We start from the raw sequence: 57,430 nt of genomic DNA, 5'->3' as shown, positions 1-57,430 counted from the left end.
CGGGGTCATGGCCCGACGGTAGGGAGCCCGGCAAGCGGGTTCCGGCATCTTGCGGATCCCTTGCGGTTCCCCGGCGGTGAGCCTGCGGCCGGCCCGCCAGAGTCGTTCCTGTCGCCGGACACGGCGGCGGAGCACGGAGGAGGAGTCACCGTGGAGGTGCTGGGTGATCGACGACGGCAGGTCGGCCGACGCGACCGGCGACCCGGACCCCGCCTCCGGCACCACGCAGCGCGGCCGGACCGCGCGCTGAGCCGGCCCTCCGGGGCCTGACCGACAGCCGGCGTCTCCATCGCACGGGGGGACGGAGCCGCCGGCAGCACGACCGACGACGTCGCGGGGGACGCCGTCGTCGGGCGCGACCGATGACGCCGTGGGGGACGGCGGGGTCGGACAGCACGACCGGGCGCCACCGCGGGGGAACGGTGGCGCCGGGGCAGGACGACCGGGGCGCCGTGGGGGAACGGCGGCACCGGTCGAGGGGGAACGCACGGGGCCGGTCGCGGGACACCGCGACCGGCCCCGCCGCTCTATGCGGAGGCGGTGTCAACGGGGCGGGGTCGGTCCGCCACTCTGCGCGAGCACCGGATACCCGTTACGTTCATTCGGTGACTGTGGGTGAGGGGACGCGGCGTTCGGGCAGCGCACCGGCGCGCACCCGCAGGAGCGGGCGACCGCTGGACCCGGCGCGGGACGAGGCGATCGCCGCGGCCGTCCTGCAGGTGCTGGCACGCGACGGCTACTCCGGCCTGACCATGGACGCCGTGGCCCTCGCGGCCGGTGTGGGGAAGGCCACCATCTACCGGCGGTGGTCCAGCAAGGCCGAGCTGCTCCTCGGCGTCCTCGACCTCGCGGTGGGCGACGAGCTGCCCGCCCCCGACACCGGGAACCTGCGCGACGACCTGGTGGCGCTGCTGACCACCACGCTCGAGCTGATGGCCGGCCCGAGCGGGCAGGCGACCCGCAGCCTGTTCGGTGCCGTCGTCGGTGACCCGGTGCTCGCCGAGGCCTACCGGCGGGGTCCGCTGAGCTCCTGGTCCACGGCCCTGGCCGGCGTGCTCGACCGGGCCGTGCGCCGCGGCGAGATCACCGCGGCGGCCGCGGTGTCGTCGGCGGCGGAGGTCGGGCCCGCCGTCCTGACCGTGCGGTGGCTGGTCACCGGCGGCCCGCTGGACGCCGGAGTCGTGACAGAGCTGGTCGACGACGCGATGATGCCGCTGCTGCGCAGCCGGTGACGCGTTTCGGCCGGGTCGGATCGGGGCAGCGGGCAGGGCCACGACACGGGAGGCCGGGTGAACCTCGAGAAGGTCGTCTTCGGCTTCTTCGTCGTGCTCGCGGCCACCCTCAACTTCGGGTTCTTCATCGGGGACATCGACGACCCGGCGCTGCACAACCCCTACGAGCTGTTCGCCGCGGTGGTGGTCAACCTCATCGCCACGGTCCTGAAGTTCGGTGACCGCACGCAGATCGGCGCGGTGCACCTGGCCACCAGCCTGGTCGCCGACCTGCAGCTCATCGGCGCCACCCTGATGTTCGGCTACGCCGAGTACGTCTCGTCGGCCGGCATGACCCCGTCCTGGACGGCGAGCGTGGTGTCCCTGTCGGGCGGCGCGCTCCTGGCCAACATCGTCTCCGTCGTCCTGCTCGTCGTGGAGACGGTGTCCTTCCACCGCGGGTGACCGGAGGTCGTCGTGGGCAACCCCCTGCTCACCTTCTGGCGCAACGTCTTCGGCCGGGAGGAGGACGACGACCGGCGCCGGCGGCGGAACTCCCTGCGGGTGGCCGCCTCGTCCGCGGTCGAGGCCTCGGAGACGATCTTCCTGGTCATGCGGCGGATGCGCGCGCCGCTGATCGTGCTCATCGGCATCTTCGCGGTGAGCGTGCTGGGGTTGACGCTCATCCCGGGGCAGGACGCCGAGGGGGACCCGTACCGGATGGGCTTCTTCGACGCCTTCTACGTCATGAGCTACACGGCCTCGACGATCGGCTTCGGTGAGATCCCGTACCCCTTCACCTACAACCAGCGGATGTGGGTGACCATCTCCATCTACCTGGCGGTCATCGGTTGGGCCTACGCCATCGGGTCGCTGCTGGCGCTGGTGCAGGACCGCGCGTTCCGCTCGGCCCTGGCCCTGCAGCACTTCACCCGCAAGGTGGCCCGGCTGCGCGAGCCGTTCCTGCTGATCGCCGGGTACGGGCGCGCCGGCGAGCTGCTCGGGAGGTCCATCGACGCGCTGGGCCGGCGGTTCGTCGTCCTCGACGTCTCCTCCCAGCGGATCGATGACCTGGAGCTCGCCCCGCTGCACGCCGACGTCCCGGCCCTGGCCGCCGACGCCCGCGACCCCGGCCACCTCGGCGTCGCCGGGCTGGACCACCCGTGCTGCGAGGCCGTCGTCGCGCTCACCGACGACGAGGAGGCCAACCTCACCGTGGTCATGGCCGCCGCGCTGCTGCGGCCCGAGCTGCCGGTCATCGCCCGCGCCACCTCCGAGGCGATGGCCGACCGCATGCGGGCGTTCGGCGACCCCAGCGTGGTCGACCCCTTCGACCGGTTCGGCGACCACCTGCGGCTGGCGCTCAGCGCGCCGGCCTCGTACCAGCTGCTCACCTGGCTGGAGAGCGGGCCCGGTGCGCCGCTGCCCGAGCGGGGGACGCCCCCGCGGTCCGGCCGCTGGGTGGTCTGCGGGTACGGCCGGCTCGGTCGCGAGCTCACCGCCGACCTGCGGGCGGAGGGGATCGGGGTCACCGTCATCGAGCCGAACCCGACCGGTCCCGAGGACGCCGACATCGTCGTGGGTGACGGCTCCGAGCCCGAGGTGCTCGAGCAGGTGGACCTCGCGCACGCGGTCGGGTTCGTCGCCGGCACGGACAACGACACCGCCAACCTGTCGCTGGTGGCCACCGCCCGGCGCATCAACCCGCGGCTGTTCGTCGCCGCCCGGCAGAACCGGCCCGAGAGCGCGCCGCTGTTCGCCGCGATGGACCTGGACGCCCGGCTGGTGCCCACCGAGGTGATCGCGCACGAGGTCTACGCCCAGCTGTCCACCCCGCTGCTGTGGCGGTTCATCCGGGAGATCCCGGCCCGCGGCGACGCGTGGGCGGCCGACCTGGTGGACCGGCTCACGAACCTCTGCGGCTCGGAGTTGCAGGTGCTGTGGAAGGTCCGGCTGACCCCGCACGAGGCACCGGCCCTGCGGGGCCGGCTGTCCTCCGGGGAGGTCCGGCTCGGCGACCTGCTGCGCAACCCGGAGAACAGGGACGAACGGCTGCACACCCTGGTGCTGCTGGTCCTCCGCGGCGGGGAGGCGGTGCTCGCGCCGGACGACGACCTGGTGCTGCGCGCCGGGGACGAGCTGCTGCTGGCCGGATGGGCGGCCGCGCGCCGGGCGCTGGGCAGGATCCTGCTGGTCGACTCGGTGCTGGAGTACGTGGTGTCGGGACGCCGGGTGCCCTCGAGCTGGGTCTGGCGCAAGCTCAGCCGGAGTGCGGACTCGGCGGAGGCGCCCGTGCGCCGGCCACCGACCCGGACGGGGGTGTAGTCGCTCGACCACCTCCGATGACCCGTGGCCCGGCTGGATGCGCTCCACCTGGGGTGGTCCGGCCCGATCGGGGTGTCCGCGCTGTCCACCATGACGGCGGCCGCAGCGTGGTCACCGCCCGGCCGACCCTCCTGCTGGAGGACGGCCGCCCCATCCCCCGAGCGCTCGACCGCCACGGGCACCATGAGCGAGCTGCGCCAGGCGATCCGCGCCTTCGGCTCCGGCGATCCGTCCTCGGTGGCCGCGGTCGTCCTCGGGACCGACGGGTCCACGAGCGTCGTCACCACCCGACGGGTGGGCGGCCGATCAGCGCTCGACGGCGCCATGGGAGGGACCTGGACGCAGCAGGGACCGGGCCAGGACGCAGGTGCTGCACCTGCAGGGAGAGCCGACCAGCGCCGGGCGCCGAGCCCGCCTCACCGGACCGGTGGCGGGACCTGTGACACGGGGGCGGCAGGGGTGTAGCCGCGTCGCTCCCGATGGGAGTAGAGCTCCAGCCGGTCCGGTAGCCGGTGCCCACCCGGGCACGTCAGGGTGCTCACGTCTCCCACGTAGACGGGTGACCGCAGCCGGCTGTGGAAGTGGACGCCGGCCTGCTGCACCAGCCGGCGATCGCACCGCGGGCAGCGCAGGTTGCGCGAGGACTCGACCCAGACCTTCTGCATGGGGCGACGTTGCGGTGCGGGCGCTCGCCGCCGGAAGTCTGCGGCCGGTGTGTCGCGTCCACCGTCATGAGGACTCCATGCCCGAGCGTGCTCCATGACGATCCCTTGACGGTTCGTCCCGGTCCGCGTCGTCCCTCGTTCCAGCGGGTCGTGCGCCCGGCATCGTCCCCGCGACGACCACCAGGCGGAGGACATCCGGATGTGCTGCTCACGAAGTGCCCACACCGACCGGGAGTACCAGCCTCCATCGCCCATGAGTAGTAACCCATGCCACGGTTTCACCGCTGGCCGTCTCGACGGCATGGCACGCGGCCCAGCTGCCCGGCAGGGCGAGGACGCTGCTCTTGCGTGCGAGGTGCAAGCCCGGGCTCCGCCCGCAATCTCAGGTAGTCGTCGACAGTCGGCGTGCCGGGGAGCAGCACGTATCCCTCTGGCATGTCGGGCACGACCCCACGATGTCAGTCACGACCAGACGGACGGCGCGTAGCCCGGAAACCGCCCTCGGAGCGAGACGACGAGTCGCCTGGCATTTTGGTTCCGATCATCCAGGTTTGAATCTTCGCGGCGGAGCGACCGGTCGGAGCCGGTCATCACCCCCCGAGCCTGAGCCCCTGCTCCCGGAGCTGGGCAAGGAACGGCCTGGTCTGCTGCCAGAGGAGCGACACCGCGGTGCTGAGCGCATCGCCCCGCCGCAGGGCATGAGCGCGCATCGACTCGTCCGCGATGAGTGCGGGTAGCACGGTGTTGCAGATGTACCGCCGACGGTTCGCGGCGGGCGGGTGCGACCCCCACTCGACCCTGTTCTCGTCGCCGGAGCTCAATAGCGCGCGCCCCCGCTCGAACATCTCCATTGCGGTGAAGAACGCAACGACCCCCGCGAACCGTACCGAGTAGTCGTCGTACCTGTTCGCGCTGAGTGATCGCATGGCGAGGGCCACGCCGTGGGCGTCGGCGTAGTACTCCTGCGTCCAGTCGTACTCGAGCTCCTCCGCATCGACCCCGTGCAGACCCTTCACGGGGGTTTGCGGATCGTCGAAATGTCCCTCGAACACGTGCCCGTACTCGTGCCCGAAGATGAACATCTCCATCGCGAGGTACAGGTCGTTGGCAATGGCGTTGTGCGGCCACGCCACCGCGTCGTTCGGGATGTTCAGCATCGTCAACGCGCCACGACTCGCGTACTTCACCAGCAGGTCGGCGAACCGCTCCATGGCACAGGACTCCGCGGCGACCTTCGCGGCGATGCTGTCCCGGTCGTCCAAAATACGGGACCTGTGGTTTTCGGGGTCAGTCTGCATCGGCATGGCCAGGGCGATGGCGCCGCACAACTGCTTCAGGAACGACAGGAGATCCGCGTAGAAGAAGATGACGCACTGGTCCGAGCCGGGCGCCCTCATCGTGACGGCATTGAGTTCCCCACGCGGCAGGGTCGCGACGAGGGGCCACTTCGGGAGCTGTTGGTTCCTGAAGACGCCGTGCGCGGTGAAGTACACGACCTCGGCGATGTCCAGCATCTCCGCGTAGCGCTCGGGATGCTCGTACCGCGAGCAGTTCGACGAGGTCTCCCGGGTCCGAGCGACGTACTCCGTGACCATCGCCTCGAATTCCGCGTCGGTCTGCACCCAGCGTTGACCCCGTTGACCCATGAGCGTTCGCACGAACGACTCGCTGTAGTAGTACTCCTTGCGCGGCAACGGAATACCGTGCAGCGCGTACTCGTGGCGCTGTATGGCCTCCGCGAACCGTGCCGCAGCATCTGTCACCGCGGATCCCCCATCAAGTCGACGGCCGGGCCGGCTCGTCGGGGCCATCGACTTGTGGAACCAGCGTCGCCACGTCGCCGCCGACTTGACCTTCGACCGCCTTCTTGACATCACTGACGCCCTGCCCCAGCAGCTGACCGGAGAGCCCGGTCACGATCTCGGACACCTGGCCGAACATCCCCTTGGGCTCCCGGACCTCGATCTTTAGGGATCCGTCGACCGCGATCATGACGACGAGACCGTACGCGACGTCCGTGGTGCGGTAGATCATCCGAGCCGCGCCGGGGCGCAGGTCGACGATCTGGCCTCCCTTGCGCCGGTCGAGCAGGTACACGAGGGTCGCCACGGCCATGGTCGTGCCGATGATCGAGAACGTCAGCATCGTGACGGGCTCGAAGCCCCGTCCCGGGATCCTCTCGACGGCGACGTCGTGCTGTCGAGCCAAGTCCAGCAGCGTATCGACCTCGTCCGGGCGGACCACGACGATCTCGACCGCGTCCTCGGGGTCGTCCGTGCGCCCCATGGAGTTCCTCCAGAGCGGGAAGGGGGGCCATTATACTTCGGACACCCGCGTGTGGGGACGCCGTGAACCAGCAGACGTTCGATCAGCTCGTCGAGCGGGTGGACCCGCTCCGGGCCGGCAGCGCGCGGATGACCGGGCTGATCGTCTTCAACGACGGATTTGGTTCCGATGGTCTATCCCCGACGGCGCGCATCGCACACGTGTCGAGTGCAGATGGCCGCGCGGGTGAATGGCCTCTCCTGGGGCACTCTGGAGGCACACGAGGACGTGAAACGCCCATGAATGGCGCCAACGGCCGGCCGGTGAACGGCCAGCTTAGACCCCTTTGGCGCCGCCAGTGCTGGTAACGGGCTTGGTCCGGCTAACAGCCCGCTCACCGGCAAGATCGCGGCACTGCGTCATGGAAGGGCCGATGAGCGTCACGCAAGGCCATCCCGGCGAAGCCTCGGAAGGTGTCACTCGACAGACTCCCCCGTGTGTCTCGCATCCGCGAAGCAATCGACGGAGCGGGCGTCTTTCACTCAGGGGTACTACTCGGCGAAGTCGCTGTGCCGGAGAAGGGAGGCGGGCCCGACACTGGCGAGCTATACCCACACTGGCGTGAGGGCGCTCCACCAGTCGCGTGCTGCCAAAAAGCCAGCGCGAAAACTCAATTTCGTCGGAACGCACGACCAATCGGCTTGGATTATTACCCGGGACTTAGAAGTCGTGGACCGATCACTCGACGTAGGGATCCTGAGGTTGCTGGCCACCTTCGACGGGCTTTGTCCTCGGCTCAACGGTCATGCGCTGCCTGGGCGGGCTCGGCTCAATCAGCTGTGCAGTCTCTACCTTCACGACGGCATGTTGGAGTAGCCCTAAAGCCGCCTTCAGAGACACGGCGTCCGACTCGTCCCTGGTTCCCCACCAGGGACTAGGGACGGGAGGTCGACTTTGCGCACCTAGGCGTCCACACTCCTCGCTTCCCCACAACCGGCCCTGTTCCGGCTGCCGCCGGTCGGGGGAAGGGTCGGCCGAAGGCCGATCCCGCAGGGACGCGTCAGCGCCCTTCCCGCGACCAAGGCAGCTGGCACGCTGATGGGGAGGTGGGAAGCGTCCGATCCGGCGGTGGCGGCCCCCATCGCCTCGAGCGCGAAGGTCTCGCTCGTAGCCGCGGTGCGCGCGTCGACGGCGCTATTCTTCGATCATGTCATCCGCCGAGCAGCAGCTCGAGGTCCTGGACCTCGTTGTCGGCGCTGACGGCTCCGGTGTCATCGACGCGACTCAACTCGCTCGTCTGGGCGTCAAGCCCGGCACTCATCTCAACGTGGTGCCTGTCGGACGGACTCCGGCGGCGGAGCGCCGCCGCTCTGTGCGCGGAGCCCTGGCCGGCTCGGGGCCAGCCCCGAGCCCGGACGACCTCGAGGCCGCTAGTTCCACCGCTGCCCGGGACTCGGCCGATCGCTACCGCGACGGCGGTGCCTGGGACATGACGACCCGGTGAGGGTTGTCGCCGACACCCACGCGCTGGTCTGGTACCTGCTCGACGACCCGGATCGCAGGCTCTCCCCGGCTGCGCTCGCCGCGCTGGAGGACGCGGAGTCGACCGACGGCATCTCCGTCTCCGTCGCCTCGGTCGTCGACCTCTGGTACGTCGTCCGCACGCGCGGAACTCTTACCGACGATCAGCTGGGCCAGGTCGTAGGGCTGCTACGCGACCCCGAGTCCGCGCTCGAGGCCGAGTCGATCACGCTCGACGTCACGGCGGCCTTTCGGCAGATCCCCCGCGATGCGCTGGGCGACCCGTGGGACCGCTTCATCGCCGCGACGGCGATGGCCCTCGGCCTGCCTCTGGTCACGCGTGACCGGCGCATCACCGAGCTGGGGTTGGTGGAGACGATCTGGTAGCTCGGCGCGCCTCGATCAGCGAGCACCTGCGGGTGTGGCAGCGCCAGGGGGCCGTCCTGCGCCTGGTCCCTCGATCGCCACACGGGGACGTTCTCGATGAGTTTTCGATGGCCTCGCAAGGACAGCGACCATCCCGGAGAGAGGACGTCGGGTAAACCTACAGGTTAGAGACCTGAAGTCGGTGAGAAAGTGCGCCATCAGGGACTCGAACCCCGAACCCGCTGATTAAGAGTCAGCTGCTCTGCCAATTGAGCTAATGGCGCGTGTCGCGCGGCTGGACCGGCAACGAGGGGAAACGATACCAGCGCCGTCCGGGGTGCTGACGGGGTGGTCCACAGGCGCAGCGTCCACCCCTGTCCCGGATCTTCCGTGGACACTGGTGGACCGGCGCCGGTGGCCCGTGCGGGCACGGCCACCCACGACCCGGGAGGGACACGCATGCGAGGGACGGCTGCACTGGTCACGGCAGGGGCGCTGGTCCTGCTGGCCGGCTGCCAGGGTGGCGGGGGCGACGGCGGCGACGGCGGGGCGGCCGCCGCGCCGACCTCCGAGGCGCCCCCGGCCTCGGTGGAGGTGGCGCCGGCCGACGGCTCGGTCGACGTCTCGCCGACCGTCCCCCTGGAGATCTCCGTCACCAACGGGGAGCTGACCGACGTCACCGTCGTCGACGGCGCGGGCACCGCGTTGACCGGGGTGGTGACCGACTCCCCGGACGACCCGGCCACCGACCTCTGGACGCCGGACACCCCGCTGGCCTACGGCACCAGCTACACCCTCACCGCCACCGCGGAGGGGGAGGACGCGGAGGCGGTCGAGGCCGCGACGACGTTCACCACGGTCACCCCGGCGACCCTCTCGACGCCGTCCATCGGCCCCCTGGACGGCCAGACGGTGGGCGTCGGCATGCCGATCCGCGTCTGGTTCGACGACCCGGTCGTCGACAAGGCCGCCGTCGAGAGCCACCTGCGGGTGACCAGTTCCACGCCCACCGACGGGGTGTGGAACTGGTTCAGCGACACCGAGGTGCACTTCCGTCCGTCGCAGTACTGGCCGGAGAACATCCAGGTCACGCTCGAGGCCGACCTGTACGGGGTCGGCTTCGGCGACGGCGTGTGGGGGGAGAAGGACCGCACGGTGGCCTTCTCCATCGGTGAGCGGCACGTCTCGATCGCCGACGCGTCCACGCACACGATGGAGGTCTACGACGGCGACCAGCTCGTGCAGACCTGGCCGATGAGCGCGGGCAGTCCGGACAACCCCAGCTACAACGGCCCGCACGTGGTCACCGAGATGAACCGGGACCGGGTCATGGACTCCAGCACCTACGGCGTCCCGGTCGACAGCCCGGAGGGCTACCGGACCCCCGTGGAGTACGCCGTCCGCATCTCCGACAGCGGCGAGTTCGTGCACGCCGCGCCCTGGTCGGTGGCCCAGCAGGGCCGGGAGAACGTCTCGCACGGCTGCATCAACCTCAGCACCGAGCGGGCGGCGTGGTTCTTCGACTTCACCCAGCCGGGCGACGTCGTCGAGATCCGCGGCTCCAGCGCGGGCACGCTCCGCTCGGACATCTACGACTGGACGATCCCGTGGGAGGAGTGGCAGGCCGGCAGCGCGCTCCGGTGAGCCGACGGGCCGTCGTCCAGGCGTTTCGGGAGCTGTGGCGCGGCTATTGATCACCCGGTTCCCGAGCTGAGGAGAGTGCCGTGGACACCTGGGTGATCGTGCTCATCGTCGTGGTCGCGGTGGTGCTGCTGGCGCTGCTGGCGCTCGCGCTGGCCAAGCGCAACCGGATCAACGGCGCGAAGAAGCGTGAGCAGGCGCGCGAGCACCTGCAGGAGGCGCAGCTGCGCGGGGCGCAGGCGGAGAAGGAGCGGGCCGCCGCCGAGGAGCAGGCCGCCCGCGCCCGCCGGGAGCGCGCCGAGGTGGAGGAGCGGACGCGGCTGGCCGAGCAGGAGGCCCAGCAGCGCGCCGCCCAGGCCCAGGAGCACGCCTCGGCCGCCGACCAGCTGCGCGCCAAGGCCGAGAAGCTCGCCCCCGGCCTGGCCGACCACCAGCGCGACCGCACCGCCCGGCACGCCGCCGGCCCCGACCAGCCCAGCGGCGGCGCCACCCGCCGCTGAGTTCCGCGCCCCTCGGCGGTCTGACTCCCGAGGGGCGCGGTGCGCGCCCTGACCGACCCATCGGAGGGGCGCCATGACCGATCTGCTCGCCATCGGCACGCGCAAGGGCCTGTGGCTGGCCCGCAGCGACGACGACCGCCGCACCTGGACGCTCGGGGAGCCCCACCTGCTCGCCCAGGAGGTCGCGGCGGTGTCGATCGACACCCGCCGGTCGCGGCCGCGCGTGCTCGCGGGCATCCAGTACGGGCACTGGGGCCCGACCGTCATGTGGTCCGACGACCTCGGGAGCAGCTGGCAGGAGACCGACTCCGGGGCCATCCGCTTCCCGGAGGACACCGGCGCCGCACTGGCCCGGGTCTGGCAGTTGCGGCCGGACTCCGCCGGGCGCCCCGACGTGGTCTGGGCCGGCTGCGAGCCGCACTCCCTGTGGCGCAGCAGCGACGGCGGCTGCAGTTTCGAGCTGGTCCGCGGGTTGTGGGACCACCCGCACCGGCCCACCTGGGAGCCCGGCGGTGGCGGCGCGGCGGTGCACACGATCCTGCCCGACCCCGTCTCTGACCGGGTCGTGCTGGCCATGAGCGCCGGCGGGGTCTACGTCAGCGAGGACGGCGGCACCAGCTGGACGCCGCGCAACAGCGGCATCAGCGCCGTGTTCCTGCCCGAGCCGGCGCCCGAGTACGGCCAGTGCGTGCACAAGGTCGCCGTCGACGCGGGGGACCCCGACCGCATGTACGCGCAGAACCACTTCGGCGTCTTCCGCACCGACGACGCCGGGAAGGCGTGGACGTCGATCGCCGACGGTCTGCCCGCCGACTTCGGCTTCCCGATCGTGGCCTCCCCGTCCACCCCGGGGACGGCGTGGGTGGTACCGCTGGTCGCCGACATGCAGCGGGTGCCGCCGGGTGGGCGGCTGCGGGTGCACCGGACCCGCGACGCGGGGGAGACCTGGACCGAGCTCGGCGCCGGGTTGCCCGACGGGTTCTGGTCCGCGGTGATGCGTGACGCGTTCTGTGCCGACGACACCGATCCGACCGGCATCTACGTGGGCACCCGGGACGGGTGCGTCTACGCCAGCGCGGACGAGGGGGAGTCGTTCCAGCTGGTGGCCGACCACCTGCCCGACGTCCTCGTCGTGCGCGCGGCCCGGATCTGACGATGTCCGTGGAGGTGGTGCTGCCCGGCGTCCTGGCCGACCTCGCCGGCGGCGCCCGGCACCTGCAGGTGGACCCGGGCGGCGGCACGCTGGGCTGCCTGCTCGACACGCTGGACGCCGAGCACCCCCGGCTCGCCCGCCGCATCCGCGACGAGTCGGGCGCGCTGCGGCGGTTCGTCAACGTCTACGTGGACGGCGACGACGTCCGGTTCAGCGGAGGGGTGGAGACGGCGGTGCCGGACGGCGCCGTCGTCCAGGTGCTGCCGTCGGTGGCCGGGGGCTGAGCCGGCTCAGAGCTCGGCGAGGGTGGCGCACTCCGCGCACAGCTGCGAGCTCTCGTAGCCCTCAGGAGGCCACACCGTCTGCTCGTCGACGGCGACGTAGGCGCCGCACAGCGCCTTGCGGCTGCGGCCGTTCACCCGGCCGATGGTCGCGTGCGCCGGGCCGATCTGCCGGGGCTGGAGGCCCTCTGCGGTGCCCACCGAGCCGACCATCACGACGGCGTGAGCGGTCCCGTAGGAGTAGGCGAGAGTCATGCCCCCAGGGTCGCCAGACCGCTGCGGCGGGCGAGGGAACCGGACCGCGCGTGTTCGCCGCACGCGCCCCAGCCGTCCCACGCGGCACGCGGCGGCGGGCGGCGTCGCGGGTGCGCCGCCGAGCCGCCGGCGATCCGTGCCGCAGACGCGGAGAGGCCCCGGTCGGCTGCCGACCGGGGCCTCTCCTCCGTGGGGTGAGTGACGGGGCTCGAACCCGCGACACCCAGGATCACAACCTGGTGCTCTACCAGCTGAGCTACACCCACCACGTCACCCGGCCGGCCGCTGGCGAGAGCGGTTCGGCCGGGGAACCGGAGCAACGATACCCGGCGGCTCAGATCCCCGACGCGGCGGGTGGCGTGCCGGGCGCGCCGGCCTCCTCGGCGGCGAAGATCGCCGCGAAGTCCTCCGTCACCTGGGCGGAGGCGGCCTGCGCCTCGGACGTCGAGGGCCCGGGGCCGTCGACGAACAGCGTCCGGCGGTAGTAGGCCAGTTCGCGCACCGACTCGATGATGTCGGCCAGCGCGCGGTGGGCAAGCCCCTTCTGCGGCTGGGCGAAGTACACCCGCGGGAACCAGCGGCGGGCCAGCTCCTTGATCGAGGAGACGTCGATCATCCGGTAGTGCAGGTGGTCGTCGAGCTCCGGCATGTCGCGGGCGAGGAAGCCCCGGTCGGTGCCGATCGAGTTCCCGCACAGCGGCGCGGTCCGCCGCTCGGGCACGAAACGCTTCACGTAGGCCAGCAGCTGCTGCTCGGCCTCGGCGACGGTGAGCGTCGCGGCCCGGACGGCGTCGGTGAGGCCGGACTTGGCGTGCATCTCGGTGACGACGTCGGCCATGCCCTCGAGGTCGGCGTCGGGCGCCGAGATGACGAGGTCCAGCCCCGGGTCCAGCACGTTGAGGTCGGAGTCGGTGACGAGCACCGCGACCTCGATGAGCTTGTCCCGGGTGAGGTCCAACCCGGTCATCTCGCAGTCGATCCAGACCAGGTGTCCCGCGCTCTCCGCCACGTCCGACGACCCTACGTCCCGTCCGCCACGGCCGCCCCGCGTGTGCGCCGTCTACCGCATCCGGCACACCGGTGCCACTCGAAGGGCGGGGAACCGGGGAGGTCCGCCACTAGGCTCGGCCGGGTCCCGCCCCGAGCCCAGGAGTACCGCCGTGCCCGCAGCCCCAGCACCCGTCGCGACCGAGCGGCCGGTCCCGCCGGCGCCGGGTTCGCTGCCCGCCGCGCTGCGCCACCCGGTCATCGCGCTGCGCTGGCTGTGGCTGGCCTACACGACCTCCGGGCGCCCGGGCCGACCGACCTCGCAGCAGGAGCTGCGCTGGATCTACACCGCCTGGCTCGGCGCCTTCCTGCTGAAGATGCTCGGCTCCTCGTGGGACGTCTCCTGGCACTTCCGCTGGCTGCGCGACGACCTCGCCCCGCCGCACCTGCTCAACTCCGCGGGCACCGCCGTCGTCGTCGCGCTCGTGGTGTTCCACAGCTACAGCGGCTACGGCGTCGACCGGCGCGCGCTGCGGCTCATGCAGGTGGGCATCGCCACGTTCCTGGTCGCCATCCCGATCGACATCGTCAACCACCGCGTCAACGGCCTGGACATCACCAGCTGGAGCCCCAGCCACGCCCTGCTCTACATCGGGACGGCGGTCATGCTGGCCGGTGCGATCCGCGGCTGGTGGCTGTACGCCGCGCCGGGGCGGGTCCGTGACCTCGTGTCGCTAGGGCTGTGGCTGTTCTTCGTCGAGAACGTCGTCTTCCCCAACCAGCACCAGGAGTACGGCGTCCTGTCGCTGGCGGCGTACGACGCGGGCCGGACGACGGCGGAGCCGCAGCTGCTGGACTTCGCCGCCTCGCAGGGGCAGACGCCGGCGATGTTCATGCTGCCGGTGCCCGCGTGGGTGCACCCGGCGTGGATGCTCTGCGCCGGCCTGCTGGCCCTCGTCGTGGCCCGCGAGCTGGTCGGGCTGCGCTGGACCGCCACCGTCGTCGCCGCCACCTACCTGGCCTACCGCGCGGTCATGTGGCTGGGCCTGGTCGCGATGGACTTCCCGCCGTCGGTGCTGCCCCTCGTGCTCGTCGCGGGCGCGGTGGCGATCGACCTCGCGGTCACCTGGCGGGTGCCGGGGTGGCTGGCCGCGCCGGTGGTCACCGCCGTCTTCTACGTCGTCGGTGCGGCGCAGGACGCGATCGGCTTCCTGCCGCCGTGGGACCGGACGTGGTGGTCGGTGCTGCTGGTCGGCACCGCGTTCACCGCGCTCTGGACGACGGTCGACGTCGTGGCCCGCAGCCGCTGGCTGGCCGCCTGGGCGCAGCCGGTGCCGGCCGCTGCCGAGGTCGACGTCCTCGTCGGCGCGTCCGGCGGCGCGTCGACCCGCTGAGGGCTGCGGTCCGGGCCGTCACATGACGTAACGTTCCCATAACGACTCTGCCGGAGGCGGGGTCCGCCCCGTCGTGGCCGGCCCCGCCGAGCGCGGCCCTGGCGCCGCCCCCATCCCACCCGACCCGCCCCGGAGGACGACGTGCTGCCCCTCACCCCCATGCCGCTGCAGACGGCGGGTGAGCGGGCGCTGTTCGAGGAACTGGCCCGCTGGGACACCGGCGGGGCGGTCCGCGGCGCGGTGGTCGCGTCCGTCCCGGTGGTCGACGGGCCCATGGAGCGGCGGCTCTCCGACGCCGTGGTCTTCGTGCCCGAGGGTCTGGCCGTCCTCCGCGTCGTCGAGGTGGTCCGCCAAAGCGGCGTCGTCACCGCGACCGCGGAGGGGGCCTGGACCATCGGCCCGGACGGCGGACGGCCCGGCGACGTGCTCCGGTTGGCCGGCGGCGGCTCCAGTCCGCTCGACGGCCTCATGCGGTCCGGCATGGACGCCGCCGTCCGGCTGCGCCGCGCCGGCCTCGAGCCCGGCCGCATCGCCCGGCTGACCGTGCTCGTCGGTGACCTCACCGGGCTGGTCCCCGCCGACGGCGACCTCGGCGAGGGCGACCAGGTCGCGCTCCTCGAGCCCCGCTCCCTCCTGCTCGGGATCGCCCGCAGCGCCCGCTACACGGGGGTCGACAACCCCCGGCTGTGGACGACGGCCGACGTGCGCGCCGCCCTCGAGGCACTGGGCCTGGCCGGCCGCGGTCCGTCGGTGCAGGAGCTCAACGGTGAGGGCTTCCCCTACTCGCCGTACGTCCTGCGCACCCCCGAGCTGCTGGCCCCCGCCGCGATGACGGCCGGCCCACGCTTCGCCGCCCCCGCCACGGCTCCGGCACCGCACCACCCGGCGCCGCACGCCGCCGCGACGCCCCCACAGGCGCCCGCCCGTCCGCTGGTGGACCCGGCGGCGGCCGCCGCGGTCGCCGCCGCCGCGATCCGCGCCGACGAGGAGGCCGCCGCGCGCGCGGCGGCCGCCCGGGACGCCGCGGTGGCCCGGACCCTCGCCGCTCCGCCCGCCGAGGCGCCGCCCGCCGGGCCGAAGGACACCCTCGTCGGACCCACGGTGGGCGTGGCCGCCGACGAGACCGGCGGCATCGGCGGCCTGTTCGCCGGTGCGGAGCGGGAGGACGGCCCGGCGGCGACGGTCGCCCCGGCACGGTCGGCCCCTCCGCCGGACGCGGCCCCTCCGCCGGTCGCGGACCCGCCGCCCGCGGCCCGGGCGCCGTTGCCCGACGGCGTGCCGCTGGGCGCGGCCCGGGAGCGCCCGCGGCCGGTGCGGCGGACGGCGCTGCTGGTGGCCGCGGCGCTGGCGCTCGTCGCCGTCCTCGGGATCGGCGTGGTCCTGCTGTTCGGCGGCGACGAGGCGCCGGCCGCCTCCGGCGCCGAGGCGTCGGAGGCCGCGGACACCCCCGAGCCGGCCGACACCGCCACGGGGCCGCAGCCCGGGGACCGGGAAGTCGTCGACGGCCGCACGTTCGTCGTCCAGGAGGTGCAGGTCGACCCGACCTGTACCGGCAACGCCTACGGCGCGGTGGCCGACTTCTTCGCCGACAGCGACTGCACCGGCCTGGCGCGCGCGCTCTACTCCACCGACGCCGGCGGCCGTCCGGTCGTCGTCTCGGTCTCCACGGTGGACATGGGCGACCCCGCCGGCGCGCGGGCGCTGCGCGCGCTGACCGACCGCAACGGCAGCGGCAACGTCAGCGACCTGCTGCGCGAGGGGGTGCGCTACGACGGTGGCCCCGACCGGCTCAGCGGGGCGGAGTACGCCAGCGCCGTCTCCGGCAGCACGGTGACCATCGTGGAGTCCGCGTGGGCGGCGCCGGGGGCCACCGGCAGCACCGCCGACCTCGACGTCCTCGCCTCGACGGCGCTGGTCCTGCCCATGCCGGAGCCGGCCGCCGGCTGACGGCCCCGTCCCGAGGCTCGCCGCGAGCCTGCGAGCGGTGAGAGGGGCGGGGTCCTTGCCTCAGCGGGTGGTGGCGGCGGCCTCGGCCATCGCGGCCAGCAGGGCGGCGGTCCGGGTCCGGGGCAGCCGGCCGGCGCTGTGTGGCGTGGAGTTGATCAGCCCGAACACCGCGTGCGCACGTGCCCGGCTGGTCGCGGCGTCGGCCGCGGGGTGCAGCCGGCCGAGGACGTCGACCCACACCTCGACGTAGCGGCGCTGCAGCCGGCGCACCTGGGCGGCGTCGTCGTCGGGCAGCGAGCCCAGGTCCCGGTCGTGCACGGTGATCAGTGCCGGGTTGTCGAGGGCGAAGTCGACCTGGAAGGCGATGAGCGTCCGCAGCTGGGCGAGCGGGTCGCCGCCGGCGGCGGCCACCCGCTCGGTGCCGCCGGCCAGCAGCCGCTCGCTGATGCGCAGCAGCATCTCGGCGAGCATCGCGTCCTTGCTGGCGAAGTGCCGGTAGATCGCCGGGCCGGTGACGCCGACGGCCGCGCCGACGTCGTCGACCCCCACCGCTCGGGCGCCGCGCTCGGCGAACAGCTGCGCGGCCGCCCGCAGGATCTGCTCCCGCCGCGACGGGCGCGCCGCGTCGGCGTGCAACGCGGTGTCCACGTCGGTCACGCACCCTCCTCGCTGGCGCTCGCCGGCCCGGTGACCGGCGGTGCCGTGCCCCCGGACGACCTCGCGAGCTCGGCCACCCGGGGATGTTAACGCGCGTTGACCACGGGCGTGAACCGTCGTTAACATCCTGGTCGTGGATGCCCCGGTGCTCGCCCGCACGCCGGCCCCCGACGCGGACGCCGCCCGACGCAACGCCGACGCCCACGCGGCCCTCTCCGCCGACCTCGCAGCCCAGCTGCGCCGGGTGGCCGAGGGCGGGGGTGAGCGGGCGCGGCAGCGGCACGTCGAACGCGGCAAGCTGCTGCCGCGCGAGCGGGTCGACGCGCTGCTGGACCCCGGCAGCCCGTTCCTGGAGCTGTCCCCGCTGGCGGCGCACGGCCTCTACGACGGGGACGCCCCGGCCGCCGGGATCATCACCGGCATCGGCCGCGTCAGCGGTCGGGAGTGCGTCGTGGTGGCCAACGACGCCACCGTCAAGGGCGGCACCTACTACCCGATGACGGTGAAGAAGCACCTGCGGGCGCAGGAGGTGGCCCTGCACAACCGGCTGCCGTGCGTCTACCTGGTCGACTCCGGCGGGGCGTTCCTGCCCATGCAGGACGAGGTCTTCCCCGACCGCGAGCACTTCGGCCGGATCTTCTACAACCAGGCGACGATGTCGAGGGCCGGCATCCCGCAGATCGCCGCCGTCCTCGGGTCCTGCACCGCCGGCGGCGCCTACGTGCCGGCGATGAGCGACGAGGCGGTGATCGTCCGCGAGCAGGGGACGATCTTCCTGGGCGGCCCGCCGCTGGTGAAGGCGGCCACCGGCGAGGTGGTCACCGCGGAGGAGCTCGGCGGGGGTGACCTGCACAGCCGGGTCAGCGGCGTCACCGACCACCTGGCCGAGGACGACGCGCACGCGCTGCAGTTGGTCCGCCAGATCGTCGGCACCCTCGGGCCGCGCTCGCCCCGCCCGTGGGACGTCGAGCCCGTCGACGAACCGCTGTACCCGCCCGAGTCGGTCTACGAGGTGGTGCCGCCGGACCCGCGCACCCCCTACGACGTCCGCGAGGTCATCGCCCGACTGGTCGACGGCAGCCGCTTCGCCGAGTTCAAGCCGCTCTACGGGCAGACGCTGGTCACCGGGTTCGCGCGCCTGCACGGCCACCCGGTCGGGATCGTCGCCAACAACGGCGTGCTGTTCGCCGAGTCGGCGCTCAAGGGCGCGCACTTCATCGAGCTGTGCGACCGGCGCTCGATCCCGCTGCTGTTCCTGCAGAACATCTCCGGCTTCATGGTCGGCCGCGACTACGAGGCCGGGGGGATCGCCAAGCACGGCGCCAAGATGGTCACCGCGGTCGCCTGCGCCCGGGTGCCCAAGCTGACCGTGGTCGTCGGCGGCTCGTTCGGCGCCGGCAACTACTCGATGTGCGGGCGGGCGTACTCGCCCCGCTTCCTCTTCACCTGGCCCAACGCCCGCATCTCGGTCATGGGCGGGGAGCAGGCGGCCTCGGTGCTCGCCCAGGTCCGCCGGGACGGGTTGGAGGCCCGCGGCGAGGTGTGGCCGGCCGAAGAGGAGGAGGCGTTCAAGGCGCCGATCCGCGACCAGTACGAGCACCAGGGACACCCCTACTACGCCACCGCCCGGCTGTGGGACGACGGCGTCATCGACCCCGCCCAGACCCGCACGGTGCTGGGCCTGGCCCTGTCCGCCTGCGCCAATGCACCCCTCGAGGAGATCGGCTATGGCGTCTTCCGGATGTGACCGGCGGACCGCCGGACCCCCCGCACCCGGGTCGGCCGGTCCTCCGGCACCGAGTGCAGGTACACGCACTGCCGCAGGACCCACCAAGGAGCAGTGAGGCCCGCGTGTTCACCACCGTCCTCGTCGCCAACCGCGGCGAGATCGCCGTCCGCGTGATCCGCACGCTGCGGTCGATGGGCATCCGCTCCGTCGCCGTCTACAGCGCGGCCGACGCCGGCGCGCTGCACACCCGGGTCGCCGACGTCGCCGTCCCCATCGGCCCGGCGCCGGCCGTCGACAGCTACCTGTCCGTCGACCGGGTCCTCGACGCCGCCGCCCGCACCGGCGCCCAGGCCGTCCACCCCGGCTACGGGTTCCTGTCGGAGAACGTGGAGTTCGCCCGGGCCTGCGAGAAGGCGGGGATCGTCTTCATCGGCCCGCCGGTCGCCGCGATCGAGGCGATGGGCGACAAGATCCGGGCGAAGCGGACCGTCATGGCCGCCGGCGTCCCGGTCGTCCCCGGCCGGACCGAGCCGGGCATGGACGACGACGCGGTGGCCGCCGCGGCGGTGGAGGCCGGCTTCCCGGTGCTGCTCAAGCCCAGCGCGGGCGGCGGCGGCAAGGGCATGCGCGTGGTGCGCGACGCCGCCGAGCTCCCGGACGCGATCGCAGCCGCCCGGCGGGAGGCCCGCGGCTCCTTCGGCGACGACACGTTGCTGGTGGAGCGCTACATCGGCTCGGCCCGGCACATCGAGGTGCAGGTCCTCGGTGACGCGCACGGCACCGTGGTCTACCTGGGCGAGCGCGAGTGCAGCCTGCAACGCCGGCACCAGAAGGTCATCGAGGAGGCGCCGTCCCCACTGCTGGACACCGCGACCCGCGCCGCGATGGGCACCGCCGCCGTCGAGGCGGCCCGGGCGGTCGGCTACACCGGTGCCGGCACCGTGGAGTTCATCGTCGACGCAGAGCGGCCGAGCGACTTCTTCTTCCTCGAGATGAACACGCGGCTGCAGGTGGAGCACCCGGTCACCGAGTGCGTCACCGGGCTGGACCTCGTCGAGCTGCAGGTGCGGGTGGCCGCGGGGGAGCCGCTGCCGTTCGCCCAGGACGACGTCCGCCTCGACGGGCACGCCATCGAGGCCCGGCTCTACGCCGAGGACCCCGCCCGCGGCTTCCTCCCGCAGACCGGCACCGTGCTCGGCCTGCGCGAGCCCACCGGCGCCGGCATCCGGCTGGACAGCTCGCTGGCCGTCGGCTCGGTCGTCGGCACCGACTACGACCCGATGCTGGCCAAGGTCGTCGCGCACGGGCCGGACCGGGCGACCGCCCGCGCCCGGCTGGTCGGCGCGCTCGGGCACACCGCCGTCCTCGGGGTGCCGACCAACACCGCGTTCCTGCGCGCCCTGCTCGCCGACCCCGACGTCGTCGACGGGCGGCTGGACACCGGCCTCATCGAGCGGCGCGGCGAGGCGCTGACCGCCGCCGAGCCGGTGCCGCCGGCGGTGTACGCCGCGGCTGCGCTGGCGCTGCTGGTCGAGGGCGAGCCGCTCGGACCGGTGGTCGACCGCTGGGACGTCCCCGACGGGTGGCGGCTGGGCGAGCCCGCGTGGACGGTGCGCCGGCTGCAGGCCTCCGGCGGCGACCCGGTCACCGTGCGGGTGCGCGGGCGGTCGGCCGCGGCCGAGGTGCGGGTGGCCGACGCTGACCCGGTGCCGGCGTCGGCGGTGCGCGACGGCGACGAGCTCGTGGTGACCCTGGACGGGGTCACCTCGCGGTTCGCCGTCGTCCACGCCGGGGGCGACGTCTGGCTGGCCGCCGACGGCCGGGTGACCGCGTTCCGCGAGCACGAGCGGCTGCACTCGGCGACGGAGGGGGCCGGCGGGGGCGGCGCCGTCACCGCGCCGATGCCGGGCACGGTGACGGTGGTGCAGGCGTCCGTCGGCGACCGGGTGGCGGCGGGGACCCCGCTGCTGGTCGTCGAGGCGATGAAGATGGAGCACGTGCTGACCGCCCCCGTCGCGGGGACGGTCACCGAGCTCGACGTGACGGCCGGCCAACAGGTCCGGCTCGACGAGCGGGTGGCCGTGGTGACCCCATCGGCCACCGACGAGGGGGAGTGACCCAGGTGCTGGACTACCGGCTCGACGAGGAGACCGAGGCACTGCGCAAGGTGGTGCGCGAGTTCGCGCAGGAGGTGATCGCCCCGCAGATCGGGGAGTTCTACGAGCGCGACGAGTTCCCCACCGCGATCGTGCGGCAGATGGGTGAGCTGGGCCTGTTCGGCCTGCCCTTCCCGGAGGAGTACGGCGGCTCCGGAGGCACCTACTTCACCCTCTGCGTGGCGCTCGAGGAGCTCGCCCGCGTCGACTCCTCGATGGCGATCACCCTGGAGGCCGGCGTCTCCCTCGGCGCCATGCCGATCTACCGGTTCGGCACCGAGGAGCAGAAGCAGCGGTGGCTGCCCCGGCTGTGCGCGGGCGAGGCCCTGGGCGCGTTCGGGCTGACCGAGCCCGGCGGCGGTTCGGACGCCGGCGCCACCCGCACCACGGCCCGCTTGGAGGACGGGAACTGGGTGGTCAACGGCTCGAAGGCGTTCATCACCAACTCGGGGACGGAGATGACCGACCTGGTCACGGTCACCGCGGTCACCGGCACCCGGCCCGACGGTGGCAAGGAGATCTCGGCGATCGCCATCCCGTCGGGAACGCCCGGGTTCGCCGTCGGCCAGCGGTACTCGAAGGTCGGTTGGAACGCCTCGGACACCCGGGAGCTGTCGTTCAGCGACTGCCGGGTGCCCGAGGAGAACCTGGTGGGGGACCGGGGCCGGGGCTACGCGCAGTTCCTGTCGATCCTCGACGAGGGGCGGATCGCGATCTCCGCGCTCGCCGTCGGGCTGGCGCAGGGCTGCGTGGACGAGTCGGTGAAGTACGCGGCGCAGCGGGAGGCGTTCGGTCAGCCGATCGGCCGCAACCAGGCGATCCAGTTCATGATCGCCGACATGGAGGTGCGCGCCTCCACCGCGCGGCTGGCGTACTACCGGGCCGCGGAGAGGATGCTGCGCGGCGAGCCCTTCAAGCGGGAGGCGTCGATCGCCAAGCTGTACAGCTCCGAGGTGGCGATGGACAACGCCCGCTACGCCACCCAGGTGCACGGCGGCTACGGCTTCATGAACGAGTTCCCCGTGGGGCGCTTCTACCGCGACGCGAAGATCCTCGAGATCGGCGAGGGGACCAGCGAGGTGCAGCGGATGCTCATCGCCCGCGACCTCGGCGTCGGCTGACGGGTGCCGCGTTCCTGTGGCTCGTGTAGCGCGTTGACGCAGGCGCGTCGAGACGTCTCTCTGCTGTTCCGGGTTTTCGTGTCGACGGCGATGGGGACGGGTCTGCGGTGAGCCGGAGCGGCGGCGGGGTCCTGAGAACGCGGGACGGGATCTGCAGGATCACCTTCCAGGCAGGTGTAGGTGCAGACCTCGAGCTGGGAACCCTGGCCGAACGGATGGCGGGGCTGCGGCACCTGCTCTTCTTGACGGCCCTGGCCGAAGAGATCGGACAGAGGGCATCGACCCAGGGGACGAATCCGGCCCCGGAGTCGTCGGCCGGCCGCGGCGGCGCGTTCCTCGTGCACGATGCCGCGGCGGCAGCCGAGGTCACCGCGACGAACTCGGTCGTCACGAGCGTCAGGTACAACAGTCCCCTCGAAGTGGTCATCAGCGTGACGGCCAGTGCAGGCCTCGTCCTCCCCATCTGCTTCCGACTCGTGCGCCTCTTCGAGCGCTTTCAACAGGCCAGGGTCGGAAAGGCCAAAGCGGATCTGCAGGTCTAGGCCTACCGGGTGCTCATCACCAATCTGCAGGGTGTTCTCGACGGGAATGACTGGCCGGCCTTGATGGAAGTGGACAAGGCGTCGGGTCAAGCACTGATGAGTGCGGCGAATGCGATGACGGAGATAGAAGCCGTCGAAGTGGTCGAGGAAGAGCGTCCCCCGCAGGCATAGCAGCATGCGCCCGCCGACCGTTCAGGCGGTGACGTCGACGAGCACCTTGCCGACGGCGCCCTCCTCCACCGCGCGGTGCGCCCCCGCGGTCTCGGCCAGCGGGAAGACGTGCAGCGGCAGCCCGGCGTCCTCACCGACCCGGACGGCGCCGTCCAGCACGGCGGCGTTGACGTCCTCCACGCCGATCTCCTTGGCCCGTCGCGGCTCGGTGTAGACGAAGACGAACTGCCAGCGGGCGTTGCGGACCATCTGCGCGCGCACGGGGACGGTCACCTCCGCGCCGCCGTCGTCGGCGTACATGGCCACCGCCCCGTGCCGGCCGATGACCTGGGCGTCGACCCCGGCGTTGCGGGCGGCGGAGACCTCCACGATCGCGTCGACGCCGTCCGGGACGATTTTGCGGACCTCCGCGACGACGTCCTGCCGCGTGTAGTCCACGACGTGCGAGGCGCCGGCCGCGGCAGCCAGCTGCGCCTTGTGCGGGCTGCTGACGGTGCTGATGACCGTGGCGTCGGCCCAGCGGGCGAGCTGGATGGCGGCGTTGCCCACCGCACCGGCGCCGCCCTGCACGAGGATCGTGCGTCCCTCCAGGGTGCCGGGCCCGAGCCGGTCGGGCACCGCCTCACCGAGGGTCAGGCAGCGGTGGGCGGTGAGGAACGGGATGCCCAGCGCCGCGCCGAGCTGGAGCGGGGTCCCGGCGCCGAGCAGCACCGTCTGGCGGGCCGGGACGACGGTGTACTCGGCCGCCGTCCCGTGCAGGCGCTGCCAGGCCGCCTCCCACACCCACACCCGCGCGCCGACCAGCGCCGGGTCCACACCCTGGCCGACGGCGTCGACGGTCCCCGCGCCGTCCTGCCCGGGGACCTGGCCGCCCGGCGGGGGAGCGTTGTTGCGCCGGGACTTCCAGTCGGTCGGGTTCACCCCGGCCCAGGCCAGGCGCACGCGCACCTCACCGGGACCGGGCTCGGGCGTGGGGCGCTCGCCCAGCTGCAGGACGTCGGGGTCGCCGTTGGTGGTGTAGGTGATGGCTCGCACGGCCCGGCACCTACCCGGAGCGGGCCGGTTCAGCGCACGGATCCGTTCCGGGTCGGCCGGTGAGGGCCGGCCGGCGGTGGACCGCCGGCCCGGCGTGGGCGTCGGCGGGGTCAGCGCCAGGTGACGGTCTCCGGACGGTGGCCCAGCACGCGGGTGACCTGCCGCACGGCGCGGTCGCCGGCGTTGACCAGGACCGGCCGCGGTGTGCCGGCGAACAGCGGCAGGTCCGACGGACTGTCGCTGTAGACGGCCACCCACGGCGGCGGGTACCCGCGCTCGGTCAGCATCTGCACCTTCGTCGCCCCCATCGCCCGGCGCACCCGGGGCGGGACCAGTGACCCGGTCGAGCCGACGACGTCGACGTCGGCCAACCCGACCGCGGTGAGGAACCCACGGGCCATCGTCTCCTCGCAGCCGGTGGCCACCACCACCTCGTGTCCGGCGCTGCGGTGCGCCCGCACGGAGGCGACCGCGTCGGCGACGACGGCCTCCGGCCGGCGGGTCAGCGCCGCCCGGTAGGCCTCGGCGACCGCGTCGACGTCCGAGCCCGGGCGCCGACCGACCGACAGCCGGGTCAGCAGCCGTGCGGCGAGGGGGCGGGTCCAGGGCAGCGCGGAGCCGACGCCCAGCACGGGGGCGGCGGCCAGCAGCAGGACGGCGCGCAGCGGCGCCTGCCGCAGCCGTCCGGCGAGGAAGAGCGTGGCGGCGTCGCCACCGAGCAGCACCTTGTCCAGGTCGACGACGACGGTCGGGGCCATGCCGGGGGAGTACCGGAGTGCGGCGGTGCGGGAAACCTGCGCCGTGACCTCCACTGCTCCCGTGCGGGTGGGGCGAGCGGGTGATCGCTCCAGCAGGTGGCCCGCGGGCCCGGCCGTCCCCGCCCCACGCGGCCGGGTCCCGTGGGCCCGCGGCGGCCGGGTGTGCCGCAGCCGTGGTCGTCGGCTCCGCGACCACGCCTGCGGCACACCCGGCCGACGGTCAGACACTCACCGTCGAGGCTCCGGCTCGCCCTGTCCGCTGACGTGGACCTGCGCCGTCCCCGGCGGGACCGGGTCCTCCTCCACCGTCCCGACCTCCGCGAGCACCTGCGGGTTCCGGACCCGGACGGCGGCGTACCAAGCCATGCCGAGGGCGAGTGCGCCCAGGAAGATCCACGGCATCAGGTTCATCGGCCAGTCCGGGACAGGGACGACGTTCTTGTAGAACACGTAGAGCAGAGCCGCCACGACGACGACCGCGAGGAGCGTCGAGAGCGGGTTGCCCTCACCCCGTCGGCGGAGGAAGAACGGCAGTGCCGCGGCCATCAGCAGGTAGCCGAGCATGTAGCCGAACGTGCCGATCGTGCCCACGTAGGCGTACACCTCGAGCGGCGCCCGGCCGGTGACCATCAGGACGATCGGTACGAGGCCGACGACCGGTGCGATCACGCCGATGGCCACGTGCGGGGTCTTGTGGCTGGGGTGGGCCCGGCCCAGCACCGCGGGGAGCACGTCCTCCTCGCCCATGGTGTACAGGACGCGGGAAGCGGCGTTGATGCTGGCGATGGCGACCGCGAAGAACGACGCCGTCACCCCGAGGTCGACCAGCCAGGTCACCCCGCCCAGGCCGTGTCGCGCGGCCAGGTCGCTGATCGGGGCCGAGCTGCCGCTCAGCGCCTCGGTACCGCCGAAGCCGAGCACGGAGGCGTAGGTCGCGAAGACGTACAGGACACCGACGAGGACCGCGCTGCCGATCACCGCTCGGGGGATGGTCCGGTGCGGGTCGCGCGCCTCCGCGCCCAGGCTGGCCGAGCTCTCGAACCCGACGAAGCCCAGGACGGCCAGGACGATGCCGAAGGTGACGCCGTCGAAGGTCAGACCGGACAGGTCGAACTGCGACGGAGCCGACGCGTCGCCGCCGCGGGCGACGACGACGACGAGGACGAGCAGGACGGCGGCCACCGAGACGACCTCGAGCACCAGCCCGATGCGCGTGGAGATCTTGATGCCGGCGATCGCGAAGGCGGCCGCTGCGACCGTCGTGATCGCGGTGATCACGACGAACCCGGTCTGTGAGGCCGCGGGCAACCCGAGCGTCTCGAGGAAGCTGGCGGCATAGGGGCCGAGCAGGGTCACGCCGAGCATCGCGATGCACGTGTACCCGATGACCAGGCCCCAGCCGGCCGCGAACGCCCCGGTGGGGCCCAGGCCCCGGGCGACGTAGCTGTACAGCGAGCCCGACGACGCGAACCGCCGTCCGAACTGCGCGACGACCAGCCCGACGAGGACGACGATGATCGTGGCCGCCACGTACGACAGCCACGCCCCCTGACCGGCGAACAGGACGATGAGCGCAGGTCCGGTGGCCATGACCGCGCTGGGGGCGATGCCGGCCACCGATTGGGACAGCACCTCCACCTGGCTCATCGAGTCGTGCGCCAGGCCCCGGTCCGACTGGACCTGCCGCGGCTGCGCCTCGGGTCCACTCACGGGGCCACCTGCCCGTTGCCGGCGGAGGCGTGGCCGTTGCCGTGGCCGTTGCCGTGCCCGTTGCCGGTGTGGCACGCCGGCGCCGACGGCGGCAGGTCGAGGGCGGGGTTGCCGTCGAAGAACCCGACCGGCTTGAGGTGGAACCCGATGTAGCTGACCGGCATGACCGGCCAGTCCTCGGGGCGGACGACGTGGTGGGCCCCGAACGAGTACCAGACCACCACGTCCTGGTCCTCGAGGGGCCGGTCGGCCTTGACGAACTCGGGCAGCCCGCCGGCGTTCTCGCACTGGTTGGGGTAGTCCCCGGCGGCGAACATCTCGTGCGGGTCGTACGCCGTGACCCACAGGTGCTTGTACGCGAACTGGGCGCGGGAGAAGGCCTGGGAGCCCTCCTGCTGCAGCGGGAGCACGTTGTCCCCGGGCATCAGTTTGTACCCGGCCGGCTGGCCGAGCTCGTTCACCGAGGAGGGGTTGACGACGTACCAGACCCGCGCGGCGAACGGGTCGATCAGCCGCTGGGCCCGGCTCTCCCGGTCCAGGAGCGTCTTCTGGGTGACCCAGGCGTTGCCGTAGGGGTTGTCCGCACCCGGGGGCAGGGGGACGGAGTCGACCTCGTAGACCGAGTTGTGCTCGCCGTCGACCTGCATGTCCAGGCGGACGTTGAAGAAGTGCTGGTGGTGCGGTCCGTAGAGGCCCGGGGCGACGAGGTTGCCGAACCGCGGCTGCTCGCCGGGCGGGACGGCGCCGGTGGAGATGACCCCGGTGAGCTTGACCTCGAACTGGATGCTGCCGTCGGTGTAGAGGTACCAGAAGAACCCGTACTCGTAGTTGCCGACGGTGGCGAAGCAGGAGATGACCAGCCGGCGGGAGCGCCGGACCTCCATCTTCTCCGTACGGAAGTCGGTGTGCTTCCAGCCGACCCCGTAGTCCTCCTCGTGCATGCAGATGGCGTTGGGGATGGTGAGCGGCTGGCCGTCCTGGTCGTTGGCGACGGCGTCGAAGTAGTGGATCTCGCCCAGGCAGTCGCAGCCCAGCTGCAGCGGGTTGAGCAGCAGCCCCACGCCGTACTCGCCCTCGTCGAAGACGTTCTTGATCCGGTGCGTCGGTGCCGGGTCGGCGTAGGGGATGTACATCTCCGACAACGACGCCCGGTAGACCACCGGGCGCAGCCGGCCCTTGTCCTCGTAGCCGATCTGGTGCAGCACGAGGCCCTCGCGAGGGCTGTATCCGACGCGCAACCGCCACTTCTGCCAGCTGACCGCGTGGCCGTCGACGGTGAAGCTCGGCCCCTCCGGCTGGGTGATCTCGATCGGCCGGACGTCCTCGCGCTGCCGTGGGAACGCCGGGCGGTTGTCCTCGGCGAACGCCAGCTCGGGCACGTAGTTGCCGGCCTTCTCGGGCAGCGGCACGACGCCGTGGTCGCGGACGTCGATGACCTCCATCCGGTCGAGGTCGACCAGCACGATGAGGCCCTCGACCGGGCGGGCGTAGCCGTTGTCGTCCTCGCGGGAGCGGACGAAGGTCAGCGGCCGGATGAGCCGACGACCCCGGGGGTCCTCGAGGTCGTAGCCGGCGGCCCACGGGTCGATCATCGTCAGCGAGAAGTCGGTGACCCCGCGCTTGCGCATCGCCTCCTGCCAGCGGGGGTCGGCGCGAGTGATCTCCTCGGTCTGGAAGAACTCCTCCAGCATCACGCTGGGCTGGACGCCGTCGACGACGTCCCAGGCGGTCACCAGGCCACTGGAGAGGGAGACGACTGCCTCGATCGTCTCCTGCTGCCCGCGGTCGTAGAGGACGACGGAGGCCGATCGTTCCGGCTCGGGCCCGCCCGCGCGGTCGTGGGCGAGGACCTCCTGCTTGGACGGCTCGTGCAGGCGGATCATCACGAACCGGACCTGCTCACCGAGATCCCGCTGCTCGCGCAGGATCGCCGAGGTCCGCCGGATCTCGTCGGCGCTCAGTGGCTCGAGCGGGTTGCTGATGGCGGTGCGTACATCGGCAGCGTGGATGGCCACGGCATTCTCCTCGAGGAGCCTCAACCGGGCCTGGGGGCGCGGGACGCGCGGCCAGGTGCGCCGCACCGTACCGAGGGCGATTGCGGTCGACAAGTAGTGCCAATGACCTAGGTCACAATGCCTGGTCCCACGCTCACTTTCCGCCAACCCGCCTCAGCGCGGGGTGACCGACAGCGTCAGTGCGCGGCGCCCCTCCTCGCTGCGGGCGGTGGCCATGCGCTCGGCCGACGGGGTGCCGTACTCGGTGGTGCGCTGGCGGGCGGGGCGGCCGATGGCGGCGGCCATCGCCTCGAGCTGCGCGATGGTCTTCAGCGAGCCGTTCTCGCTGCCGGCCATCCGGCTGATCGTCTCCTCCATGAGCGTGCCGCCGAGGTCGTTGGCGCCGCCGGCCAGGACGGCCTGGGTGCCGGTGTCGCCGAGCTTGACCCAGGAGGTCTGGATGTTGGGGATGCGCCCGTGCAGCAGCAGGCGGGCCACGGCGTGCACGGCGCGGTTCTCCCGCACGGTGGGCCCGGGGCGGGCGACCCCGGCCAGGTAGATCGGCGAGCTGTGGTGCACGAAGGGCAGCAGCACGAACTCGGTGAACCCGCCGGTCTCGTCCTGCACCCGGGCCAGGGTGCGCAGGTGGGCCACCCAGTGGGCGGGGGTGTCGACGTGGCCGTACATCATCGTCGAGGTCGTCGGCAGGCCCACGCGGTGCGCGGTGGTGATGATCTCGATCCAGGTGGCGGCCGGCAGCTTGCCCTTGGTCAGCACCCAGCGGACGTCGTCGTCGAGGATCTCCGCCGCCGTGCCGGGGACGGAGTCCAGCCCGGCCTCCTTGGCGGCGAGCAGGAAGTCGGCGAAGGACAGCCCGGTCCGGGCGGCGCCGTTGACGATCTCCATCGGGGAGAAGGCGTGCAGGTGGATGCCGGGTCGGCGGCGCTTCACCTCGCGGGCCAGGTCGAGGTAGGCGGTGCCGGGCAGGTCGGGGTGGATGCCGCCCTGCATGCAGATCTCGGTGGCCCCGGCGGCCCAGGCCTCGTCGACCCGGTCGCCGACCTGCTGCATCGACAGGGTGTAGGCGTCGGCGTCGGTGCGCCGCTGGGCGAAGGCGCAGAACCGGCAGCCGGTGTAGCAGACGTTGGTGAAGTTGATGTTCCGGTTCACCACGTAGGTGACGTCCTCGCCCACGGTGTCGCGGCGGACGGCGTCCGCCAGCGCGCACAGGTGCTCCAGATCGGTGCCGTCCGCGCCGAGGAGGGTCAGGTACTCGGCGTCGCTGAGCCCGGCCGGGTCCTGCTCGGCCTCCAGCAGCGCGGCGAGCACCTCCCGATCGCCGACCGCCAGTGCGGTGGAGGAGCCGTCCCGCGCCGACGTCGTCCGGTCGCGCAGCTCGGCCCAGTCGCCGTAGACGGCGTCGAAGTCGCTGCGCCGGTCGCCGGTGCGCCCGACGGTGTCCACCTCCACGTGCAGGTCCACCCGGCCCGAGGCCGTCCACGCCTCGTCCGGCTCCTGCCACGGCTGCCCGACCGGGGTGCGGCCCTCGACCGCGAGCCCGTCGGGGCCGGCCAGCGCCGCGACGTGCGGACGCACCCGCGGGTCCAGCCACGGTTCGGGCTGCTGCACGTAGGGCGGCTGGGCGGCCAGCCGCTCCCGCAGCTCGAACCCGGCCTCGGCGGTGAGCACGGCCAGCTTGTCGATGGTGGGCCACGGCCGCTCGGGGTTGACGTGGTCGGGCGTCAGCGGCGACACCCCGCCCCAGTCGTCGACGCCCGCCCGCAGCAGCAGCTCCAGCTCGGTGGAGTCGCTCAGGTTCGGCGGCGCCTGCACGCGGGCCTTCGGCCCGAGCAGCAGCCGGGTGACGGCGACCGCCGCCACGTACTCCTGCAGCTCCAGGTCGTCGGAGGCGGCCATCGCGGTGCGCGGCTTGGCCCGGAAGTTCTGGACGATGACCTCCTGCACGTGCCCGTGCCGCTGCGCCGATGCCCGGATCGCCAGCACGGCGTCGACCCGCTCGGCGGGGTTCTCACCGATCCCCAGCAGCACCCCGGTGGTGAACGGCACCGCCGAGCGGCCGGCGTCCTCCAGCACCCGCAGCCGCACGGCGGGCTCCTTGTCCGGGGAGCCGAAGTGCGGGCCGCCGGGCTCGGCCCACAGCCGGGTGGCCGTCGTCTCCAGCATCATGCCCATCGACGCCGACACGGGCTTCAGCCGCTGGATCTCCTCCCACGACAGGACGCCGGGGTTCAGGTGCGGCAGCAGCCCGGTCTCCTCCAGCACCCGGACCGCCATCGCCCGCAGGTAGGCCAGGGTCGAGTCGAAGCCGTGCGCCTCCAGCCACTCGCGCGCCACCGGCCACCGCTGCTCGGGCCGCTCCCCGAGGGTGAACAGCGCCTCCTTGCACCCCAGCGCGGCCCCGGCGCGGGCGATCTCGAGCACCTCGTCCGGGGAGAGGAACGGCGCCTTCCCGGCGGCCCGCAGCCGGCCGGGGGTGGTGACGAACGTGCAGTAGTGGCAGCGGTCCCGGCACAGGCGGGTCAGCGGGATGAACACCTTGCGGCTGTAGGTCACCACCCCCGGCCGCCCGGCCGAGGCCAGCCCGGCGGCGCGCACCCGACCGGCGGCGGCCAGCAGACGCGCCAGCGGCTCGCCCGCACCCAGGCCGCGGGCCGACAGCAGGGTCTCGGCCTCGGTCGCGTCCAGCACGGCACCACGCTCGGCGCGGACGACGGCACGGCGTACGGCGGACTCGGACGGGATCAGCGGCTCGGTCATCGCCGCAGACGCTAGTTGACCGGCCCCCGCGCCCCCCACCGCTCGGGCGAGGCCCCCGTCCTCCGCAGCCCTCGCGGGCCCGGGACGGGGCCGGCAGCCCGCGCGGGGGCCGAGCCGCTCAGACGTCGCGGCGCTGGAACGACAGCGCGGTCAGCCCCCAGACCACGGCCACCCACACGGTCGCCCACGCCAGGTAGGCAGGCGTCAGCGGCGCGTCGCTCAGGAACGGGAACCCGCCCTCGCCGGGGCCCATCTGGACCAGCGCGACCGGGTCCTGGAAGGCGTTCATGGCCCCGCGCCACAGGCCGTCGGTGGGCAGCAGCACCCGCGACACGGTGCCCACGCGCTCGACGCCCTCGTTGCCCAGGGCCCCGCCGATCCCGCCGACCACGCCCGCGACCCAGGTGGCCCCGAAGAGCCCGACCGCCACGATGCCCGACGCCATCGTCGACACGACGCTGGACAGCAGGAGGGCGAGCGTCAGCAGCACGACCGTCTCGGCCGCCAGCAGCGCGAGCCCCGTGGCGGGTGCCGGAGGCCAGTAGCCGACGACCGTGCGGACGACGACGATCTGGGCCAGGCCGGCCAGGACCACGTAGCCGCAGCCGAAGGCGGCGAGGCCGAGCCACTTGCCGAGGAGGACCGCCGAGCGGCGCACGGGCCGGGCGAGCAGCACCAGCGCCTGCCCCGACTCCACCTCGCCGGCGACGGTGGGGCCGGCGAGGAACGCCGTGCCGATCGCCGCGATGAGGCTGTACCCGAACATGATCAGGTTCAGCAGCAACGAGGCGACGAGGCGGGCCTCACCGCTGGTCATGGTGCCCAGGTCGGTGTCGAGGCCCACCAGCTTGGAGAAGCCCCACGCACTGAGCGCGAGCAGCACCACCGTCAGCACCAGGAGTGCCCACACCACGCGCCGCCGGGCGGCCTCGCGCACCGTGAGCCCGGCGATCGTCAGCGCCGTCACGGCGTGGGCTCCTCGTGTCGCAGGACGGCCAGCAGGCGCTCCTCCAGGCTGATCCGCACCGGCTCGACGGCGTGCACGCGGACGCCCAGACCGACCAGGTCACGCACCAGGTCGGGCACCGTTGCGCCGTCGTCGTCCGCCGGGAGGGCGACGGTGAACCAGTCGCCGCTGCGCGACAGGGCGCCCGCCGCCCGCAGCCGGGTCTCCGCCCGCCCGTCCGCGGCGCCCAGCCGCAGCCGGACCTCACGCTGCCCGAGCAGCTCGGCCAGGGTGCCCGACGCCGCCACCCGACCCTGGTCGAGGATCACCACCCGGTCGCACACCCGCTCCACCTCGCCGATCAGGTGGGAGTTGAGCAGCACCGCGACACCGCGCGAGCGCAGCGACAGGACGAGGTCCCGGACGTCGACGCGGCCGAGGGGGTCCAGCGCGCTGGTGGGTTCGTCGAGCACGACGAGCTCCGGGCGGGCGACCAGCGCGACGGCGAGGCCCAGGCGCTGCTGCATGCCCTTCGAGAACCCGCCGACGCGGTCGCCCGCGCGGGCGGCGAGGCCGACGAGCGCCAGGCAGTCCCGTCGCTCCGCGGCCGGGACGTCGGCGCGGGCGAGGCGGACGTGCAGGTCCAGCACCTCGGCCGCGGTCAGCCACGGCTGGTAGCGGAACAGCTCGGGCAGGTACCCGACGGCGCTCCGGGACCGGGGATCGGACGCCCGCCGCCCCAGCAGCAACACCTCGCCGGCATCGGGCCGCACCAGGCCCAGCAGCATCTTGATGACACTGGTCTTCCCGGCGCCGTTGGGGCCCAGCAGACCGAGCACCTCACCGCGGGCCACGGTGAAGGAGACGTCGTCGACGGCGGTCCGGCGTCCGTACCGCTTCCGCAGCCCGGAGCACCAGACCGCCGGGGACGGCGGCAGACCGGCGAGCCGGTCGGCCGCGGACCGCTCGGCAGCGGTGTCTGAGGTCATCCCGCGGACGGTAGTGGCGTCACCGGAGGTCACGGGCGACCGACAGCAGCTCGTCGGGGCTCAGCGACCCGGCGACGCCGTTCATCACACCGTCCTCGACCCAGACCACGGCGGCGAACAGTCCGTCGCGGGAGGTGAGCACCGTCGCGACGGAGCCGTCGACGTCGGCGGTGGAGCTGGTGACCAGCTCGGCCGGCACGGGCAGGGGCAGCGTCGAGGCGTCGGCGGAGAGGTCGCGCAACTGGGCGGCGAGGTCGTCGGGCAGGCCGGGGAGTGACAGCAGGTAGTCGCGGACCGTCTCGAACGGCACGCCCGACGAGTACACCGTGGGCGCGACCACGCGGGCCACGACGAGGGTCGGCACACCGGTGGGCTGCGACCAGACGGCCGCGACGCCCGGACCGGCCTCCAGCCGCAGGGAGCTGCCGTCCAGCCCGGCGGGCGGGGGCGGCAGGACCTCGCCCGCGGCGGCCGCGGCCTGGGCCGCCTTCTCGGCCGAGAAGGTGAACGTCGCGCTGACGACGTCGGCCGCCTGGTAGACCGGTTCCCCGGTCACGCCCACGGGCAGCTCGGCGACCTCGGGCACGGCCAGACCGGTCCGCTCGCGGGCGGTCGCGGCGTCGGGCACCTGCTCCGTGCCCGGTTCCTGCGCGACGTCGAGGTCGCCGTAGGCGGACAGGTCGGGCACCTGCACGAGGTCGGTGGAGGTGACCTCGACCGGGTCGACGCGCTCGGTCTGGAAGATCGGCAGCCAGTCGTTGGCCGCCGCCACCCCGGCCCCGCCGACCAGGACGACCGCGCTGATGGCGGCGACCGCCGGGCGGCGCACCGCCGTCCGCCACGAGCGGCGCGGGTGGGCCGGCCGGGGCCCCGTGGCCCCGGCCGTCGCCAGCCGGGCCCAGGCCGCGTCCAGGTCGACCCCGGTCGTCGCCGGCGTGAGCGCGGCGTCGACCAGCTGGGCGTCCGCGCGCACGTCGTCCAGTGCGCGCAGGCACGTGGGGCACGAGGAGACGTGGGCCCGGTCGGCGTCCGTGACGCCGGCCGGCTCGTCGACGAGGCGGCGCAGCACTCCCTCACTCGGGTGACGCATGACGGTTCAACTCCTTGCGCAGGGCGATCTCGGCACGTCGCACCGTGGTGCCGACGCTGCCGGGGGACAGGTCGAGCGCCGACGCGACGTCGGCGTAGCTGAGGCCGCTGTGCCGCAGCACGAGGGCCAGGGCCTGCTTGCGGGGCAACCGGGCCAGCGCGGCGCGGACGCGGCTGCGGTCCTCGAGGGTGACCACCGCCTCGGCCACGTCGGGGACGGCGGTGTCGGCCGCGGCGGCGGCGACCTCCTCGCGGGCCGTGCGGCGCCGGCCGGAGCGCAGGACGTTCAGGGAGGTGTGGGCCGCCGCGACCGACAGCCAGCCGCCGGCCTCCCCGGCCGGCACGGTGCAGCGGCCGAAGGCCAGGAACACCTCCTGGGCGACGTCCTCGGCGGAGTCGCGCGACCCGAGCACGCGGGCGGCCACCGCGACCACGTGGTGGTAGTGGCTGCGGAACACCTCGGCCAGGTCGGCGCGCACGGCACCGCGTGCAGGGGCACTCGACACCGCCACGCCATCCCTCTCCCCGGTCCGCTCCGGCGCGCCGCCGCGTACCCCGCCGCGAACCGGGAGGACGGCGGCCGGTCCTCCGGGACGGATGAGCTCCATGCCCCTACAGCACCGCCCGGGCCCCCGATGTGACAACCGGGATCGTCGCGTGCCGGGAGCCGGCTGCCGGCGCGGTCAGGCGCGGCCCGCCGGCGCGCCGCCCGCATCGACGTAGCGGCCCCGGTGGCGGAGCAGCGGGACGGCCGAGGCGTCGCCGGCGAGGACCTCCTCGACCCCGAGCAGCGCCAGCACGTGGTCACCCGCCTCCACCAGCCGCTCCAGCCGGCAGTCGAGCGCGACCAGCCCGCCGTCGAGCACGATCCCCCCGCTGCCCGGGGCGCGCGTCCAGGGCAACGCCTCCAGCAGGTGCCGGGCACTGGGCCGCCCCGCGGAGGAGAACCGCGACGCCACGATCGCGTGCTCCGCGGCCAGCACGGTGACCGCGCAGGAACCGACCTCCTCGAGCACCTCAGCCGGGTAACCGCCGGCGGTCAGCCCGATGGCGACCAGCGGGGGAGCGGCCGACACGCTCATCACCGAGGAGACGGTGGTGCCGACGTCGTCGATGCCGTCCCGCACGGTCATCAGGCACACCCCGGCGGCGTACTGGCGGAGGGCCTCGGCGTAGGTGGCGGCGTCGACCGGCATGGCGGCCAGTCGACCACACCAGCAGGATCGGGCGGGTGAGCGGACAGGGACGGGAGCCCGGCAGCGAGGGGCGGGCGAGCGGCGGCCCGTCCCCCGGGAGCGGAGCAGGAACAGGGGGTGCGGAGCAGACCGTCGACGTCGTCGTCCTCGGGGCCGGGTCGACGGGGGAGAACCTCGCCGACACCGTGGTGCGCGGAGGGCTCACCGCCGCCCTCGTCGAGGCGGAGCTGGTCGGCGGCGAGTGCTCGTACTGGGCCTGCATGCCGAGCAAGGCGCTGTTGCGCGGCACCGAGGCGCTGGCCGCGGCGCGTGCGGTGGACGGCGCCCGGCAGGCGGTCACCGGCGAGCAGGACGTCGCCGCCACGCTGGCCCGCCGGAACCTGTTCACCCACGGCTGGGACGACTCCTCGCAGGTCGACTGGGTCGAGGGCGCCGGCATCGCCCTGGTCCGCGGCACCGGCCGCCTCGACGGTGAGCGCACGGTCGTCGTCACCGGCCCCGGCGGGGCGACGACCCGGCTGACCGCCCGGCACGCGGTCGCCGTCTGCACGGGCTCGGAGGCGGCGGTCCCGCCGATCGACGGGTTGCGCGCCGTCGACCCGTGGACGCCGCGGGAGGCCACCAGCGCCAAGGAGCCGCCCGGCCGGCTGCTGGTCGTGGGCGGCGGGTACGTCGGGTGCGAGATGGCCACGGCCTGGCAGGCGCTCGGGGCGCGGGTCACCCTCCTGCAACGGGGCGAGCGGCTGCTCGAGGACATGGAGCCCGAGGCAGGGGAGGCGGTGGCCGCCGCGCTGCGCGACCGCGGCGTCGACGTCCGGCTGGGCACCGACGTGACCGCCGCCCGGCGGGACGGCGGCGAGGTGGTGCTGCAGTGCACCGACGGCGAGCTGCGTGGCGACGAGGTGCTCGTGGCCGTCGGCCGGCGGGCGCGCACCGACGACGCCGGGCTGGACACGGTCGGCCTGACGCCGGGGGAGTACCTCGACGTCGACGACTCGCTGCAGGTGCGGGGCGTGCCGTGGCTCTACGGCGTCGGGGACGTCAACGGCCGCCGGTTGCTCACCCACATGGGCAAGTACCAGGCCCGGCAGGCCGGCGCGGCGATCGTGGCCCGCGCCCGCGGGGAGCAGGTGTCGACGGCGGACTGGTCACCGACCGCCGCCACGGCCGACCGCCGGGCGACGCCGTCGGTGGTCTTCACCGAGCCACAGGTGGCCAGCGTCGGGATGACCCGAGCGGTGGCCGCGCTGGCCGGGGTGCCGCACCGGGTCGTGGAGTACCCGATCGGGCACGTCGCCGGGGCCTCCCTGCACGCCGACGGCTACGCCGGGACGGCGGTCGCGGTCGTCGACACCGCGCGGGAGGTGTTACTGGGCGTCACCTTCGTGGGGCCGGGCGTGGCGGAGCTGCTGCACGCGGCGACCGTCGCGGTGGCCGCCGAGGTGCCGATCGCGCGGCTGTGGCACGCCGTCCCGGCCTACCCGACGATGAGCGAGATCTGGTTGCGGCTGCTGGAGACGTACCGCGACTGACGGCGCCCCGCGGGCGGACTCCTTGTCCGGCCGGGGTCCTCCGGTCATCCTCGGGACGCATGGACGTGGTGTGCGTCGGCGGCGGACCCGCCGGGCTCTACTTCGCGATCTGCACGAAGAAGCAGGATCCCGGCAGCAGGGTCAGGGTCGTCGAACGCAACCCTCCCGGCGCGACGTACGGCTGGGGTGTCACCTACCGCGACGGGCTCCTGGACCTGATGTTCGCGCACGACGCCGAGAGCGCGCGGGAGATCCGCGCCCGGTCGGTCACCTGGCACGAGAAGGAGTTCGTCGTCCACGGGAGGTCGCTGTTCCTCCAGAAGACGATCTCCGGCATCGAGCGGTCGACCCTCCTGGACGTCCTGGCGCGACGTGCGGTGGAGCTGGGGGTGGAGCTGGAGTACGGGCAGGAGGTCACCGACGTCACGCCGTTCGCGGACGCCGACCTGGTCGTCGCCGCGGACGGCGTCAACAGCAGGGTCCGGCAACAGTTCCAGGACCACTTCGGGACGCGGGTCACCGTCGGCCGCAACCGCTACGCCTGGCTCGGCACCGACCGCAGGTTCCCCCACCTCACCTTCGTGTGGGAGCGCACGCCCGCCGGGTGGGTCTGGATCCACTCCTACCCCGCCCCCGGTCCGATCAGCACCTGCGTCGTGGAGTGCAAGCCGGAGACCTGGACGGGCCTGGGCCTGGACCGGATGCCTCCCGAGGAGGGCCTGCGCCTCCTGGAGGGCGTCTTCGAGCGGTCCCTGGCCGGAGGGCGGCTGTACGGGAGCCCCGGGGGTGAGCCGGCGCGGTGGCTGCGCTTCAAGCACCTGACCAACGCGACCTGGCGGCACGACAACGTCGTCCTCATGGGCGACGCGGCGCACGCCGTGCACTACACCCGCGGCTCGGGGACGCGGTTCGCGATCACCGATGCGGCGGCCCTGGCCGACTCCCTGGCCGCCCACGCCGACCTCCCACGGGCCCTGCAGGCCTACGAGGACAGCCGCTTGCCCGCGATGGCCCATGCCGTGCGGAGCGGACAGCGCTCGGCGGAGCGGTCGGAGGACGTCGACCGGCTCCTCGAGCACGACGCCGTCGACTACATCACCGCGAGGGACGGCTGTCCGGACGACGAGTTGTGGCGCCACCGCCCGTGGACCCTGGCCCGGCAGCTCCGCCCGGTCCGCAGTGCCCTGCGAGAGGCCCAGGCTGTCGGGCGGTGGTACCACGCCCGCGGTCACTGGCCGGACGGTGACCCCCCGGCCGCGGCGCCGGAACTGGTCGGGGCGTCGTCTCCGGACCGGGTCCCGGGCGCATGAACGTCGTCTGTGTCGGCGGCGGGCCGGCGGGCCTCTTCTTCGCCATCTGCGCCCGGAGACGCGATCCCGACCTGGCGGTGCGGGTCGTCGAGCGGTACACCCCCGGGGCGACGTCCGGGTGGGGGGTGACCTACTCCGAGCGGATGATGGACCTGCTGTTCGCCAACGACCCGCCCGGCGCGCGGGAGGTGCACGCCCGCTCGGTCAGCTGGGACGAGCAGGAGTGGTGGAAGTCCGGGCGGTCGGCGTACCTCCCGCACTACCGCTCCGCCCTGGAGCGGTCGGCGCTCATCGACGTCCTCTCCCGACGCGCCGTCGAGCTCGGCGCCGAGGTCGAGTTCGGGCGGGAGGTCCGCGACCTCGCCGAGGTCGCGGACGCGGACCTGGTCGTCGCGTCCGACGGCGTGGGCAGCCGGGTGCGACGACAGCTCGGCGACGTCTTCGGGACGACGACGACGTACGGCCGCAACCGCTACCTCTGGCTGGGCACGGACCACGTGTTCGAGCGCATCACGTTCGCCTTCGAACGGACTGCCGCCGGGTGGGTGTGGCTGCACGCCTACCCCTCCAGCCGCACCACCAGCACGTGTGTCGTGGAGTGCTCGCCGGAGACGTGGCAGGGGCTGGGGCTGGACACGCTGCCGGGCCCCGACGGGCTGGCGCTGCTGTCGGAGATCTTCGCCGAGGTGCTGCACGGGCGGCCGCTGGCCGGCCGGACCAGCGACGACCCGGGGACGTGGCAGTGCTTCCCGCACACGACCAACCGGATCTGGTGGCACGACAACGTCGCGCTCATGGGGGACGCCGCCCACGCCTCCCACTTCACCTGGGCCTCGGGCACCCGCCTGGCCATGACCGATGCTGCAGCGCTGGCCGATGCCCTAGCCGGGCACCGCGACCTCACCCAGGCGCTCACCGTCTACGACGAGCGGCGTCGTCGCCGGGCCAACCGCGCGGTCGACGCCGCGCGGCAGCGGGCGGAGCGCTGGGAGCACTTCGACGAACTGCTGGACCTCGACGTGCTCGACTTCGTCCACGCCAAGAGCAACCGCCGCAACGAGGCAACACTGCGGCGCCTCCGCCCGTTGCACCGCGCCGGCCAGCTGGGCGTGGTCCGGGCCGCCGGACGGGAGTTCCGCGCGGTCCGTCGGCGGTTCGACGCCCGGCGACGCTGGCCGGGTCTGGACGGCGAGCCGACGGCGGTGCCGGATCAGCCGCGGTCGAGCAGCAGCAGGTTGTAGGCGGCCAGGCTCGGTGCGTCGGTGAACCGGCCGTCGCGCACCCTCGCCCGCAGCTCCGCCTCCGGGACGAAGGCGCAGCGCATGTCGGCCTCGGTGACCTCCCGCGCGGTCGGACCCGGGACCAGGTCGGTGGCCAGCCAGACGTCGAACTCCTGGGTGGTCAGCCCCGGCGCGAGGTACAGGTGCCCGAGGTGGCGCAGCGAGCCGGCGCGCAGCCCGGTCTCCTCGGCGAGTTCCGCGCGGGCCAGCTCCTCGGTGCTGCCCTCGGTCCCGTGCGCCCAGGTGCCCTGCGGGAACTCCCACACCCGCCGGCCGACCGGGTGGCGGAACTGCTCGACCAGCCAGAACCCGTCGCGCTCGGCGGGGACGACCAGCGCGAAGTGCGGCTTCTCCACGACGCCGTAGACGCCGGTGGACCCGTCGTCCCGCTCGACAGCGTCCTCCCGCACCCGGATCCACGGGTTGCGGTACACCTCCCGGCTGCCCGTCGTCCGCATGCGGCCATCATGCAGTGGCCCGCCGGCCTCCCCGGCCGCCCCGCGCCTGCCCCGTCGTCGCGTCGTCGCCGGCCGCGCACCTGTGCGGTGCCTCACCACCCGCGTGGTCGCCGCTGGATCGGGCGCCGTGCTGGAGTGGACTGCGTGCAGCTCGAGCCCTCCCGTACCTGCTGGCGCCGCTACGTGGCCCTCGGCGACTCCTTCACCGAGGGGCTCAGCGACCCCGACCCGCAGCGGCCGGGGGAGTACCGCGGCTGGGCCGACCGGCTGGCCGGGCACCTCGCCGCCGCGGCCGACGGCGGGGTCGAGTACGCCAACCTCGCCGTCCGGGGGCGGCTGCTGTCGCAGGTGGTCGAGGAGCAGGTGCCGGTGGCGCTGGCCGCACGGCCGGACCTGGTGAGCCTGGTCGCCGGCGGGAACGACCTGCTGCGCCCCGGCGCGGACCCCGACCGGCTGGCCGCCGTCCTCGAGGACGCCGTCGTGCGGTTCCGCTCCGCCGGCGCCGACGTGCTGCTGGCGACGGGCGTCGACCCGCGCCAGACGCCGATCATCCGCCGCACCCGCGGGCGGGTCGCGGTGTTCAACGCCTCCCTGTGGTCCATCGCGGCGCGGCACGGCGCCGTCGTCCTGGACCAGTGGGGCGCGGAGTGGGTGCAGGACTGGCGGATGTGGGACAGCGACCGCATCCACCTCACCGGCGAGGGGCACCGGCGGACGGCCCTGGCCGCCGCGACCGTGCTCGGGCTGCCCGTCGGGGACGACTGGCGGCAGCCGCTGGCCCCCCAGCCGCCGCGGGCGCTGCGGGCGGCGCTGGCCGAGGAGGCGGCGTGGGTGCGCGGCTTCGTCGCCCCGTGGGTCGCCCGCCGGCTGCGCGGCCACTCCTCGGGGGACGGCCGGGCAGCCAAGCGGCCGGTCCCGCTGGCGCTGCCGCGCGTCTAGGTCAGGGCTGGTCCGGCGCCTCGGCCGGGTCGCTCCCCGGGTCGTCGTCAGCCGCGGGGGCGTCGTCGGCCTGCGGCTCGCGGACCAGCCGCAGCGCCGGCCCGGACGGCGGGCCGGTCTCCAGCGCCGGGTCGGTGTACTCGAGCTCCTCCACGACCAGTGCGTGCTCGGCGGCCAGGACGTCCTCGACGGTGACCGTGCCGGGCGGCATCGTCCCCGCCAGCTCGACGTCCTCGGTGGTCGGGGCGGGGCCGGGCAGCGGCGCCGGGCGGCCGAAGGCGTAGCCCTGCGCCATCACGCAGCCGTGCTCGCGCAGCCAGTCGGCCTGGTCGAGGTCCTCGATGCCCTCGGCGATGACCTGCAGGCCCATGCCCAGGCCGAGCTGGACCAGTCCCTGGACCAGGGCCGCGGTCGAGGGCTCGGTGACCACGTCGGCGACGAACGAGCGGTCGATCTTCACCGTGTGGATGGGCAGCCGGTGCAGTGCGGTGATCGCCGAGTAGCCGGTGCCGAAGTCGTCCAGGGCGAGCGTGACGCCGGCGTCGGTCACCTCCGACACCGCCTGCAGGGTGGCCTCGGCGGCGAACAGCGCCGTCGACTCGGTGATCTCCAGCTCCAGGCGCTCCGGGGGGAGCCCGGACTCGGCGAGGGCGTCGGTCACCAGCTCGGCGAAGCCGGGCTCGGCCAGGTGCCGGGCGGAGATGTTGACGTGCACGCGCAACCCGGCCGGCCAGGTGGCGGCGTCCACGCACGCGCGGCGCAGCACCCACGCGCCGAGCTTGGAGGTCAGCCGGTTGTCCTCGGCCGCGGCCATGAACGCGCCCGGCGGCAGCAGCCCTCGCGTGGGGTGCTCCCAGCGGATGAGCGCCTCGTAGCCGAGCAGCGTCTCGTCGGCCAGGGCCACGATCGGCTGGTAGAACAGCCGCAGCTCGTCGGAGTCGAGGGCGTGGCGCAGGTCGGCCTCGAGCTGGAGCTGGTCGACCTCGCTGTCGCTGAGCACCCCGTCGTGCACCTCGATGCGGGCACGGCTGCCGTCGGACTTCGCCCGGGCCAGCGCGTTGTGCGCCTGGCGCAGCAGGTCGTCGGGGGCGACGTCGTTGCCGAGGGTGAGGCCCACGCTGGCCGACAGCACGATCTCGCGCTCGCCGATGAGGAACGGGTCGTCGAGCACCGACAGCAGCCGGTCGGCCAGCGCGCGCAGGCCGTCGAGGTCCTCGACGTCCTCGGCGAGGATGAGGAACTCGTCGGCGCCCAGGCGCACGGCGGTGTCCTCCACCCGGGTGCTCCACCGCAGCCGGTCGGCGACCTGGGTGAGCAGCTGGTCGCCGGCCTCGTGGCCGAGGACGTCGTTGACCGCCTGGAACCGGTCCAGGTCGAGGTGCACCAGCCCGACCTGCAGCCCGCGCCGGCGGGACAGGGCCAGTGCGTGGTTGAGCCGCTCGCCCAGGGCCCGGCGGTTGGGCAGGCCGGTCAGCGGGTCGGTGTACGCGCGGCGGACGAGGTCCTCCTCCGCGTGGCGGCGGTCGGTGACGTCGACCAGCGACAGGACGACGAAGTGCGGCGCGCCGGTGCTGGTGTGGATCACCTCGTGGGACTGCATCGCCCACAGCTCGCTGTTGTCGGCGCGGCGCAACCGCCGCTCGCCGTCCAACCGCAGCCACGGGTCCAGCGGACCCTCGGGCGCCGGCGGCAGGTCGGGGACCGGCGCCTCGTCGGGGTGGGCGAGCAGGTCGACGTGCCGGCCGACGAGGTCCTCCGCGGTGCGCCCGGTCATCGAGCACAGCGCCTCGTTCACCACGAGGAAGTGGCCGTCGAGGTCGACCAGTGCCTTGGGGATCGGCGCGGCGAGGAACAGCGCGCGGAAGAGCTGGCCGCGGTCGGCGAGCAGGGTGTCGATGGCGCGGAGTCGCGAGCCGGCGGCGGCGCCGGGGGTGCCTGCCCGGGGCCGCGGTACGTCGGGGGCGCTCAGGTTCACCGGTCCAGGGTGAGGGACCGACGGCGTCAAGTGACGGAACCTCTCGTCGGAGAGTCGTGGTCAATCGACCACATTGCGTGACGACAAGGGGCGGTGGCGGCGCAGGTGACGGATGTGACGGGCGTGTGGCCGTCGTCCCCCGTCGGGATGGTGGAGGAACACCCGGTCGGTCCGCCGCGCTTGCCTCCCCGGACGACGAGAGAGGTGGAGTGATGGACGGCTTCCCGAAGCGGATCGGTTTCCTGTCCTTCGGGCACTGGCAGCCGATCCCCGGATCACGGGTGCGCACCGGGCGGGACGCCCTGGTGCAGAGCGTGGAGCTGGCGGTCGCCGCCGAGGAGCTCGGCGTGGACGGTGCGTTCGTCCGGGTGCACCACTTCGCCCGGCAGCTGGCCTCCCCGTTCCCCCTGCTCGCGGCGATGGCCGCGCGGACGAGCCGGATCGAGGTCGGCACCGGCGTGATCGACATGCGGTACGAGAACCCGCTGTACATGGCCGAGGAGGCCGCCGCGACCGACCTGCTGGCCGACGGCCGGCTGCAGCTCGGCATCAGCCGGGGGTCACCCGAAACGGCGCTCCGCGGCTCGGAGGCGTTCGGGTACGTCCCGCCCGAGGGGTCCTCGGACGGCGACATGGCCCGGCAGAAGACCGCCCTGTTCCTCGCCGCGATCTCCGGTCAGCCGGTGGTGGACGCCGATCCCCGGACGACCGGCGGGACGACCGGCCGGCTCGCCGTCCAGCCGCAGTCGCCGGGCCTGGCCGAGCGCATCTGGTGGGGGTCGGGCACCCGCGCGACCGCCGAGTGGACGGCGCGGCAGGGCCTGAACCTGATGAGCTCCACGCTGCTGGTCGAGGACACCGGCGTGCCGTTCGACGAGCTGCAGGCCGAGCAGATCGCCCGCTACCGGGCGGCCTGGGCCGACGCCGGCTGGAAGCGGACTCCGCGGGTGTCGGTCAGCCGCAGCGTGATGCCGATCGTGACCGACCTGGACCGGCAGTACTTCGGGGAGCGGTCGGGGGAGGACCAGGTGGGCCTGCTCGAGGGCGTGCGCGCCCGGTTCGGCAAGAGCTACGTCGGCGAGCCCGACCAGCTGGCCGAGGAGCTGGCCAAGGACGCGGCCGTCCGCGAGGCCGACACCCTGCTGCTGACGGTGCCGAACATGCTGGGCGTCGACTACAACGCCCGCCTGCTGGAGACGATCGTGCGGCACGTGGCCCCGGCGATCGGCTGGGTCCCTCCCGCCGAGCGCTGACCCCGCTGCGCACAGGGCGGTGCCGCCGGGGCCCGCCCGGCGGCACCGCCCTGTGTCCTCGCTGCGGTCAGGCGACCTCGTAGGTGACGGCGCCGGCCTCGTCGACCGTGGCCAGGACGTCGATGCTGTCGGTGCTGTCCTCGGCGTTGGCCACCGTGCAGGGGATCGGCGTGCCCGTGGCGCCGACGAGCACGCTGCGGCCCTCGGTCTCGCAGGTCGCGACGGCCTCGACCCCGGCCTCGTCGCCCACCTGCCGGGCCAGGGACTGCTCCACGGTGGCGACGACGACGAGCATCTCGTCGCTCTCGATCTGGACGTTGCCCTCGTCGTCGGTCTGCTCGACGGTGAAGCCGATCGGCTGGCCCTCCAGCGTGGCGGTGCAGGAGAACGTGCCGCCGGCCTCCGCCTCGACGTCCTCGGGGCAGGACACGTCGGCCGCCGCCACCCCCACCTGCTCCTCGGTGAGCGCGGCGATCTGCCGCTCGGCCTCGGCGGTGTCGATGGTCGTCGTGCCGAACAGGAAGAGCGCTCCGACCGCGAGGCCCGCGATGAGGACGAGCGCGCCGATGACCGAACCGACGATCGCGCCGGTCCGCGTGCGCGGCGCGGGCGCCTGCGGTGCCCCGGAGCCGGTGGGCGGGGGGCCGAAGCCGGTCGGCGGGGGGCCGAACGGCGGCTGGCCGTACGGGGCGGCCGGCTGACCGGGCGCGCCGGCCGGCGGGAACGGCGGCTGCGGGTAGCCGGGGTCCTGGATCTGCTGGGTCATGGTTCCTCCTCCAACGGGGCTCGGGAGAACCGTGGAGGGGAGGTCTTTCGCCGCACTTGACGCTGCCTGGTGCGGGACTTGCAGCGCTCCTCAAGCCGCCACCCGGCCGGGGGAACGAGGGGATCTGCGGAGCGGTGTACGACCCCGGCAGCGTTCTCCTGGTGCCGCCGAGCGGGGGAGGCGTGGGCGACCTGGACTCTCCGCCTCTCCCTGGTCGGGCCCTGGCCCTGAGGAGAGCGCGCCCGGCAGGGATCGAACCTGCGACCAAGTGCTTAGAAGGCACCTGCTCTATCCGCTGAGCTACGGGCGCTCGGGTGCCGATCATCGCACCCACTCCGGCCACCCGCGGCCCGCCGGGTCCGGCGCGGCGGCGCCCGGTGCGCCCGGGTGTCGTGGTGGCGGACTACGTCCGGGTCCACGCCTCCCGCGCGTGGGCGGTGCGTGAGCCAGGCAGCGGAGCGGGTCACCCCGGCAGTCCAGCAGGTCCCGGTGGTCCGGCGGTCCCGGTCGTCCACAGGCGCCGATGCCGTCCACAGATGCCGGCCGACGCTGCCGGACCGGCGCTGCGGCATCGAGGGTCGGTCGCACACCGGCAGCGCGCCGGCCGCGCCGATCCCGGCGCAGCATCCCCGAGGAGCACCGTGAACGACACCACCGTCACCGTGGTCGGCAACGTCGTCGACTCACCCCGCCGGTACCGCCCGGAGGGCGGCACCCCGGTGACCAACTTCCGCATGGCCTCCACGGCCCGCCGCTTCGACAGCCGCAGCCAGGAGTTCGTCGACTCCGGCACGTTCTGGGTCGACGTCGAGTGCTGGAACGACCTGTCGGGCAACGTCTCCGGCAGCATCAGCAAGGGCGATCCGGTGATCGTCCACGGCACGCTCACCACGCACAGCTGGGAGTCCGACAACGGCCGCCGCAGCACGCCGCGGATCCGTGCCTCCGCCGTCGGGCCGAACCTCGCCCGGGGCACGTCCGCGTTCACGCGCACGCGGCCCGGCCGCCCGGCCGAGACCGGTGACGGCCCCGCCGCGGCGGCGCTGCGCCCCGCCGGGGGCGGCCTCGCGACGGAGGCCGACATCCCGGTGGCCGGGCGGGACTACGTGGACGCCGCCGAGACGTTGCACGGGGTGGACGCCACCGACCTCGTCCCGGAGCCCGCGCACGTCTAGTCGCCCGGGCTGGGAGGATCGGGGCGAGAACGCACGGGGGCGGGCCGGCAGACGGCCGGCCCGCCCTCCACTCGCGAATCGACGGAAGGCCTGCGAAGCCCAGTGGCTCAGTACATCTACACGATGGTGCGTGCGCGCAAGGCGCACGGCGACAAGGTGATCCTGGACGACGTCACCCTGTCGTTCCTGCCCGGCGCCAAGATCGGCGTCGTCGGCCCGAACGGCGCCGGCAAGTCGACCGTGCTCCAGATCATGGCCGGCATGCAGCAGCCCTCCAACGGCGAGGCCATGCTCGCGCCGGAGGCCTCGGTCGGCATCCTGCTGCAGGAGCCGCCGCTGAACGAGGAGCTCGACGTGCGCGGCAACGTCGAGGAGGCGGTCAAGCCGCTGCGCGATGCGCTGCGCCGCTTCGAGGAGGTCAGCGCGGCGATGGGGGAGCCCGACGCCGACTTCGACGCGCTGCTCGCGGAGCAGGGCGAGCTCATGGAGGTCATCGAGAACCACGACGGCTGGGAGCTCGACGCCCGTATCGAGCAGGCCATGGACGCGCTGCGCTGCCCGCCGGGCGACGCCGACGTCACCGTTCTCTCCGGGGGTGAGCGGCGCCGCGTCGCGCTGTGCAAGCTGCTGCTCGAGGCGCCGGACCTGCTGCTGCTCGACGAGCCCACCAACCACCTCGACGCCGAGAGCGTGGCCTGGCTGGAGCAGCACCTGGAGAAGTACGCCGGCACCGTCGTCGCCGTCACCCACGACCGGTACTTCCTCGACAACGTCGCGCAGTGGATCCTCGAGCTCGACCGCGGCCGGGCCTACCCATATGAGGGCAACTACTCCACCTACCTGGAGACCAAGGCCGCCCGTCTCAAGGTCGAGGGTGCCAAGGACGCCAAGCGGCAGAAGCGGCTGGCCGACGAGCTGGAGTGGGTCCGGTCCGGAGCCAAGGCCCGGCAGGCCAAGAGCAAGGCCCGCCTGCAGCGCTACGAGGAGATGGCCGCCGAGGCCGAGAAGTACCGCAAGCTGGACTTCGAGGAGATCCAGATCCCGCCGGGCCCGCGTCTGGGCAACGTCGTGGTCGAGACGAAGAACCTGACCAAGGGCTTCGGCGACCGCCTGCTCATCGACGACCTGTCCTTCACGCTGCCGCGCAACGGCATCGTCGGCGTCGTCGGCCCGAACGGCGTCGGCAAGACCACGCTGTTCAAGATGCTGGTCGGTGAGGAGAAGCCGGACGACGGCGAGATCAAGGTCGGCGAGACGGTCAAGCTCTCCTACGTCGAGCAGAACCGCAGCGGCATCGACCCCAAGAAGACCCTGTGGGACGTCGTCTCCGACGGCCTGGACCACATCAAGGTCGGCAACGTGGAGATGCCGTCGCGGGCCTACGTCGCGGCCTTCGGGTTCAAGGGCCCCGACCAGCAGAAGCCGGCCGGTGTGCTGTCCGGGGGCGAGCGCAACCGCCTCAACCTCGCCCTGACCCTCAAGCAGGGTGGCAACCTGCTGCTGCTCGACGAGCCGACCAACGACCTCGACACCGAGACCCTGACCAGCCTCGAGGGCGCGCTGCTGGAGTTCCCCGGCTGCGCCGTCGTGGTCAGCCACGACCGCTGGTTCCTCGACCGGGTGGCGACGCACATCCTGGCCTACGAGGGCGAGTCCAAGTGGTTCTGGTTCGAGGGCAACTTCGCCGACTACGAGAAGAACAAGGTCGAGCGGCTCGGCCCCGAGGCGGCGCGTCCGCACCGGGCGACGTACCGGAAGCTGACCCGGGACTGACGGAGGACCCCGTCCTCCTCACCGTGGGAGGACCCCGTCCTCCCCACCCCTCGCACGCTCGGGGCGGGACCGGGGACGGGGCCACGGCGAGCCTCTGGACGGGGCCTGCAGGAGGTCGACCGACGGCCGGCCGGAGCACCCGCTCCGGCCGGCCGTCGCCGTCCTCGGACCCCGCTCGGGCCGGCCGTCCCCGCCCGTGGACCCGGTCCGCCCCGCGACCGTGTGCAGGGGCGCTGGGCCGGTACGGCAGGGTGGAGCCCGTGAGGCACACCGTGCGCGTCCCGATGCGCTGGTCGGACATGGACGCCTACCAGCACATCAACAACGTCGCCTTCCTGGGCTACTTCGAGATGGCGCGGGTGAACCTGTTCTTCGAGCACCCGACCCACGACTCGGAGACCGGCATGCGGCGCGGACTCGTCGTCGCCGGGCACGACATCCAGTACAAGCGCTCGGTGGTGTACGACGCCGAGCCGCTGGAGGTGCAGGTCTGGGTGTCCGGGATCCGCGCGGCGGCGTTCACCTGCCACTACGAGCTGTTCGACCACGGACAGCTCGCCGCCACCGGCAGCACCCTGCTGGTCCCCTTCGACTTCGCTCTCAACCGGCCGCGCCGCCTCACGTCCGGGGAGAAGGAGTTCCTCGCCCGCTGGACCGACGAGCCGTCCGCGGCCTGACCGGCACCGCCGTGCGGGCTCAGCGGGTGGGGGCCGCCTGCACCAGCCCCGAGCCGGCGCGCATCCAGTCCCGCGGGGGAGCGGTCGGCACCACCCGCTTCCCCAGCGGGAAGAGCCCGACCGCGGCCAGCTTGAACGAGGCGATGCCGAACGGGATGCCGACGACGGTGAGGCAGAACCCGATGCCGCTGACGACGTGCACCAGCGCCAGCCACCACCCCGCCACGAGGAACCACACCAGGTTGCCCAGCGCCGACGCAGCCCCGGCCCCGGGGGCCGGCACCGTCGTCCGGCCGAAGGGCCAGACCACGAAGCCCGCCAGCCGGAACGCGGCGATCCCGAACGGGATGGTGACGACCAGCAGGCACGCGACCAGGCCGGCCAGCGCGTAGGCCAGCGCCAGGATCCAGCCCTGGAGCACCAGCCAGACCAGGTTCAGCAACGTGCGCAGTGTGTCCACGTCTGTTCCACGGGCCGGGCGGCCGCGCGGTTCCTCCCTGGGAACATGCTGAGGGCGCTGACGACGCGCTGGACGACGGTCGGGTCAGCCGCCGACGACGCGTGGCACCGGGCGGGCCGCTCCCGTGGGCGCCCCCCGCCGGGCCGCCTCCTCCTCCGTCACCGGCCGTACCGGCGCGCCCTCGGCGATCGCCGCACCGGCGAACACCGCCGCGTTGATGCCGCCGCGGTGCACCATCGCCTTCACCAGCCGGGCCCCCGTCAGCCGTTCCAGGTGCGTGCACGGCGGGCAGCGCTTCATGCCGAACAGCAGCGCGTCCCCGACGGCGAACCAGCGGCCCACCAGCGACGGCAGGTCGATGCCGGCCGTGACCAGGTTGCGGCGGGTGTCTCCCGGCGTCAGCGGCACACCCGCCTCCGCGGCGACGGCGGCCACGTCGTCGGCGTCGATGAGCGTCAGCTGCTTCTCCAGGTCCGGGTACTGCGCCCAGGTGCCCCCGCCCAGGGCGTACCGGTCACCCTCGAGTCCCCGGCCGGCGAGCAGCCGGGCGGAGGCCACCCGCCGCATCGGCGCGGCCGCCGTCCCGGTCAGCCAGATCCCGGTCACGACGCCGGCCGTCCCGCTCACGCCGGCCCCACCGAGCCGGCGGCCCGACGCGACGGGCGCACCGGGGTGTCGTCGGCGCCCCGGGCGTCGAGCGCCTCGCTCAGCGTGTGCGCCAGCTGCAGCACCGAGATGACCAGCGGCACCAGCACGCCCAACCGCAGCCGCTCGGCGCCGCGTGCCGCCTGGGCCTCGCGGATCCGGGCTGCGCGGTCGGCGAGCAGCGGGATGAAGCGCAGGGTCATCGCGATCACCAGCCCGACCCGCGCGGGGCGCACCCCCACCACCCGCAGCGGTCCGGCCAGCCACTCCACGACCGCGACCAGCGCCGTCACCCGGGTGGTGGCGGTGACCACCGCGGCGGCCAGCACGAGGGTGAGCAGCCGCAGCACCGCGACCGCCCCGGGGAGCGGCCCGGTCACGAGCAGGTGGACGACGAACAGCGCGGCCAGCCACAACCACACCGGCCGGACCTGACCCCACAGCGCCCGCGCCGGCAGCCGCGCCACCAGCAGCCCGACCGCCAGCACGGCGACCAGCGCCGCCGCGACCACCTCGACCCGCGACACCACGAACAGCCCGACGCCCAGCGCCGCCAGCACGGCCAGCTTCAGGCCCGCCGGGGCGCGGTGCACCGGGCTGGTGCCCGGGAGGTACAGCGACAGCATCACCCCATCCTCGCCACGTACCAGGGCACCGTCTCGGCGGGGGAGCCGTCGGCGGCGACGCGGCCGTCCTCGAACACCAGCACCCGGTCGAACCCGGCCAGCAGGTCCAGGTGGTGGGTCACCACGACGACGTCCTGCTCCAACTCGTCGATCACCCGCGCGACCCGCCGGGTGTTGGCCAGGTCGAGCAACGTGGTCGGCTCGTCGAACACGATCCGCTCGGGCCGCATGACCAGCACGCCGGCGATGGCCAGCAGCTGCTTCTGGCCGCCGGAGAGCAGGTGCGCGGGGTGGTCGCGGTGCCCCTCCAGGCCGTAGCGCACCAGGACGTCGTCCACCCGGCGGGCGATCTCCTCGCCGGGGACACCCTGGTTGGTCGGCCCGAACGCGAGGTCCTCGGCGACCGTGGGGTGCACGATCTGGGCGTCGGGGTCCTGGAAGACGAAGCCGACCCGCCGCCGCACCTCCCGCGCCCGCGTCCGGGTGTCCAGGCCGTCGACGAGCACCGTGCCCGACGTCGGCACCACCAGCCCGTTGAGCAGCCGCGCGAAGGTGCTCTTGCCCGAGCCGTTGGCGCCGACGACACCGACCCGCGACTCGGTCAGGGTCAGCGAGACGTCGGCGAGCACGGTGCGGTCGCCGTACACGTGGACGACCTCGCGCAGCTCGACCGCCGTCCGCGGGAGGGTCTCCGCGGACGCCGCAGCGGCCCCGCGCCGTCCCCACCGCACGGCAGGGCTCAGCCGGCGGTGGCGCGCCGGGTCGGCAGCTCGATCACCGGGTACGCGCGGCGGACGGCGACCGCGACCACCGAGGCGGCCACCGCCTTGACCACGTCACCGGGGACGAACGCCAGCGAGCCGGTGAACGACGCCGACAGCGGGATGTCGGCGTACAGGCTGGTGAACGGGATGCCGATGGCGTAGATGACGACCACGCCACCGACGAGGTTGGCCACCAGCGCCCAGGCCAGGTTGAACCGCCGCCAGAACAGCTGGGTCAGCCAGCCGATGACGAAGGCGGCGATCGGCCAGCTGTAGAGGAAGCCCGCCGTCGGCCCGACGAAGACGCCCAGGCCGCCCCGGCCCCCCGACAGCACCGGTGCCCCGACCGCGACCACGGCGAGGAACACCAGCAGCGCCAGGCCGGCCCGGCGCGCGCCGAGGACCGAGCCGGCCAGCATCACGCCGAGGGTCTGCGCGGTGATCGGCACCGGGATCCCGGGCACGGGCACGGGCGGCAGCAGCCCCAGCACGGCCACGATCGCGGCGAAGAGCGCGACGTAGGCGAGGTCCCTGGTCTTCACGGTGTCTCCTCCCGCGGGCCCGACGTCGCGGCCCCCGGCGGAAGGTACCGGAGGGCGGGCGGACGGCTTCCCTGCAGGGGCCCTCCTCCGCGCGGGGCCCGCCAGGGGGCGGCCACCGGGACCCCTGCGAGCGGCAGCGGCGGGGAGGCCCCGTCAGGCCCGCAGCCAGACCGCGGCGTCCACCGGCAGCACCCCACCGGCGACCCCGGCACTGGCCAGCAGCACCTCGCCCTCGGGCAGCGGGATGTCGCCCGCCGAGAGGTTGAGCAGGCACACCAGACCACCGGGACGGCGGAACGCCAGGCAGCCCGCCGGCGCGGGCAGCCACTCCAGGGACTCCCCGGTGAACGCCGGCGACGTCCGCCGCAGCGCGAGCGCGGAGCGGTACAGCGCCAGCATCGAGCCGGGGTCGGCCGCCTGGGCCTCCACGGTCAGCGGACCCCAGCCCTCGGGCATGGGCAGCCACGTCTCGCGGCGGGAGGAGAAGCCGTACGAGGGCTCGTCGCCCGACCACGGGACCGGGATGCGGCAGGCGTCGCGGCCCCGTTCGGCGTGGCCGGAGCGCTCCCAGATCGGGTCCTGCAGCGCCTCGTCGGGCAGCTCGACGTCGGGCATGCCCAGCTCGTCGCCGTTGTAGACGTAGGCCGCGCCGGGCAGGGCCAGCTGCAGCAGCGCCGCCGCCCGGGCCCGCCGGGTGCCCACCTCGCCGCCGCCGTAGCGGGTGACGTGCCGGGGGCGGTCGTGGTTGGACAGCACCCAGCAGGCGGGGGCGGGGGTGCCCGCCACGGTGGTCAGCGAGTGGACGACGGCGTCGCGCAGTTCGTCGACCGACCAGTCCGAGGTCAGCAGCTTGAAGTTGAACGCCAGCTGCAGCTCGTCCGGCCGCAGGTACCGGGCGAGGCGGTCGTCGTCGGAGACCCACACCTCGCCGACCGCCATCGTCGCGGGGTACTCGTCGAGCACCGCCCGGATGTGCCGGTGGACCTCGTGCACGCCGTCGTCGTCGAACCGGTGGTCCCCGGGTCCGTGGTCGTCGAGCAGCCCGGTGTCCTCCATCGGCTCCATGTCCGGCAGGCCGGCGGGCTTGGCCATGCCGTGGGCGACGTCGATGCGGAAGCCGTCGACGCCGCGGTCGAGCCAGAACCGCATCGTCGTCTCGAGGTCGGCCAGCACCTCGGCGTCGGTGAAGTCCAGGTCGGGCTGCTCGGGCGCGAAGATGTGCATGTACCACTGGCCGTCGGGCACCCGGCTCCACGCGGGCCCGCCGAACACCGAGGGCCAGTTGTTCGGCGGCTCCGCGCCGTCCGGGCCCCGGCCGTCGCGGAAGATGTACCGCGCCCGCTCGCGTGAGCCGGGGGCGGCGGCCAGCGCAGCCCGGAACCACTCGTGCTGGTGTGAGCTGTGGTTGGGCACCAGGTCCACGGTCACCCGGATGCCGGCGGCGTGGGCCTCGGCCAGCAGCGCGTCGAACCCGGCGAGGTCGCCGAAGACCGGCTCGACGTCGCGCGGGTCGGCCACGTCGTACCCGTGGTCGGCCATGGGGGAGGGGTAGAACGGCGTGATCCACAGCGCGTCGACGCCGAGCTCCACCAGGTGCGGCAGGCGCGCCCGGATGCCGGCGAGGTCGCCGACGCCGTCGCCGTTCCCGTCGGCGAAGCTGCGGATGTAGACCTGGTAGAACACCGCGTCGCGCCACCAGTCGGCGTCGGTGCGGCGGAACGGGCGGGCAGGGGTGTCCGGGCTCACCGGGCTCCTCGGGGTCGTGCGGGCGGGTGGCCTGCGGCCGCGGCCCCGCTGCAGGCACCCGCCGCGGGCCTGCGAGCGGCGGGGGCAGCGGGGTCCTCCGTCAGGCGGGGGAGAGTCCGCCGGGCGCGTCGTCGGGCCAGCGGTTCTGCATGCTGAGGGCAGCCATCTCCAGATAACCCCACAGCGTCGCGTCCTGCTCGGCGGGGAGCTCGAGGGAGTCCACGGCGTCGCGCATGTGCGCCAGCCACGCGTCGCGCTCGGCCGGGCCGATGGCGAACGGCGCGTGCCGCATCCGCAGCCGGGGGTGCCCGCGTTCCTGCGAGTACGTCGTGGGCCCGCCCCAGTACTGCTCGAGGAACCTCCGCAGCCGGGTCTCCGCGCCGTCCCAGTCGTCCTGCGGGTAGAGCGGCGCCAGCACCGGGTCGGTGCGCACCCCGGCGTAGAAGCGGGCCACCAGCCGCCGGAAGGTCGGCTCGCCGCCGACCTCGTCGTAGAACGTCCGGGCCGAGGGCAGGGACCGGCTGGACTGGCTCATGACCCCGATGGTCCCGCAGGCCCGCCACCGGCTGCCACGTGACCCTGCGTACGTCGGTAGGCCAGCAGCGGCGGGAGGACGGCGACCAGGCCGACCGCGCCGAGCAGCGCCCACACCCCACCGGCCGGCAGTCCCTCGGCCGCGAGGCCGGCGAGGAGCACCCCCAGGCCCTGGACGCCGTACAGCCCGCTGGCCGCGACCCCGAAGGCGCGGCCGCGGTAGGCCTGCGGCACGGCCTGCACGAAGGCGACGTTGAGCGGGATGACCCAGGCCGCGCCCAGGCCGGCCACGAACGTCAGCGCGACCACGACCGCGTAGGCGCCGCGTCCCGGGTCGGCCCACACCGCGACCACCCCGGCGAGCAGCACCGGGGCCAGTGACAGCAGTACCAGGGCCGGCACCAGCCGTTCGCGGCGGTCCTGGGTGAGGGCGCGGGCCACCAGCAGCCCGCCGACGGTCACGCCCAGCGGGTTGGCCGCGAGCAGCAGGCCGACCTGGGTGGCGCCCTCCCCGAGCCCGTCGACCAGCGGCGTGACGATGCCCTCCGGGGCGTTGGCGAACAGGGTGCCGACCCAGGTGAGGGCGATGATGGCGCGCAGCCGGGGGGTGCGCGCGATGAGCCGCAGCCCCTCGCCGGTGCCCCGCCACATCGACCGCGGGGCGTCTCCGTGGCCGTCGTCGGGGGCCGGCCGGGGCCGCAACCGGGCCTTCAGCCAGCAGGCCGACGCGAGGAAGGTGGCGGCGTCGAGCAGCAGCACCGCCGACGGGCTGAGCAGCGCCACCAGGATGCCGCCGGCGAGGAAGCCCGCCATCTGGGCGACCTGGGAGCCGATGTTGGTCAGCGAGGTGGCGACCGCGTAGCGGTCGCCGTCGAGCACGTCGGCCATCAGGGCCGAGCGCGCCGACTCGAACGGGGGTGCGCACAGCGCGACGAGCAGCAGCAGGGCCAGCAGCACCCCGAGCGGCGTGCCGGGGACGGCCATGCCGACGACCAGCAGGGCCCGGGCGAGGTCGGTGGAGATGAGCACCCGGTGGCGGGGCAGCCGGTCGGCCAGGGTCGACAGCAGCGGGCCGCCGACCAGCCACGGCAGGTAGCTGATGCCGAAGGTGATCGCCGAGAGCAGCGGGGAGGAGGTGCGCTGGTAGACCAGGACGGTCAGCGCGACGCGGGCGAGCTCGTCGCCGATCGTCGACAGCAGGTAGCTGCCGGCGAGCGGCCGGAACTCCCGCACGGCGAAGACCTCACGGAAGGTCGCCGGGCGGGCCCGCGTGGCGCCGGCCGGGCTCCGGCCCGCCGGCGCACCCCCGGTCAGCGGGCTCCTGCCCCGGCGCCGGACGCCGCGCTCAGCAGCGGGAGCGGGGTGCGGATGCCCTCGGCGACGAAGCGCTCCTTGAGCCGCATGCGCAGCTCCCGCCCGACCCGCCACTGCTCGGCGTTGGTGCTGCGCACCTGCAGCCGCATGAAGACGCCCTCCGAGGTGATCTGTTCCACCCCCAGGGACTCCGGGGCCGCCAGCAGGGCGGCGGCCCACTCCTCCTCGGCGTACATCTCGTCGGCCACCTCCTGCATGATCGCCCGGCAGCCCTCCAGGTCGGTGTCGTGGGCGACGGGCATGTCGATGACCACCTGCGCATAGCCCTGGCTCTTGTTGCCCACCCGCAGGATCTCGCCGTTGCGGGCGTACCAGACCACGCCGTTCACGTCGCGCAGCCGGGTGATGCGCAGGCCGACCGCCTCGACGGTGCCGCTGGCCTCACCCAGGTCGACGACGTCGCCGACGCCGTACTGGTCCTCGAGGATGATGCCGATCCCGGCGATGAAGTCCTTCACCAGGTTCTGCGCGCCGAACCCGAGCGCGACACCCACGACACCGGCGCTGGCGAGGATGGGGGCCAGGTTGATCCCCAGCTCGCCGAGCACGAGCACCACCGCGATGCCCAGCACCACGATCGAGGCGGAGGACCGCAGGGCCGAGCCGATGGCCTCGGCCCGCTGCGTGCGCCGGGCGGCGAGCTGTTCGAGCGCGTCACCCGGGGTCGTGGCGCGGGCCCGCCGTCCCCGCAGGATCGTGGGGACGGCGCCGGTGGCGGTCCGCTCGGTCAGCCGGCGGATGGCGCGGTGGAGCAGGAACCGGACCAGCGTGGCGACCACCACGATCAGCAGGATCTTCGCCGGCTTGGCGATCAGGGCCTGCGCGTTCTCGGCGAGCCAGTCCAGACCGAACCAGTCGTAGACCTGCTGGCAGAGCCAGTAGTCGGCGCAGTCGGGAACGGACCCGGTGAGGCTGTCATCGGCAGCAGCGAGCACGGACGGTGAAGCAGTCATCACGCAAATACTCTCAGGTTCGACGCCCGGAAGGGGATCACACCGGGCGCCCGTCGGCCCCTCGGGAGAGGTCTCGGCCACGGTCCGGTACCGGACCGGGCACGAACCGGTAAAGGCCCGGAGGGGCGTGTTGACGTGACTTCTGCGACGACCTAGCGTCCGCCGCCGACCATGCGCCGGAAACGCGGTCGACACGCGTCCGGCACGAAAGCAGTTCCCAGGAGGACCAGTGCGTCGAAGTGTGATCAGCCTCGCCCTGGCGAGCACCGTGGTGCTCGCCGCGTGCGGAGGCGGGGACGAGGGGTCCGCCGGTGGCAGTGGCAGTGGTGGGGGCGGTGGCGAGGGCGGCGGTCTGACCGCGATCCGCGTGGGCGCCATCCCGATCGTGGACGTCGCCCCGCTCTACCTCGGCATCCAGCAGGGCATCTTCGAGGACGCCGGCCTCGAGGTGGAGCCCTTCCTCGCCCAGGGCGGCGCGGCCATCGTGCCGGCGGTCGTCAACGGCGAGGCGCAGTTCGGCTTCTCCAACATCACCAGCCTCCTGCAGGCCACGGGGCGCGGCGTCCCGCTGGCCCTGGTGGCCCCGGGCCCGGGTGCCACCGGCAACGCCGAGGACGACTTCGCCGCCGTCGTCGTGCCGACCGACAGCCCGATCCAGACGTCGGCCGACCTGGCCGGCAAGCGCGTGGCGATCAACTCGATCAACAACATCAGCGACACCGTCGTCCGCGAGAGCGTGCGGCAGGCCGGTGGCGACCCCGAGAGCATCCAGTTCGTCGAGATCCCGTTCCCCGACATGCCGGCCGCGGTGAGCACCGGCCAGGTCGACGCGGCGTTCGCCGTCGAGCCGTCGGCCACCGTCGGTGAGAGCCAGGGCCTGCGCCGGGTGTCGGCCCCGTACACCGAGACCGACGACGACCTCACCGTGGCCGGGTACTTCACCTCCGACCAGTACGCGGCGGAGAACCCCGACGTCGTCGAGGCCTTCACCGAGGCGATGATCGAGGCCCAGGAGTACGCCCAGGCCAACCCCGACCAGGTGCGCCAGGTGCTGGGCGAGTACACCCAGATCTCGCCCGAGATCGCCCAGGAGCTGACGCTGCCGACGTTCCAGAGCGAGATCAACCGGGAGTCCGTCGAGCTCCTGCTCCAGCTCGGCGAGCAGGACGGGATCATCGAGGGCGACGTCGAGCTCGACCAGCTGTACTTCGAGAACTGAGCAAGGACCCCTGCGGGGTCCCGCCACCCGCGAGCTCGCGGCGGGAC

Annotated in this window: 53 protein-coding genes and 3 tRNA genes (1 of these 56 cut by a window edge); 24 read left to right on the top strand and 32 right to left on the bottom strand. The window is 73.7% G+C overall.

The genetic code is table 11. From position 1 onward, the window contains the following. Window positions 1-9, bottom strand: the 5' end (the start) of a protein-coding gene (locus ACI78V_RS16285; RefSeq protein WP_456852540.1) for a hypothetical protein. The gene continues 348 nt to the left of window position 1, outside the view; only the first 9 of its 357 coding nucleotides appear in the window; its start codon is at window positions 7-9; its stop codon lies beyond the left edge, outside the window. Between the two features lie 596 nt (window positions 10-605). Here ACI78V_RS16285 and ACI78V_RS16280 point away from each other — a divergent pair. From ACI78V_RS16280 to ACI78V_RS16270, 3 genes are read left to right on the top strand one after another with little or no spacing between them, the layout of a single operon-like run. After that, on the top strand, window positions 606-1,232 hold the full coding sequence (locus tag ACI78V_RS16280) for a TetR/AcrR family transcriptional regulator (RefSeq protein ID WP_456852538.1): 627 nt from the start codon (window positions 606-608) through the stop codon (window positions 1,230-1,232). Window positions 1,233-1,289: 57 nt separating this feature from the next. After that, window positions 1,290-1,676, top strand: a complete 387-nt coding sequence (locus ACI78V_RS16275; RefSeq protein WP_097203593.1) for a DUF6394 family protein — start codon at window positions 1,290-1,292, stop codon at window positions 1,674-1,676. Between the two features lie 12 nt (window positions 1,677-1,688). After that, window positions 1,689-3,536 carry an NAD-binding protein gene (locus ACI78V_RS16270; protein ID WP_456852536.1) on the top strand — a complete coding sequence of 616 codons (1,848 nt, stop codon included), beginning with the start codon at window positions 1,689-1,691 and terminating at the stop codon, window positions 3,534-3,536. Window positions 3,537-3,952: 416 nt separating this feature from the next. Here ACI78V_RS16270 and ACI78V_RS16265 read toward each other — a convergent pair whose 3' ends face one another. From ACI78V_RS16265 to ACI78V_RS16255, 3 genes are all read right to left on the bottom strand, one after another. Continuing rightward, window positions 3,953-4,201: a hypothetical protein gene (locus ACI78V_RS16265; RefSeq protein ID WP_456852535.1), complete on the bottom strand. Its 249-nt coding sequence runs from the start codon at window positions 4,199-4,201 to the stop codon at window positions 3,953-3,955. A 590-nt stretch (window positions 4,202-4,791) separates the two neighbouring features. Beyond that, a complete protein-coding gene (locus tag ACI78V_RS16260) occupies window positions 4,792-5,964 on the bottom strand; it encodes a hypothetical protein (protein WP_456852533.1) in 1,173 nt (390 codons plus the stop codon). Between the two features lie 13 nt (window positions 5,965-5,977). Beyond that, a complete protein-coding gene (locus ACI78V_RS16255; RefSeq protein WP_456852531.1) occupies window positions 5,978-6,487 on the bottom strand; it encodes a hypothetical protein in 510 nt (169 codons plus the stop codon). Window positions 6,488-7,966: 1,479 nt separating this feature from the next. Here ACI78V_RS16255 and ACI78V_RS16250 point away from each other — a divergent pair. Continuing rightward, window positions 7,967-8,374 carry a type II toxin-antitoxin system VapC family toxin gene (locus ACI78V_RS16250; protein WP_456852529.1) on the top strand — a complete coding sequence of 136 codons (408 nt, stop codon included), beginning with the start codon at window positions 7,967-7,969 and terminating at the stop codon, window positions 8,372-8,374. A 190-nt stretch (window positions 8,375-8,564) separates the two neighbouring features. On the opposite strand, the gene ACI78V_RS16245 is transcribed toward ACI78V_RS16250, so the two are convergent. Beyond that, window positions 8,565-8,637, bottom strand: a tRNA-Lys gene (locus ACI78V_RS16245). A gap of 175 nt (window positions 8,638-8,812) precedes the next feature. On the opposite strand from ACI78V_RS16245, the gene ACI78V_RS16240 reads away from it, so the two are divergent. From ACI78V_RS16240 to ACI78V_RS16225, 4 genes are all read left to right on the top strand, one after another. Next, on the top strand, window positions 8,813-9,997 hold the full coding sequence (locus ACI78V_RS16240; protein WP_456852528.1) for an Ig-like domain-containing protein: 1,185 nt from the start codon (window positions 8,813-8,815) through the stop codon (window positions 9,995-9,997). Between the two features lie 80 nt (window positions 9,998-10,077). Continuing rightward, window positions 10,078-10,494: a hypothetical protein gene (locus tag ACI78V_RS16235; protein WP_456852526.1), complete on the top strand. Its 417-nt coding sequence runs from the start codon at window positions 10,078-10,080 to the stop codon at window positions 10,492-10,494. A gap of 73 nt (window positions 10,495-10,567) precedes the next feature. Next, entirely contained in the window at window positions 10,568-11,647 is a 1,080-nt protein-coding gene (locus ACI78V_RS16230; RefSeq protein ID WP_456852524.1) for a WD40/YVTN/BNR-like repeat-containing protein, read from the top strand. Window positions 11,648-11,649: 2 nt separating this feature from the next. After that, the gene (locus ACI78V_RS16225; RefSeq protein ID WP_456852522.1) at window positions 11,650-11,931 is read left to right on the top strand and encodes a MoaD/ThiS family protein; all 282 of its coding nucleotides are present in this window, start codon (window positions 11,650-11,652) and stop codon (window positions 11,929-11,931) included. 6 nt (window positions 11,932-11,937) lie between these two features. On the opposite strand, the gene ACI78V_RS16220 is transcribed toward ACI78V_RS16225, so the two are convergent. The 3 genes from ACI78V_RS16220 to orn form a co-directional block, all read right to left on the bottom strand. Further along, the gene (locus ACI78V_RS16220) at window positions 11,938-12,183 is read right to left on the bottom strand and encodes a hypothetical protein (RefSeq protein ID WP_456852520.1); all 246 of its coding nucleotides are present in this window, start codon (window positions 12,181-12,183) and stop codon (window positions 11,938-11,940) included. A 190-nt stretch (window positions 12,184-12,373) separates the two neighbouring features. Continuing rightward, window positions 12,374-12,449: transfer RNA gene (locus ACI78V_RS16215), tRNA-His, on the bottom strand. 68 nt (window positions 12,450-12,517) lie between these two features. Beyond that, complete coding sequence (gene orn / locus ACI78V_RS16210; protein WP_456852518.1) at window positions 12,518-13,192, bottom strand: oligoribonuclease; 675 nt, start codon at window positions 13,190-13,192, stop codon at window positions 12,518-12,520. A 151-nt stretch (window positions 13,193-13,343) separates the two neighbouring features. Here orn and ACI78V_RS16205 point away from each other — a divergent pair, with 151 nt between their 5' ends. Then, entirely contained in the window at window positions 13,344-14,564 is a 1,221-nt protein-coding gene (locus ACI78V_RS16205) for a hypothetical protein (protein ID WP_456852516.1), read from the top strand. Window positions 14,565-14,705: 141 nt separating this feature from the next. Next, complete coding sequence (locus tag ACI78V_RS16200; protein ID WP_456852514.1) at window positions 14,706-16,511, top strand: hypothetical protein; 1,806 nt, start codon at window positions 14,706-14,708, stop codon at window positions 16,509-16,511. A 60-nt stretch (window positions 16,512-16,571) separates the two neighbouring features. Here the strand turns inward: ACI78V_RS16200 and ACI78V_RS16195 are convergent, their stop codons facing one another. Next, the gene (locus tag ACI78V_RS16195) at window positions 16,572-17,168 is read right to left on the bottom strand and encodes an SACE_7040 family transcriptional regulator (RefSeq protein WP_456852512.1); all 597 of its coding nucleotides are present in this window, start codon (window positions 17,166-17,168) and stop codon (window positions 16,572-16,574) included. A gap of 133 nt (window positions 17,169-17,301) precedes the next feature. Between ACI78V_RS16195 and ACI78V_RS16190 the strand changes: the two genes are divergently transcribed. From ACI78V_RS16190 to ACI78V_RS16170, 5 genes are all read left to right on the top strand, one after another. Then, window positions 17,302-18,915 (top strand): carboxyl transferase domain-containing protein, encoded by a 1,614-nt coding sequence (locus tag ACI78V_RS16190; protein ID WP_456852510.1) that lies wholly within the window; start codon window positions 17,302-17,304, stop codon window positions 18,913-18,915. Window positions 18,916-19,019: 104 nt separating this feature from the next. Beyond that, window positions 19,020-21,014: an ATP-binding protein gene (locus ACI78V_RS16185; protein WP_456852508.1), complete on the top strand. Its 1,995-nt coding sequence runs from the start codon at window positions 19,020-19,022 to the stop codon at window positions 21,012-21,014. Next, on the top strand, window positions 21,011-22,174 hold the full coding sequence (locus ACI78V_RS16180; RefSeq protein ID WP_456852506.1) for an acyl-CoA dehydrogenase family protein: 1,164 nt from the start codon (window positions 21,011-21,013) through the stop codon (window positions 22,172-22,174). Before ACI78V_RS16185 ends, ACI78V_RS16180 begins: the two co-directional genes overlap by 4 nt. 107 nt (window positions 22,175-22,281) lie before the next feature. Next, window positions 22,282-22,716 carry a hypothetical protein gene (locus tag ACI78V_RS16175; RefSeq protein ID WP_456852504.1) on the top strand — a complete coding sequence of 145 codons (435 nt, stop codon included), beginning with the start codon at window positions 22,282-22,284 and terminating at the stop codon, window positions 22,714-22,716. A 9-nt stretch (window positions 22,717-22,725) separates the two neighbouring features. After that, a complete protein-coding gene (locus tag ACI78V_RS16170) occupies window positions 22,726-22,887 on the top strand; it encodes a hypothetical protein (RefSeq protein WP_456852502.1) in 162 nt (53 codons plus the stop codon). Between the two features lie 21 nt (window positions 22,888-22,908). Here ACI78V_RS16170 and ACI78V_RS16165 read toward each other — a convergent pair whose 3' ends face one another. The 10 genes from ACI78V_RS16165 to ACI78V_RS16120 all read right to left on the bottom strand — a co-directional run bounded on the left by ACI78V_RS16165 (window position 22,909) and on the right by ACI78V_RS16120 (window position 35,382). Beyond that, complete coding sequence (locus tag ACI78V_RS16165) at window positions 22,909-23,922, bottom strand: NADPH:quinone reductase (RefSeq protein WP_456852501.1); 1,014 nt, start codon at window positions 23,920-23,922, stop codon at window positions 22,909-22,911. 110 nt (window positions 23,923-24,032) lie between these two features. Continuing rightward, complete coding sequence (locus ACI78V_RS16160; protein WP_456852499.1) at window positions 24,033-24,680, bottom strand: HAD family hydrolase; 648 nt, start codon at window positions 24,678-24,680, stop codon at window positions 24,033-24,035. A gap of 228 nt (window positions 24,681-24,908) precedes the next feature. Next, window positions 24,909-26,390, bottom strand: coding sequence for an APC family permease (locus ACI78V_RS16155; protein ID WP_456852497.1), 1,482 nt, complete (start codon window positions 26,388-26,390; stop codon window positions 24,909-24,911). Beyond that, on the bottom strand, window positions 26,387-28,405 hold the full coding sequence (locus ACI78V_RS16150; RefSeq protein WP_456852495.1) for a primary-amine oxidase: 2,019 nt from the start codon (window positions 28,403-28,405) through the stop codon (window positions 26,387-26,389). Before ACI78V_RS16150 ends, ACI78V_RS16155 begins: the two co-directional genes overlap by 4 nt. Window positions 28,406-28,558: 153 nt before the next feature. Continuing rightward, window positions 28,559-31,162: a bifunctional FO biosynthesis protein CofGH gene (locus ACI78V_RS16145; RefSeq protein ID WP_456852493.1), complete on the bottom strand. Its 2,604-nt coding sequence runs from the start codon at window positions 31,160-31,162 to the stop codon at window positions 28,559-28,561. Between the two features lie 118 nt (window positions 31,163-31,280). Continuing rightward, complete coding sequence (locus ACI78V_RS16140; protein ID WP_456852491.1) at window positions 31,281-32,129, bottom strand: ABC transporter permease subunit; 849 nt, start codon at window positions 32,127-32,129, stop codon at window positions 31,281-31,283. Further along, a complete protein-coding gene (locus tag ACI78V_RS16135; protein WP_456852489.1) occupies window positions 32,126-33,097 on the bottom strand; it encodes an ABC transporter ATP-binding protein in 972 nt (323 codons plus the stop codon). Before ACI78V_RS16135 ends, ACI78V_RS16140 begins: the two co-directional genes overlap by 4 nt. Before the next feature lie 19 nt (window positions 33,098-33,116). After that, window positions 33,117-34,187, bottom strand: coding sequence for a hypothetical protein (locus tag ACI78V_RS16130; protein WP_456852487.1), 1,071 nt, complete (start codon window positions 34,185-34,187; stop codon window positions 33,117-33,119). Further along, window positions 34,171-34,698 carry an RNA polymerase sigma factor gene (locus ACI78V_RS16125; RefSeq protein WP_456852485.1) on the bottom strand — a complete coding sequence of 176 codons (528 nt, stop codon included), beginning with the start codon at window positions 34,696-34,698 and terminating at the stop codon, window positions 34,171-34,173. The genes ACI78V_RS16130 and ACI78V_RS16125 overlap by 17 nt, the downstream gene beginning before the upstream one ends. Window positions 34,699-34,869: 171 nt before the next feature. Further along, window positions 34,870-35,382, bottom strand: a complete 513-nt coding sequence (locus ACI78V_RS16120; protein ID WP_456852483.1) for a flavin reductase family protein — start codon at window positions 35,380-35,382, stop codon at window positions 34,870-34,872. A 35-nt stretch (window positions 35,383-35,417) separates the two neighbouring features. Between ACI78V_RS16120 and ACI78V_RS16115 the strand changes: the two genes are divergently transcribed. From ACI78V_RS16115 to ACI78V_RS16105, 3 genes are read left to right on the top strand one after another with little or no spacing between them, the layout of a single operon-like run. After that, window positions 35,418-36,914 (top strand): dihydrolipoyl dehydrogenase family protein, encoded by a 1,497-nt coding sequence (locus ACI78V_RS16115; RefSeq protein WP_456852481.1) that lies wholly within the window; start codon window positions 35,418-35,420, stop codon window positions 36,912-36,914. Between the two features lie 59 nt (window positions 36,915-36,973). After that, window positions 36,974-38,224, top strand: a complete 1,251-nt coding sequence (locus ACI78V_RS16110) for an FAD-dependent monooxygenase (RefSeq protein ID WP_456852480.1) — start codon at window positions 36,974-36,976, stop codon at window positions 38,222-38,224. After that, window positions 38,221-39,465, top strand: a complete 1,245-nt coding sequence (locus tag ACI78V_RS16105; RefSeq protein WP_456852478.1) for an FAD-dependent monooxygenase — start codon at window positions 38,221-38,223, stop codon at window positions 39,463-39,465. The genes ACI78V_RS16110 and ACI78V_RS16105 overlap by 4 nt, the downstream gene beginning before the upstream one ends. On the opposite strand, the gene ACI78V_RS16100 is transcribed toward ACI78V_RS16105, so the two are convergent. Further along, window positions 39,435-39,962 (bottom strand): NUDIX domain-containing protein, encoded by a 528-nt coding sequence (locus tag ACI78V_RS16100; RefSeq protein ID WP_456852476.1) that lies wholly within the window; start codon window positions 39,960-39,962, stop codon window positions 39,435-39,437. The two genes, ACI78V_RS16105 and ACI78V_RS16100, sit on opposite strands and share 31 nt — an antisense overlap. Before the next feature lie 144 nt (window positions 39,963-40,106). Between ACI78V_RS16100 and ACI78V_RS16095 the strand changes: the two genes are divergently transcribed. After that, complete coding sequence (locus ACI78V_RS16095; protein ID WP_456852474.1) at window positions 40,107-40,901, top strand: SGNH/GDSL hydrolase family protein; 795 nt, start codon at window positions 40,107-40,109, stop codon at window positions 40,899-40,901. A gap of 1 nt (window position 40,902) precedes the next feature. Here ACI78V_RS16095 and ACI78V_RS16090 read toward each other — a convergent pair whose 3' ends face one another. After that, window positions 40,903-42,876: a putative bifunctional diguanylate cyclase/phosphodiesterase gene (locus tag ACI78V_RS16090; protein ID WP_456852472.1), complete on the bottom strand. Its 1,974-nt coding sequence runs from the start codon at window positions 42,874-42,876 to the stop codon at window positions 40,903-40,905. Window positions 42,877-43,088: 212 nt separating this feature from the next. On the opposite strand from ACI78V_RS16090, the gene ACI78V_RS16085 reads away from it, so the two are divergent. Next, the gene (locus ACI78V_RS16085) at window positions 43,089-44,129 is read left to right on the top strand and encodes an LLM class flavin-dependent oxidoreductase (protein ID WP_456852470.1); all 1,041 of its coding nucleotides are present in this window, start codon (window positions 43,089-43,091) and stop codon (window positions 44,127-44,129) included. Between the two features lie 67 nt (window positions 44,130-44,196). Here ACI78V_RS16085 and ACI78V_RS16080 read toward each other — a convergent pair whose 3' ends face one another. Both ACI78V_RS16080 and ACI78V_RS16075 read right to left on the bottom strand, forming a co-directional pair. Next, a complete protein-coding gene (locus tag ACI78V_RS16080) occupies window positions 44,197-44,895 on the bottom strand; it encodes a DUF4333 domain-containing protein (RefSeq protein ID WP_456852468.1) in 699 nt (232 codons plus the stop codon). A 237-nt stretch (window positions 44,896-45,132) separates the two neighbouring features. Further along, a tRNA-Arg gene (locus ACI78V_RS16075) sits at window positions 45,133-45,205 on the bottom strand. Window positions 45,206-45,536: 331 nt separating this feature from the next. On the opposite strand from ACI78V_RS16075, the gene ACI78V_RS16070 reads away from it, so the two are divergent. The 3 genes from ACI78V_RS16070 (at window position 45,537) to ACI78V_RS16060 (ending at window position 48,520) form a co-directional block, all read left to right on the top strand. Beyond that, window positions 45,537-46,070, top strand: coding sequence for a single-stranded DNA-binding protein (locus ACI78V_RS16070; protein WP_456852466.1), 534 nt, complete (start codon window positions 45,537-45,539; stop codon window positions 46,068-46,070). 102 nt (window positions 46,071-46,172) lie between these two features. Then, window positions 46,173-47,843, top strand: a complete 1,671-nt coding sequence (gene ettA / locus ACI78V_RS16065; protein ID WP_456852464.1) for an energy-dependent translational throttle protein EttA — start codon at window positions 46,173-46,175, stop codon at window positions 47,841-47,843. A 260-nt stretch (window positions 47,844-48,103) separates the two neighbouring features. Then, on the top strand, window positions 48,104-48,520 hold the full coding sequence (locus ACI78V_RS16060; RefSeq protein ID WP_456852463.1) for an acyl-CoA thioesterase: 417 nt from the start codon (window positions 48,104-48,106) through the stop codon (window positions 48,518-48,520). Between the two features lie 19 nt (window positions 48,521-48,539). Here the strand turns inward: ACI78V_RS16060 and ACI78V_RS16055 are convergent, their stop codons facing one another. The 9 genes from ACI78V_RS16055 to ACI78V_RS16015 all read right to left on the bottom strand — a co-directional run bounded on the left by ACI78V_RS16055 (window position 48,540) and on the right by ACI78V_RS16015 (window position 56,164). Beyond that, window positions 48,540-48,980, bottom strand: coding sequence for a YccF domain-containing protein (locus ACI78V_RS16055; RefSeq protein ID WP_456852461.1), 441 nt, complete (start codon window positions 48,978-48,980; stop codon window positions 48,540-48,542). 84 nt (window positions 48,981-49,064) lie between these two features. Continuing rightward, the gene (locus tag ACI78V_RS16050) at window positions 49,065-49,607 is read right to left on the bottom strand and encodes an MOSC domain-containing protein (protein WP_456852460.1); all 543 of its coding nucleotides are present in this window, start codon (window positions 49,605-49,607) and stop codon (window positions 49,065-49,067) included. Beyond that, a complete protein-coding gene (locus tag ACI78V_RS16045; protein ID WP_456852458.1) occupies window positions 49,604-50,251 on the bottom strand; it encodes an energy-coupling factor transporter transmembrane component T family protein in 648 nt (215 codons plus the stop codon). Before ACI78V_RS16045 ends, ACI78V_RS16050 begins: the two co-directional genes overlap by 4 nt. Then, a complete protein-coding gene (locus ACI78V_RS16040; RefSeq protein ID WP_456852456.1) occupies window positions 50,251-50,982 on the bottom strand; it encodes an energy-coupling factor ABC transporter ATP-binding protein in 732 nt (243 codons plus the stop codon). Before ACI78V_RS16040 ends, ACI78V_RS16045 begins: the two co-directional genes overlap by 1 nt. An 8-nt stretch (window positions 50,983-50,990) precedes the next feature. Next, entirely contained in the window at window positions 50,991-51,557 is a 567-nt protein-coding gene (locus ACI78V_RS16035) for a biotin transporter BioY (protein WP_456852454.1), read from the bottom strand. A 153-nt stretch (window positions 51,558-51,710) separates the two neighbouring features. Then, entirely contained in the window at window positions 51,711-53,303 is a 1,593-nt protein-coding gene (locus tag ACI78V_RS16030) for a glycoside hydrolase family 13 protein (protein ID WP_456852452.1), read from the bottom strand. A gap of 100 nt (window positions 53,304-53,403) precedes the next feature. Beyond that, window positions 53,404-53,838 carry a globin gene (locus ACI78V_RS16025; protein ID WP_456852450.1) on the bottom strand — a complete coding sequence of 145 codons (435 nt, stop codon included), beginning with the start codon at window positions 53,836-53,838 and terminating at the stop codon, window positions 53,404-53,406. Further along, window positions 53,835-55,070, bottom strand: a complete 1,236-nt coding sequence (locus ACI78V_RS16020) for an MFS transporter (RefSeq protein WP_456852448.1) — start codon at window positions 55,068-55,070, stop codon at window positions 53,835-53,837. Before ACI78V_RS16020 ends, ACI78V_RS16025 begins: the two co-directional genes overlap by 4 nt. 77 nt (window positions 55,071-55,147) lie before the next feature. After that, complete coding sequence (locus tag ACI78V_RS16015) at window positions 55,148-56,164, bottom strand: mechanosensitive ion channel family protein (RefSeq protein ID WP_456852446.1); 1,017 nt, start codon at window positions 56,162-56,164, stop codon at window positions 55,148-55,150. 229 nt (window positions 56,165-56,393) lie between these two features. On the opposite strand from ACI78V_RS16015, the gene ACI78V_RS16010 reads away from it, so the two are divergent. Next, window positions 56,394-57,383, top strand: coding sequence for an ABC transporter substrate-binding protein (locus tag ACI78V_RS16010; protein WP_456852444.1), 990 nt, complete (start codon window positions 56,394-56,396; stop codon window positions 57,381-57,383). Window positions 57,384-57,430 lie beyond the last annotated feature (47 nt).

Source organism: Geodermatophilus sp. SYSU D00742 (assembly GCF_054049935.1).
This window is presented reverse-complemented; position numbering and strand designations above follow the sequence as displayed.

Coding starts and splice junctions, on each gene's coding strand:
- ACI78V_RS16265 (WP_456852535.1), bottom strand. CDS start 4,201: ATGCAGAAGGTCTGGGTCGAGTCCTCGCGCAACCTGCGCTGCCCGCGG.
- ACI78V_RS16255 (WP_456852531.1), bottom strand. CDS start 6,487: ATGGGGCGCACGGACGACCCCGAGGACGCGGTCGAGATCGTCGTGGTC.
- ACI78V_RS16240 (WP_456852528.1), top strand. CDS start 8,813: ATGCGAGGGACGGCTGCACTGGTCACGGCAGGGGCGCTGGTCCTGCTG.
- ACI78V_RS16230 (WP_456852524.1), top strand. CDS start 10,568: ATGACCGATCTGCTCGCCATCGGCACGCGCAAGGGCCTGTGGCTGGCC.
- ACI78V_RS16225 (WP_456852522.1), top strand. CDS start 11,650: ATGTCCGTGGAGGTGGTGCTGCCCGGCGTCCTGGCCGACCTCGCCGGC.
- ACI78V_RS16220 (WP_456852520.1), bottom strand. CDS start 12,183: ATGACTCTCGCCTACTCCTACGGGACCGCTCACGCCGTCGTGATGGTC.
- ACI78V_RS16160 (WP_456852499.1), bottom strand. CDS start 24,680: ATGGCCCCGACCGTCGTCGTCGACCTGGACAAGGTGCTGCTCGGTGGC.
- ACI78V_RS16145 (WP_456852493.1), bottom strand. CDS start 31,162: ATGACCGAGCCGCTGATCCCGTCCGAGTCCGCCGTACGCCGTGCCGTC.
- ACI78V_RS16135 (WP_456852489.1), bottom strand. CDS start 33,097: ATGACCTCAGACACCGCTGCCGAGCGGTCCGCGGCCGACCGGCTCGCC.
- ACI78V_RS16130 (WP_456852487.1), bottom strand. CDS start 34,187: ATGCGTCACCCGAGTGAGGGAGTGCTGCGCCGCCTCGTCGACGAGCCG.
- ACI78V_RS16120 (WP_456852483.1), bottom strand. CDS start 35,382: ATGCCGGTCGACGCCGCCACCTACGCCGAGGCCCTCCGCCAGTACGCC.
- ACI78V_RS16110 (WP_456852480.1), top strand. CDS start 36,974: ATGGACGTGGTGTGCGTCGGCGGCGGACCCGCCGGGCTCTACTTCGCG.
- ACI78V_RS16105 (WP_456852478.1), top strand. CDS start 38,221: ATGAACGTCGTCTGTGTCGGCGGCGGGCCGGCGGGCCTCTTCTTCGCC.
- ACI78V_RS16100 (WP_456852476.1), bottom strand. CDS start 39,962: ATGCGGACGACGGGCAGCCGGGAGGTGTACCGCAACCCGTGGATCCGG.
- ACI78V_RS16085 (WP_456852470.1), top strand. CDS start 43,089: ATGGACGGCTTCCCGAAGCGGATCGGTTTCCTGTCCTTCGGGCACTGG.
- ACI78V_RS16080 (WP_456852468.1), bottom strand. CDS start 44,895: ATGACCCAGCAGATCCAGGACCCCGGCTACCCGCAGCCGCCGTTCCCG.
- ACI78V_RS16045 (WP_456852458.1), bottom strand. CDS start 50,251: ATGCTGTCGCTGTACCTCCCGGGCACCAGCCCGGTGCACCGCGCCCCG.
- ACI78V_RS16025 (WP_456852450.1), bottom strand. CDS start 53,838: ATGAGCCAGTCCAGCCGGTCCCTGCCCTCGGCCCGGACGTTCTACGAC.
- ACI78V_RS16015 (WP_456852446.1), bottom strand. CDS start 56,164: ATGACTGCTTCACCGTCCGTGCTCGCTGCTGCCGATGACAGCCTCACC.